Origin of the sequence: Oceanicaulis sp. (assembly GCA_040112665.1) — a bacterium.
Lineage (GTDB): Bacteria > Pseudomonadota > Alphaproteobacteria > Caulobacterales > Maricaulaceae > Oceanicaulis.
On the sequence record CP157796.1, the window covers coordinates 1,746,620 to 1,802,202 of the forward strand.

General features: G+C 67.7%; 55 protein-coding genes and 3 tRNA genes. 39 read left to right on the top strand and 19 right to left on the bottom strand.

What is annotated here, in order from left to right:
* Nucleotides 1–11: 11 nt before the first annotated feature.
* Both ABL308_08375 and ABL308_08380 read right to left on the bottom strand, forming a co-directional pair.
* Complete coding sequence (locus ABL308_08375) at nt 12–1,616, bottom strand: M28 family metallopeptidase (protein ID XBQ14977.1); 1,605 nt, start codon at nt 1,614–1,616, stop codon at nt 12–14.
* Nucleotides 1,617–1,676: 60 nt separating this feature from the next.
* On the bottom strand, nt 1,677–2,171 hold the full coding sequence (locus tag ABL308_08380; GenBank protein ID XBQ14978.1) for a thioesterase family protein: 495 nt from the start codon (nt 2,169–2,171) through the stop codon (nt 1,677–1,679).
* A 113-nt stretch (nt 2,172–2,284) separates the two neighbouring features.
* Here ABL308_08380 and ABL308_08385 point away from each other — a divergent pair, with 113 nt between their 5' ends.
* The 8 genes from ABL308_08385 to ABL308_08420 all read left to right on the top strand — a co-directional run bounded on the left by ABL308_08385 (nt 2,285) and on the right by ABL308_08420 (nt 9,031).
* On the top strand, nt 2,285–3,028 hold the full coding sequence (locus ABL308_08385) for a molybdopterin-binding protein (protein XBQ14979.1): 744 nt from the start codon (nt 2,285–2,287) through the stop codon (nt 3,026–3,028).
* Between the two features lie 229 nt (nt 3,029–3,257).
* Nucleotides 3,258–4,775, top strand: a complete 1,518-nt coding sequence (locus tag ABL308_08390) for a VWA domain-containing protein (GenBank protein ID XBQ14980.1) — start codon at nt 3,258–3,260, stop codon at nt 4,773–4,775.
* A 152-nt stretch (nt 4,776–4,927) separates the two neighbouring features.
* The gene (locus ABL308_08395) at nt 4,928–5,551 is read left to right on the top strand and encodes an ATP-dependent Clp protease proteolytic subunit (GenBank protein ID XBQ14981.1); all 624 of its coding nucleotides are present in this window, start codon (nt 4,928–4,930) and stop codon (nt 5,549–5,551) included.
* A gap of 91 nt (nt 5,552–5,642) precedes the next feature.
* Nucleotides 5,643–5,731 (top strand) — tRNA-Leu (locus tag ABL308_08400).
* 134 nt (nt 5,732–5,865) lie between these two features.
* On the top strand, nt 5,866–6,516 hold the full coding sequence (locus tag ABL308_08405; protein XBQ14982.1) for a 50S ribosomal protein L11 methyltransferase: 651 nt from the start codon (nt 5,866–5,868) through the stop codon (nt 6,514–6,516).
* 33 nt (nt 6,517–6,549) lie between these two features.
* Nucleotides 6,550–7,251: an SURF1 family protein gene (locus tag ABL308_08410; protein XBQ14983.1), complete on the top strand. Its 702-nt coding sequence runs from the start codon at nt 6,550–6,552 to the stop codon at nt 7,249–7,251.
* 78 nt (nt 7,252–7,329) lie between these two features.
* Nucleotides 7,330–7,908: a GNAT family protein gene (locus ABL308_08415; GenBank protein XBQ14984.1), complete on the top strand. Its 579-nt coding sequence runs from the start codon at nt 7,330–7,332 to the stop codon at nt 7,906–7,908.
* A 1-nt stretch (nt 7,909) separates the two neighbouring features.
* The gene (locus ABL308_08420; GenBank protein XBQ14985.1) at nt 7,910–9,031 is read left to right on the top strand and encodes an EAL domain-containing protein; all 1,122 of its coding nucleotides are present in this window, start codon (nt 7,910–7,912) and stop codon (nt 9,029–9,031) included.
* Here ABL308_08420 and ABL308_08425 read toward each other — a convergent pair.
* Together ABL308_08425 and ABL308_08430 are read right to left on the bottom strand one after the other, a co-directional pair.
* Nucleotides 9,028–9,948: an alpha/beta hydrolase gene (locus tag ABL308_08425; GenBank protein XBQ14986.1), complete on the bottom strand. Its 921-nt coding sequence runs from the start codon at nt 9,946–9,948 to the stop codon at nt 9,028–9,030. The two genes, ABL308_08420 and ABL308_08425, sit on opposite strands and share 4 nt — an antisense overlap.
* 226 nt (nt 9,949–10,174) lie before the next feature.
* Nucleotides 10,175–12,490: a UvrD-helicase domain-containing protein gene (locus ABL308_08430; protein XBQ14987.1), complete on the bottom strand. Its 2,316-nt coding sequence runs from the start codon at nt 12,488–12,490 to the stop codon at nt 10,175–10,177.
* A 154-nt stretch (nt 12,491–12,644) separates the two neighbouring features.
* Between ABL308_08430 and ABL308_08435 the strand changes: the two genes are divergently transcribed.
* Complete coding sequence (locus tag ABL308_08435) at nt 12,645–12,887, top strand: AbrB/MazE/SpoVT family DNA-binding domain-containing protein (GenBank protein XBQ14988.1); 243 nt, start codon at nt 12,645–12,647, stop codon at nt 12,885–12,887.
* Nucleotides 12,880–13,230, top strand: a complete 351-nt coding sequence (locus ABL308_08440; protein XBQ14989.1) for a type II toxin-antitoxin system PemK/MazF family toxin — start codon at nt 12,880–12,882, stop codon at nt 13,228–13,230. Before ABL308_08435 ends, ABL308_08440 begins: the two co-directional genes overlap by 8 nt.
* Nucleotides 13,231–13,236: 6 nt before the next feature.
* Here ABL308_08440 and ABL308_08445 read toward each other — a convergent pair whose 3' ends face one another.
* The 3 genes from ABL308_08445 to ABL308_08455 form a co-directional block, all read right to left on the bottom strand.
* A complete protein-coding gene (locus ABL308_08445; GenBank protein ID XBQ14990.1) occupies nt 13,237–13,554 on the bottom strand; it encodes a HigA family addiction module antitoxin in 318 nt (105 codons plus the stop codon).
* A gap of 226 nt (nt 13,555–13,780) precedes the next feature.
* A complete protein-coding gene (locus ABL308_08450) occupies nt 13,781–14,896 on the bottom strand; it encodes a hypothetical protein (GenBank protein XBQ14991.1) in 1,116 nt (371 codons plus the stop codon).
* A 79-nt stretch (nt 14,897–14,975) separates the two neighbouring features.
* The gene (locus ABL308_08455) at nt 14,976–16,652 is read right to left on the bottom strand and encodes a chloride channel protein (protein XBQ14992.1); all 1,677 of its coding nucleotides are present in this window, start codon (nt 16,650–16,652) and stop codon (nt 14,976–14,978) included.
* A 96-nt stretch (nt 16,653–16,748) separates the two neighbouring features.
* Between ABL308_08455 and ABL308_08460 the strand changes: the two genes are divergently transcribed.
* The gene (locus tag ABL308_08460; protein XBQ14993.1) at nt 16,749–17,357 is read left to right on the top strand and encodes a hypothetical protein; all 609 of its coding nucleotides are present in this window, start codon (nt 16,749–16,751) and stop codon (nt 17,355–17,357) included.
* Here the strand turns inward: ABL308_08460 and ABL308_08465 are convergent.
* Genes ABL308_08465 through ABL308_08475 form a run of 3 tightly spaced genes read right to left on the bottom strand, consistent with a single transcriptional unit; the run spans nt 17,354 to nt 19,827 of the window.
* Nucleotides 17,354–17,989: a hypothetical protein gene (locus ABL308_08465; GenBank protein XBQ14994.1), complete on the bottom strand. Its 636-nt coding sequence runs from the start codon at nt 17,987–17,989 to the stop codon at nt 17,354–17,356. The two genes, ABL308_08460 and ABL308_08465, sit on opposite strands and share 4 nt — an antisense overlap.
* A gap of 12 nt (nt 17,990–18,001) precedes the next feature.
* On the bottom strand, nt 18,002–18,901 hold the full coding sequence (locus tag ABL308_08470; GenBank protein ID XBQ14995.1) for an MBL fold metallo-hydrolase: 900 nt from the start codon (nt 18,899–18,901) through the stop codon (nt 18,002–18,004).
* Nucleotides 18,898–19,827, bottom strand: a complete 930-nt coding sequence (locus ABL308_08475; protein XBQ14996.1) for a hypothetical protein — start codon at nt 19,825–19,827, stop codon at nt 18,898–18,900. Before ABL308_08475 ends, ABL308_08470 begins: the two co-directional genes overlap by 4 nt.
* 475 nt (nt 19,828–20,302) lie before the next feature.
* Here ABL308_08475 and ABL308_08480 point away from each other — a divergent pair, with 475 nt between their 5' ends.
* From ABL308_08480 to ABL308_08495, 4 genes are all read left to right on the top strand, one after another.
* A complete protein-coding gene (locus ABL308_08480) occupies nt 20,303–21,235 on the top strand; it encodes an ABC transporter permease subunit (GenBank protein ID XBQ14997.1) in 933 nt (310 codons plus the stop codon).
* A complete protein-coding gene (locus tag ABL308_08485) occupies nt 21,235–22,140 on the top strand; it encodes an ABC transporter permease subunit (protein XBQ14998.1) in 906 nt (301 codons plus the stop codon). The genes ABL308_08480 and ABL308_08485 overlap by 1 nt, the downstream gene beginning before the upstream one ends.
* Nucleotides 22,141–22,378: 238 nt before the next feature.
* Entirely contained in the window at nt 22,379–24,016 is a 1,638-nt protein-coding gene (locus ABL308_08490; GenBank protein ID XBQ14999.1) for a peptide ABC transporter substrate-binding protein, read from the top strand.
* Between the two features lie 37 nt (nt 24,017–24,053).
* Nucleotides 24,054–25,268, top strand: coding sequence for a DUF3667 domain-containing protein (locus tag ABL308_08495; protein ID XBQ15000.1), 1,215 nt, complete (start codon nt 24,054–24,056; stop codon nt 25,266–25,268).
* On the opposite strand, the gene sppA is transcribed toward ABL308_08495, so the two are convergent.
* A complete protein-coding gene (gene sppA, locus ABL308_08500; protein ID XBQ15001.1) occupies nt 25,265–27,067 on the bottom strand; it encodes a signal peptide peptidase SppA in 1,803 nt (600 codons plus the stop codon). The genes ABL308_08495 and sppA overlap by 4 nt on opposite strands.
* A gap of 147 nt (nt 27,068–27,214) precedes the next feature.
* A tRNA-Pro gene (locus ABL308_08505) sits at nt 27,215–27,291 on the bottom strand.
* A 177-nt stretch (nt 27,292–27,468) separates the two neighbouring features.
* Between ABL308_08505 and ABL308_08510 the strand changes: the two genes are divergently transcribed.
* The 9 genes from ABL308_08510 to ABL308_08550 all read left to right on the top strand — a co-directional run bounded on the left by ABL308_08510 (nt 27,469) and on the right by ABL308_08550 (nt 34,682).
* Nucleotides 27,469–27,543 (top strand) — tRNA-Gln (locus tag ABL308_08510).
* 528 nt (nt 27,544–28,071) lie between these two features.
* Nucleotides 28,072–28,842, top strand: coding sequence for a DUF3450 domain-containing protein (locus tag ABL308_08515; GenBank protein ID XBQ15002.1), 771 nt, complete (start codon nt 28,072–28,074; stop codon nt 28,840–28,842).
* A 26-nt stretch (nt 28,843–28,868) separates the two neighbouring features.
* Nucleotides 28,869–30,266, top strand: coding sequence for a MotA/TolQ/ExbB proton channel family protein (locus ABL308_08520; GenBank protein XBQ15003.1), 1,398 nt, complete (start codon nt 28,869–28,871; stop codon nt 30,264–30,266).
* Nucleotides 30,267–30,279: 13 nt separating this feature from the next.
* Nucleotides 30,280–30,801 carry a MotA/TolQ/ExbB proton channel family protein gene (locus ABL308_08525; protein ID XBQ15004.1) on the top strand — a complete coding sequence of 174 codons (522 nt, stop codon included), beginning with the start codon at nt 30,280–30,282 and terminating at the stop codon, nt 30,799–30,801.
* 3 nt (nt 30,802–30,804) lie between these two features.
* Nucleotides 30,805–31,209 (top strand): biopolymer transporter ExbD, encoded by a 405-nt coding sequence (locus ABL308_08530; protein XBQ15005.1) that lies wholly within the window; start codon nt 30,805–30,807, stop codon nt 31,207–31,209.
* 15 nt (nt 31,210–31,224) lie between these two features.
* A complete protein-coding gene (locus tag ABL308_08535) occupies nt 31,225–31,629 on the top strand; it encodes a biopolymer transporter ExbD (protein ID XBQ15006.1) in 405 nt (134 codons plus the stop codon).
* 10 nt (nt 31,630–31,639) lie between these two features.
* On the top strand, nt 31,640–32,257 hold the full coding sequence (locus tag ABL308_08540; GenBank protein XBQ15007.1) for a TonB family protein: 618 nt from the start codon (nt 31,640–31,642) through the stop codon (nt 32,255–32,257).
* Nucleotides 32,258–32,318: 61 nt separating this feature from the next.
* Entirely contained in the window at nt 32,319–33,872 is a 1,554-nt protein-coding gene (locus tag ABL308_08545; protein XBQ15008.1) for a tetratricopeptide repeat protein, read from the top strand.
* A gap of 180 nt (nt 33,873–34,052) precedes the next feature.
* Nucleotides 34,053–34,682 carry a TonB family protein gene (locus tag ABL308_08550; protein XBQ15009.1) on the top strand — a complete coding sequence of 210 codons (630 nt, stop codon included), beginning with the start codon at nt 34,053–34,055 and terminating at the stop codon, nt 34,680–34,682.
* 64 nt (nt 34,683–34,746) lie between these two features.
* Here the strand turns inward: ABL308_08550 and ABL308_08555 are convergent, their stop codons facing one another.
* Together ABL308_08555 and msrB are read right to left on the bottom strand one after the other, a co-directional pair.
* On the bottom strand, nt 34,747–37,062 hold the full coding sequence (locus ABL308_08555; GenBank protein ID XBQ15010.1) for a S9 family peptidase: 2,316 nt from the start codon (nt 37,060–37,062) through the stop codon (nt 34,747–34,749).
* Nucleotides 37,063–37,109: 47 nt separating this feature from the next.
* The gene (gene msrB / locus ABL308_08560; GenBank protein XBQ17728.1) at nt 37,110–37,493 is read right to left on the bottom strand and encodes a peptide-methionine (R)-S-oxide reductase MsrB; all 384 of its coding nucleotides are present in this window, start codon (nt 37,491–37,493) and stop codon (nt 37,110–37,112) included.
* A gap of 180 nt (nt 37,494–37,673) precedes the next feature.
* On the opposite strand from msrB, the gene ABL308_08565 reads away from it, so the two are divergent.
* Both ABL308_08565 and ABL308_08570 read left to right on the top strand, forming a co-directional pair.
* Nucleotides 37,674–38,771 carry a DUF2336 domain-containing protein gene (locus ABL308_08565; GenBank protein XBQ15011.1) on the top strand — a complete coding sequence of 366 codons (1,098 nt, stop codon included), beginning with the start codon at nt 37,674–37,676 and terminating at the stop codon, nt 38,769–38,771.
* A gap of 103 nt (nt 38,772–38,874) precedes the next feature.
* Complete coding sequence (locus ABL308_08570; protein ID XBQ15012.1) at nt 38,875–40,656, top strand: acyl-CoA dehydrogenase; 1,782 nt, start codon at nt 38,875–38,877, stop codon at nt 40,654–40,656.
* Here ABL308_08570 and ABL308_08575 read toward each other — a convergent pair.
* On the bottom strand, nt 40,653–41,030 hold the full coding sequence (locus ABL308_08575) for a hypothetical protein (GenBank protein ID XBQ15013.1): 378 nt from the start codon (nt 41,028–41,030) through the stop codon (nt 40,653–40,655). The genes ABL308_08570 and ABL308_08575 overlap by 4 nt on opposite strands.
* Nucleotides 41,031–41,231: 201 nt before the next feature.
* Here ABL308_08575 and ABL308_08580 point away from each other — a divergent pair, with 201 nt between their 5' ends.
* The 3 genes from ABL308_08580 (at nt 41,232) to ABL308_08590 (ending at nt 43,440) form a co-directional block, all read left to right on the top strand.
* Entirely contained in the window at nt 41,232–41,585 is a 354-nt protein-coding gene (locus ABL308_08580) for a YbjQ family protein (protein XBQ15014.1), read from the top strand.
* The gene (gene lepB / locus ABL308_08585; protein ID XBQ15015.1) at nt 41,582–42,337 is read left to right on the top strand and encodes a signal peptidase I; all 756 of its coding nucleotides are present in this window, start codon (nt 41,582–41,584) and stop codon (nt 42,335–42,337) included. Before ABL308_08580 ends, lepB begins: the two co-directional genes overlap by 4 nt.
* Before the next feature lie 227 nt (nt 42,338–42,564).
* Nucleotides 42,565–43,440, top strand: a complete 876-nt coding sequence (locus ABL308_08590) for an NAD(P)-dependent oxidoreductase (GenBank protein XBQ15016.1) — start codon at nt 42,565–42,567, stop codon at nt 43,438–43,440.
* A 7-nt stretch (nt 43,441–43,447) separates the two neighbouring features.
* On the opposite strand, the gene ABL308_08595 is transcribed toward ABL308_08590, so the two are convergent.
* Nucleotides 43,448–43,774, bottom strand: a complete 327-nt coding sequence (locus tag ABL308_08595) for a hypothetical protein (GenBank protein XBQ15017.1) — start codon at nt 43,772–43,774, stop codon at nt 43,448–43,450.
* A 13-nt stretch (nt 43,775–43,787) separates the two neighbouring features.
* Nucleotides 43,788–43,982, bottom strand: coding sequence for a hypothetical protein (locus ABL308_08600; GenBank protein XBQ15018.1), 195 nt, complete (start codon nt 43,980–43,982; stop codon nt 43,788–43,790).
* 309 nt (nt 43,983–44,291) lie between these two features.
* Between ABL308_08600 and ABL308_08605 the strand changes: the two genes are divergently transcribed.
* The 9 genes from ABL308_08605 (at nt 44,292) to ABL308_08645 (ending at nt 52,231) form a co-directional block, all read left to right on the top strand.
* Complete coding sequence (locus ABL308_08605; protein XBQ15019.1) at nt 44,292–44,729, top strand: SET domain-containing protein; 438 nt, start codon at nt 44,292–44,294, stop codon at nt 44,727–44,729.
* 42 nt (nt 44,730–44,771) lie between these two features.
* The gene (locus ABL308_08610; protein ID XBQ15020.1) at nt 44,772–45,692 is read left to right on the top strand and encodes a histone deacetylase family protein; all 921 of its coding nucleotides are present in this window, start codon (nt 44,772–44,774) and stop codon (nt 45,690–45,692) included.
* Between the two features lie 61 nt (nt 45,693–45,753).
* Nucleotides 45,754–46,365 carry a histidine phosphatase family protein gene (locus tag ABL308_08615; protein ID XBQ15021.1) on the top strand — a complete coding sequence of 204 codons (612 nt, stop codon included), beginning with the start codon at nt 45,754–45,756 and terminating at the stop codon, nt 46,363–46,365.
* A gap of 56 nt (nt 46,366–46,421) precedes the next feature.
* A complete protein-coding gene (locus ABL308_08620) occupies nt 46,422–46,667 on the top strand; it encodes an exodeoxyribonuclease VII small subunit (protein ID XBQ15022.1) in 246 nt (81 codons plus the stop codon).
* Nucleotides 46,667–47,557 (top strand): polyprenyl synthetase family protein, encoded by an 891-nt coding sequence (locus ABL308_08625; protein XBQ15023.1) that lies wholly within the window; start codon nt 46,667–46,669, stop codon nt 47,555–47,557. Before ABL308_08620 ends, ABL308_08625 begins: the two co-directional genes overlap by 1 nt.
* Nucleotides 47,558–47,600: 43 nt before the next feature.
* Nucleotides 47,601–49,508: a 1-deoxy-D-xylulose-5-phosphate synthase gene (dxs, locus tag ABL308_08630; protein XBQ15024.1), complete on the top strand. Its 1,908-nt coding sequence runs from the start codon at nt 47,601–47,603 to the stop codon at nt 49,506–49,508.
* Between the two features lie 195 nt (nt 49,509–49,703).
* Nucleotides 49,704–50,612 carry a LysR family transcriptional regulator gene (locus tag ABL308_08635; GenBank protein ID XBQ15025.1) on the top strand — a complete coding sequence of 303 codons (909 nt, stop codon included), beginning with the start codon at nt 49,704–49,706 and terminating at the stop codon, nt 50,610–50,612.
* Nucleotides 50,609–51,478, top strand: a complete 870-nt coding sequence (locus tag ABL308_08640) for a LysR family transcriptional regulator (protein ID XBQ15026.1) — start codon at nt 50,609–50,611, stop codon at nt 51,476–51,478. The genes ABL308_08635 and ABL308_08640 overlap by 4 nt, the downstream gene beginning before the upstream one ends.
* Before the next feature lie 24 nt (nt 51,479–51,502).
* Nucleotides 51,503–52,231, top strand: coding sequence for a TlyA family RNA methyltransferase (locus ABL308_08645; protein XBQ15027.1), 729 nt, complete (start codon nt 51,503–51,505; stop codon nt 52,229–52,231).
* Here the strand turns inward: ABL308_08645 and ABL308_08650 are convergent.
* Together ABL308_08650 and ABL308_08655 are read right to left on the bottom strand one after the other, a co-directional pair.
* The gene (locus ABL308_08650; GenBank protein XBQ15028.1) at nt 52,228–53,073 is read right to left on the bottom strand and encodes a hypothetical protein; all 846 of its coding nucleotides are present in this window, start codon (nt 53,071–53,073) and stop codon (nt 52,228–52,230) included. The two genes, ABL308_08645 and ABL308_08650, sit on opposite strands and share 4 nt — an antisense overlap.
* A gap of 137 nt (nt 53,074–53,210) precedes the next feature.
* Complete coding sequence (locus ABL308_08655) at nt 53,211–54,113, bottom strand: hypothetical protein (protein ID XBQ15029.1); 903 nt, start codon at nt 54,111–54,113, stop codon at nt 53,211–53,213.
* Between the two features lie 135 nt (nt 54,114–54,248).
* Here ABL308_08655 and ABL308_08660 point away from each other — a divergent pair, with 135 nt between their 5' ends.
* On the top strand, nt 54,249–55,526 hold the full coding sequence (locus ABL308_08660) for a class I SAM-dependent RNA methyltransferase (protein XBQ15030.1): 1,278 nt from the start codon (nt 54,249–54,251) through the stop codon (nt 55,524–55,526).
* The last annotated feature ends 57 nt before the right edge of the window (nt 55,527–55,583 follow it).

Genomic DNA, 55,583 nt, shown 5'->3' on the forward strand with positions numbered 1-55,583 from the left:
GCTGACCGGCCTTATCGCCCGAAGAAGCTGTCTTCGTTCCAGGCCGGCGCGTCGTCGGCGTTTGCGACTTCGCGGATGATCTCGAGATTGATCTCGGCGAATTTCGCGCCTTCCTCGAACAGGACCTGCTCCACCTCGTCGCCGGGCGCGTGATAGTCGCCGCCGAGGAAATTGAGGAAGCCCTGGCCTTGGTCGTCCGCCGGATCGGGGCTCGAGAAACCCGTCATCAGGAACAGGCTCGGCACGCCCTCGCGCACGAAATTGTAGTGATCGGACCGTACGAACAGCGCCTGTTCGGGCAGGGGATCGGGGGTGAGGGTGATCGCGCGCCGGTCGGCCGCGGTCTCGGCGAGCGGGCCGAGGGTGGAGTGCTCGGCGCCGAAGGCGATGAGGTCGTTGAACCGGTAGCGGATCACGGGCATGTCGAGATTGATGTTCGCCGCCATGCCGGCCATCGCCGGGGTCGGGTTCGCCGCGATATGCGCCGAGCCCAGAAGGCCGCGCTCCTCGGCGGCCAGCGCGACGAACACGACCGGACGCCGCAGCGCTTCGCCTTGTGCCAGCGCGCGGGCGGTCTCGATCATGATCGAGGTCCCCGACGCGTTGTCGAGCGCGCCGTTGCAGATCCGGTCCTCGGCGTCTTCCAGCCGGCAGATCCCGATATGGTCGAGATGGGCGGTCACCACGATCGGCTGATCGGCGAGGGCCGGATCCGAGCCGGGCAGGACGCCCACCACGTTGTCGTCCTCGAAGCTTTCACGCGTCGTGGCCTGGGCCAGCGACACCTCAGCGCCGAGGTCGAAGCTCTCGATGGCGTCGCCGGCGCGGGCGGCGGCCAGGATATCGGCGAAGCTCTGCGGCGCGGCGGCGAAGAGGCGCGCGGCGGCGTCTTCGGAAATCGCCGCCTCGACCTGAAGCCGGGCGTCGCCCGAGGCCGCCGCCGTGGTCATCGAGGGCGACGCCGCGCGGGCGGCCATGCGCTCATAGGTCCAGCGCGTCAGGCCCTCGGCCGGGATCACGATCAGGCCTGCCGCGCCTGCTTCAGCGGCGAAAGCGGCCTTGGTGCGTGTGGAGTTCAGATGCGCGGCGACATCGGACGGCGGGCCGTCCGGCGCGCCCGCCAGCACGACAACGACCTTTCCCGCCACATCGAGGCCGTCATAGGCGTCGAAACCGTATTCCGGCGCCACCAGGCCGTAGCCCGCGAACACCGCCGGCGCCGTCACGTCGCTCTCGTCATGATGGGCCGAGGCGGAGACGATGAAGTCCTCGCCCGGCGTCATCGCCTCGCCGTCTATGGCGAAGCGCGCCATCTCGGGCACCGGAGTCATGGTCTGAAGCGGAACCGCGGCTCGGTAGCCGTCCGTCCCGCCCGGCTGAAGCCCGATCACCCGGTACTGCGCCTCCACATAATTCGCCGCGAGGTCATAGCCCCGCTCGCCGGCCGAGCGGCCTTCCATCAGATCGTCGGCGAGGAAACGGATATGCGCCTCGATCGCCGAGGCGCTCACCTCGGCCTGAACGCCGTCAGGCGCGGCGATCTGGGTCTCCGATGCGCCGGTCGCGCAGGCGGACAGAACAAGGGCGCTCGCGCCCGCGATAAGAAAACGATGCATGAAGCAAATCCCCGAAGCCGGATTAAAACCGCGCGGACTATAGGGGCGAGCGCTCCGGTCTCAACGTTTCGATTCCGTCATGAAGCGCGCGGCCGCCTCGGCCAGCGCGGGATCGGGCCTGGCGTAATGCTCGGCGAAGGCGCCGGCCATGCGCGCAGGCCTTCCGGTCGAGAGCTGGAAACAGACGAGCTTGGTGACCGCGCGGAACACCGTCTCGCCGTCGCGCGCCCGGCGGAACTGATACCAGCGTTCGGCCCTCAGCCGGCCGTCGGAGGCTGGGATCCAGACCGCGCAGACGATGTCTTCGCCCTCGCGGACATGGCCCAGATAATCGGCTTCGGTCCGGACGATCGCCATGCCGCGGTCGAGCGTGGCGCAGGTCTCCGTGCCGAACCCGGCGTGCTCCCAGTGCGCCCAGGCCGCTTCGTCGGCCCAGCGCAGATAGACCGCGTTGTTCACATGGCCGAAGACGTCGATATCGTCGCCTTTTGCAGTCGCGGTCCGCAGGAAGGGGGCGGGCAGGTCCCAGCCGAGGCTTTCGGGGTCGAGGTTCATCGCGGGTGAGGGCTCCGCTGCGGCGCGCGCGAACGTGCGGGCGCGCTTGGACTTTTCGCGCTCGCGCACCATAGTCCCGGCGCGAGGCGGCGCAAGAACGGAAGAAGGCGGGCATGAGCGAGACCTCCCCCACGGCCGGCGTGGTGGTGATCGGCGACGAGATCCTCTCGGGCCGCACCCGGGACATCAACGTCCAGCAGATCGCCGAATTCCTGGCTCCGCTCGGGATCGGGCTCACCGAAGTGCGCATCGTCTCCGACGCACAGGACGCGATCGTGGAGGCGGTGCAGGCGTTGTCGGAGCGTTGCACCTACGTCTTCACCACCGGCGGGATCGGCCCGACGCATGACGACATCACCGCCGACGCGGTCGCGAAAGCCTTCGGGCGATCGATCGGCGTGCGCGAGGACGCGCGCCGGATCCTCGAGGCCTGGTATGAGAAGAGTGCGACCGAGCTGACCGAGGCGCGGCTGCGCATGGCGCGGATTCCCGACGGCGCGGTGCTGATCGAGAACCCTGTGACCGGCGCGCCGGGCTTTCAGCTCGAGAACGTCTTCGTGCTCGCCGGCGTGCCGAAGATCGCGCGCGGCATGCTCGAAGACGTCGCGCCGCGGCTGACGCGGGGCAAGGTCACACGCTCGGTCACCGTCCGTCTCGAAGGCGCGCGCGAGGGCGACATCGCCGAACGGCTCGCCGCGATCCAGGATGCTCATGACGGGGTCTCTCTGGGCTCCTATCCCTGGTTCGAGGATGACGGGGAGGGCGGGTTCCGCCGCGGCGTGGCGCTGGTGGCGCGCTCGACCGACGAAGACGCGCTCGCCCTCGTGGAGACCGAACTTCGGCGCCTTGAAATCTGAATATGTCCCCAATTCCGCCCTGATCGAACCCGAGCGTGGCGGCGAGGTCAGGACAAGGGGACGCTCCATGACGCCTAGGAATTCCAGACAACTCGCCCTGGCTTGCGCAGCAAGCCTCATCGCGCTCGCGGCATGCGAGAACGGGTCTTACATCTCGCCCATGCCGCCTCCGCCGCCGCCCATGGCGCCGCCGCCACCTCCGCCACCGCCACCGCCGCCCGGCTATGCGATGGAGATGGTCGCGGTCTCCGGCGCGCGCCTCGCACGGCCTGACGACGCCTCCGTCCCGCCTGGCTACGCCGAGGATCGCGAGCGCTTCGAGGATGTCGAGCCCAACCCGGTCAAGGCTGTGACAGAAGAGCCGGTCTCGACCTTCTCCATCGACGTGGACACGGCGAGCTATTCGCTCGCACGCAGCTCGCTGAATTCCGGCGTCCTGCCGCCGCGCGACGCGATCCGTCCCGAGGAGGTCGTCAACTATTTCGAGTACGCCTACCCGCTGCCTGAAACCGCGGACGATCCGTTCCGCGCGTCGGTGACGGTGACCGACACGCCGTGGAACCCGCACACCCAGCTCATCCATATCGGGGTGCAGGGCTATGACGTGATCCCCGAGGAGCGGCCGCGGGCGAACCTGGTCTTCCTCATCGACGTCTCAGGTTCGATGTCGAGCCCGGACAAGCTGCCGCTGGCGCTTCAGGGTCTACGCATGATGCTGGGCGAGCTCGACGCGGACGACACGGTCGCGATCGCGGTTTACGCCGGGGCGGCGGGCACGGTGCTCGAACCCACGCCGGTCTCTGATCGCGGGCGCATCGAAGCCGCGCTCGATCAGCTGAGCGCGGGCGGATCGACCGCCGGGGGCGAGGGCCTGCGCCTCGCCTACGCGCTCGCCGAGCGCAATTTCGACGCCGAGGCGGTCAATCGCGTGATCATGGTCACCGACGGCGATTTCAATGTCGGCGTGACCAGCGACGAGCGGCTCGAAGACTTCGTCGCCAGAAAGCGCGACAGCGGCGTCTATCTGTCGGTGATGGGCTTCGGGCGCGGAAACTATAACGACGCGATGATGCAGAAGATCGCCCAGGCCGGTAACGGCACGGCGGGCTATGTCGACAGCCTGCTCGAAGCGCGCCGGTTGCTGGTCGAGGAGGCGAGCTCGACGCTCTTCCCGATCGCGAACGACGTGAAGATCCAGGTCGAGTTCAATCCCGCCATGGTCGCGGAGTATCGCCTGATCGGCTACGAAACGCGCGCGCTGGACCGGGCGGACTTCAACAATGACGAAGTCGACGCCGGCGAGATCGGCTCGGGCCACTCGGTCACCGCGATCTACGAGATCGCCGGACCCGACAGCGAGGGCCGCCTGCTCGACGGCCTGCGCTACCAGCCGGCGGCGAGCGCACAGGGCGGAGAGGGCGAGTACGCCTTCCTGCGCATGCGCTACAAGCGCCCCGGCGAGGACGAGAGCCGTCTGATCGAGACGCCGATCACCCAGTACGACTTCCGCGCCTTCGACCGGGCGAGCGCGGACGTGCGCTTCTCGATCGCCGCAGCCGCCTACGCCCAGCTTCTGCGCGGCGACGACTATCTGGGCGATTTCACCTTCGCCGACGCCGCGGAGATCGCGCAGGGCGCACGCGGCGAGGACCGGTTCGGCTATCGCGCCGAGTTCGTCCAGCTTCTGGGTCTGGCCGAAGCCGCCGCCGCTCAGGAGGCGCTGCCGCGGCCGGGTCAGTGGGAGTGAGGAAGGCAAGGCGGGAGCGGAGGGCGCAGTTCGCCCTCCGCTCCCGCCTTGCCGCAGGCTGAGACCGGCCCTAGGGTCCGGGCGAGAGCAGTTTTCCGCGCGCCGGCCTTCGTCCGTCGCGCCTCCCCGAAAGACCCGGCCGAGGTGAGTTCATGACCGCGCATTTCGACGACCGCATCATCCGCAACGACGACGAGGAAGAAGACGTCGACAAGGAAGCGACCAAGCCGGTCGACTTCGTCGGCAAGGCGCTGTTCGACAACCGCACCATCTTGGTCACCGGCGGAATCAACGACAAGGTCGCCGCGCGCGTCTGCGCCCAGCTGTTCGCGATGTCCGCCAAATCCGACGAGCCGATCCTGATGGTGGTCTCGAGCCCCGGCGGCCACGTGGAATCCGGCGACATGATCCACGACACGATGAAGTTCATCAAACCGCGGGTCATCACCCTGGGCTCGGGCTGGGTGGCGAGCGCGGGCGCGCTCATCTTCGTGGGCGCGGAGAAGGAAGACCGCTACGCGCTGCCCAACACCCGCTTCCTTTTGCACCAGCCCTCGGGCGGCGCAGGCGGCATGGCCAGCGACATCGAGATCCAGGTCCGCGAGATGCGCGAAATGCGCGACCGCCTGAACAAAATCTTCGCCGAAGCCACCGGCCAGCCGATGGAGCGGATCGAGAAAGACACCGACCGCGACTTCTGGCTCAGCGCGAAAGAGGCGGTCGAATACGGGCTGTGCGGCAAGATCATCAACCGCCAGGACGAGATCAAACGCTAGGCGTTCGCCGCGATATGCACGGCGTGCTGACGGGCCGGCCTTCCACAAGGCCGGCCCGTTTCGTATGAGTGCGAGGGCGAGCCTTCGCGACGCGGGCGTGGCGGAATTGGTAGACGCACCGGACTTAAAATCCGTTGGGCGGAAACGCCCGTGCCGGTTCGAGCCCGGCCGCCCGCACCAGCCTTCACGCCTCCGGCGCTTCGGCTCGGCGAGCGTTCCCAAGGCGCGAAGGCTGCCTCGCCGAAGCCCTAGCGAAGGCGGGCGGTCGCCAAACACGCCGCTTCGCCGCAGGCGACCCACTTAAGGACAACTGCTTGCCCTTCGATCCGCCTCGCTTCCTCGCCGAGAACACGCGCATCGCCGCCGCGCCGCTCGTGCCGGAGATCGCGCTTCATCTCGCCGACGAGAGCCTTCCGGTCTGGGAGAAGACCGAGGAGGCGCTGGGCGAGGCGGGCCTGCCGCCGCCGTTCTGGGCGTTCGCCTGGGCGGGCGGTCAGGCGCTGGCGCGCTACGTGCTCGACGCGCCCGAGACGGTGGCGGGGAAGCGCGTGCTCGACTTCGCCTGCGGCTGTGCGATCTCCGGGATCGCTGCGGCGAAGGTCGGCGCTGCGCGCGTGGAGGCGAGCGAGATCGACCGGTTCGCCGTCGCCGCCGCTGAAGCCAACGCGGCGCTGAACGGTGCCGCGATCGAAGCCGAGCTCGCCGATCTGGTCGGCGAGGACCGGGGCTGGGACGTCGTGCTGGCTGGCGACGTCTTTTACGAGGGCCCGGCCGGTGAACGCATCGCCGCCTGGCTCGACGGGCTTTCAAGGCGCGGGGCGGAAGTCCTGATCGGCGATCCGGGGCGGTATTTCCTGCCCAGGGCCCGGCTCGAGATCGTGGCGCGCTACGAGGCCGAGGTCAGCCGCGATCTCGAAGACAAGGACGTCGCGCTCGCTCGGGTCTGGCGATTCCTGAAGCCGTGACAGGGGGGCGCCGTGCGCCCTATATCGACCCCCATGACCTTTCGCCCTTATCCGCTTTTGACGCTGCTCACCGTCGCCGGGCTCGCCGGGCTCGTCTGGCTGGGAAGCTGGCAGCTCGACCGGCGCGCCTGGAAGGCGGAGCTCCTGGCTGAATACCAGGCCACAGAAGACGCCCCGCTCGCTGGACTGGACGCGCTGTGCACTGGCGAGGCCGCGCCCGGCCGCCGCGTCGATCTCACTGGCGCGGCGATCGGCGCGCCCTATGTGAAGGTCTACGGCCGAAATGCGGACGGGGCGCCGGGCTGGCGCTGGTTTGCGGCGGTCAGCCTGCCGGACTGCGCGCAAGGCGAGGCGATCCTGGCCGAGGTGCGCTTCGAACCGCTTGAGACCGCAGGCACGGCCGGGCTCGCCCGCGCCGAGGCCGAAACAGTCGAACGCTGGCGGTTCGAGCGCCCCGTCAGGCCCGGACCCTTCACGCCGGCGCGCGGCGAGGACGGGTTCTACGCCTTTGATCCTGAAGGCATGGCCGAGGCGTTGGGCGTGCAAGGCGAAGGGCTTTCAGGCGCGTTCTGGCTGGCGCGCGAAGGCGGCGGCCCGCCCGCGCACATCGCCCAGACCCCGCCGGAGCGCCACGCCGCCTATGCGCTGACCTGGTTTCTGATGGCGATAGCCCTGATCGGGGTGTGGCTGGCCTTTCACATCAAGACTGGGCGCATAGGGTTGAGACGGGAGTAACCGTGCCTGACCTCTTCGCTTGAACCGCGGCCCGGCGCGCCGTCTTATATGTGCTCCACTACCGGTCCGGGGACGGCGATGGCGCTCTGGCGCGAAGACACGCACGAGCAGGTGCTCTGGGGCGAGGGGATAAGGCTTCGCCATCCCGCGCTCGACGACTATGACGCCTGGGCCAAGCTCAGATACGCGAGCCGCGCGCATACAGAGCCGTTCGAGCCGGCCTGGTCGGAGGACGAGCTGACCCGCTCGGCCTACAAGCGCCGGCTCAAGCGCTACCAGACCGATGTCGATAACGGCACGGGCTATCCCTTCTTCATCTTCCGGGCGAGCGACGATGTTCTGATCGGCGCGTGCAACCTGAACAATGTCCGGCGCGGCGTGCTGCAGGCGGCCGATATCGGCTACTGGATCGGCGCGCCCTATGTGCGCAAGGGTCATGGCCGCGCCGCGCTCAGGCGGGTGCTGTCCTTCGCCTTCGGGCCCTTGCGGCTTCATCGGATCGAGGCGGCCACGCGGCTCGACAACGAGCCCTCGCGCCAGCTGCTACTATCAGTCGGGTTCACGCCTGAAGGCGTGGCGCGGCAATACCTCAAGATCCACGGCCAGTGGCGCGATCATCTGAAGTTCGCGATCCTGCGCGGCGACCCGATCCGCTGACATGACAGGGGTTCTGGCATCGGGCGCGAAGGCCGCAGGCGCGGTCGGACTGGTCATCGAGGACGGCGCGTTCGTCATCGAGGGCGGCTGTTCGGTCCTGGGGCTCGACCCCGCGCCCGGCACCCTCGACACGTTCGCCGACCGGCTCGCGCCGGGCGACCGCGCCGTGCTCGACCGGGTGCGGTCCGGCGAGGCGTGCGACACCCGGCTGCGGCTGATCGGGGCGGACGGCAAGGTCCGCTACGCCCGGCTGATCGGCCGGGGCGAACCCGGCGCCTGGCGCGGCCTGCTCATCCCCGCCGGCGCGAGCCCAGAGGGCGGGGTTGCCCGCATCGATCTCGAGACCGCGCTCAAGGCCGCCGTGGAGACCGGAGAGGTCACAGCCTTCCACCAGCCGATCGTGGACCTGAAGTCCCGCAAGCTCGCCGGCTTCGAGGCGCTGGCGCGCTGGATCCGGCCCGACGGCGACGTGATGGGCCCTGACGAGTTCCTGCCGCTCGCCGCCGAGCAGGGGCTGACAAGGACGCTGGGCGAGGCGGTGCGCACCAGCGCGGCGCGCGACGCGGCCGCCTGGCGGGCGGCGGGCGGCGCGCAGACGCTGTTCGTCGCGGCCAACGCCACGGCCGGAGAAATCTGCGCGCCGGGCTTTGCTGATAGCCTTGTTCAGGCTGTCGAGGCGGCGGGCCTTCCGGCGAACCGGTTCAAGCTCGAGGTCAACGAGACCGAAGTGATGGCCGATCCCAACGCAGCGGAAACGGCGCTCAAGACGCTGAAGGCCGCAGGCTTCTCTCTGGCCATCGACGATTTCGGGACCGGGTATTCCTCTCTCTCCCGGCTTGATCGCTTTCCGTTCGATTCGGTGAAGATCGACCAGTATTTCATCCGCGCCGCGCTCGCGGACGCCGCGGCCCGCGCCATCGTGAAATCGGTCGTCTCGATCGCCCGGTCCTACGCCATGACCATCGTCGCCGAGGGCGTGGAGACCGAGGAGGCGGCCGCGCTTTGCACTGATCTGGGCTGCGATTTCGGCCAGGGCTTCCGCTTCGCCCGCGCGCTGAGGCCCGAGGACGCCGCCGAGGCGGTGCGGTCCGGTCTCGAAGGCCGGTTCGACCCGCCGGCCTAATCCAGCGCGGCGTCGATCTCGGCGAGGATGACCGCCCAGGCCGGCGCGGTCGGATCGATCAGCTCGAAATGACCGGCGTCCTCCGGCGCGATGAAGGTGACCTCGTCGCCCGCCGCGATCGCGATGTCCGCATACCGGCCCACCAGATCGACCGGCACGATCGGGTCGAGCCCGCCTGCGATCAGCACCTGGGGCACGCCGAGCGGCAGAAGCCGCGCGGGGCTGGTGTCGGCGTAAGGATTTTCGCGTTCGCCGACGAGCGAGGCGACGATATCAGGCTCCCCGCAGCGGCCGGGACCGGTGGCGGCGTAGTCTTCAAGATCGTTCAGCCCGGCGAGCGAAATCACCGCGCGGGGCGTGAACGGATCCTCGCTCGCGCCCGGCGCGCCCTCGGGCAGGTTGGGCCTCGCCGCAGCCCAGAGCGCGAGATGCCCGCCGGCGGAATGGCCGATCGCGACCGCGCGCCCTGCGTCGATCGGGTGCGCCGCGGCGAGATCGCGCACCGTGTCCATACCCGCAGCCAGGCTCGCGAACGTGCCCGGATACGCCCCGTCCGCATGGCCGACGCGCGGATAGGTGAGGTTCCACACCGCATAGCCGCGGCGTTTGAGGTCGGCGGCCAGCTGATCCTGCAGGATGGTGCCCGGGATCTCCGCCCGCCAGCACCCGCCATGGATCATGACCACCAGCGGATGCGGGCCGTCTCCATGCCGGGCCGCGTCAGGCAGCCACAGCTCGCCGTAATCGTTATCGCCAGGCCCGTAAGCGATGCGCGCGTCAGCCGCCTCACGCGGCCTGTCCAGAAGCTGCCGCCATGTGATCGGCCGCTCCGCCGCGTAGGGATCGGCCGCGACCTCCACCGCCGGGCTGGCGCAGGCGGCGAGGAGGAGCGGCAGGGCGAGAAGGAGAGGGCGCATGGGGGCTCGCGGGTTCGGGCGGGTAGGCGCGCACCATAGCAACATATCTCGCTTTCCGGACAAGCGGCGGAGCCGCGCCGGGAGCGCGCATCGTTCGAAGGTTCGTGTCAGCGCTTCCCCACTTCGTCATTGCCGCGAAAGCGGGAACCCGGGGAGCATCGAGCATCCGTGCCGCCGGACTGGGTCCCCGCTTTCGCGGGGATGACGAGAGGGAGGGGCTGGCCGGTTAAGGCGCAGCCCCCACGAAGCTCGCCACGACCTTCTTGGTGCCCGCCTTGTCGAAGGCGACGGTGAGCTTGGCGCCGTCGGTGATCTTCACCGTGCCGTAGCCGAATTTCTGGTGGAAGACGCGGTCGCCGGGCCGCCATTTCGAATTGCCGCCCACCGAACTGGCGTCGCCGCTCTCGATGAGCTGGGCCTTGCCCTCTATGACGCCGGGATCGGCGCGGCGGCCTGCGGCCTTGCTGGCCTGGAACCGCTTCCAGCCGGGGCTTTCATAGCTCGACCGGAAGGGGTCGGAAGGTTCGGACACGCCTTCGAAACCCGGGCCGGCGTCGTAATAGCCGGTCTCTGACTTCGCTTCGCAGCAATCGGGCGGAAGCTCGTCGATGAAGCGGCTGGGGATCACGCTCTGCCAGCGGCCGTAGATCATCCGGTTCGCCGTGAAGGTGATGACTGCGCGGCGCCGGGCGCGGGTGATGCCGACATAGGCCAGGCGCCGCTCTTCCTCGAGCGCGGCCGTGCCGCCTTCGTCCATGGAGCGCTGGGAAGGAAACACCATCTCTTCCCAGCCGGGCAGGAAGACCAGCGGAAACTCCAGCCCCTTGGCGGCGTGCAGGGTCATGATCGACACCTCGTCGCCGTCCTCGGCGCGGTCGGCGTCGCTGACGAGCGCGATGTGTTCGAGGAAGGCTTCCAGCGTGTCGAAGCTTCCCATGGAACGCACGAGTTCCTTGAGGTTGTCCAGCCGGCCTGCGGCCTGCGGGCTCTTGTCCTCGCGCCACATCGCCGTGTAGCCGCTTTCATCGAGGATCACCTCGGCGAGTTCGTCATGGCGCATTTCGCGCGACTGCTCGCGCCAGCGGTCGAGATCGCGCAGGAAGGCCTGGATCCCTGAACGCGCCTTGCCCTTGATCTCGTCGGTCTGGGTCATCAGCCGGGCGGCCTCGACCATCGAGCAGCGCGCCTCGCGCGCCACCGCCACGATGCGCTGAACGCTGGTGTCGCCGACCCCGCGCTTGGGCGTGTTGACGATGCGCTCGAAGGCCAGATCGTCGCTTTCCGACCGCACGAGCCTGAGATAGGCGAGCGCGTCACGGATCTCGGCGCGCTCGAAGAAGCGCGGACCGCCGATCACCTTGTAGGGCAGGCCCAGCATGATGAAGCGGTCTTCAAACGCGCGCATCTGCCAGGAGGCGCGCACCAGCACGGCGATCTCGTCATGCTTGCCGCCGCGGCGGACATGGCTCTCGATCTCGTCGGCGACGAAACGGGCTTCGGCCTCGCCGTCCCACAGGCCTGAAACCTGGACCTTTTCGCCGGGATCGTCCTCGGTCCAAAGCGTCTTTCCCAGCCGCGCCTTGTTGGCCTTGATGAGGCCCGAGGCGGCGGTGAGGATATTGCCGGTGGAGCGGTAATTGCGCTCGAGCCGGATCACGGTCGCGCCGGGAAAATCGTTTTCAAAGCGCAGGATGTTGTCCACCTCCGCGCCGCGCCAGCCGTAGATCGACTGATCGTCGTCGCCCACGCAGCACAGATTGTTCGATCCGCGCGCCAGCAGCCTCAGCCACAGATACTGCGCGACGTTGGTGTCCTGATACTCGTCGACCAGGAGATAGCGGAACTTGCGGTGAAAGTCGGCGAGCACGTCCGGGTGCTTCTGGAATATCGTGATGTTGTGCACCAGCAGATCGCCGAAATCGCACGCGTTCAGCACGCTCAGCCGCTCCTGATAGAGCGCGTAGAGCTGGCCCGCCTTGCCGTCGGCGAAGCTCCACTTGTCTTCCTCGGGTATGCGCTCGGGGCTGAGCGCTCGGTTCTTCCAGCCGTCGATCAGGGAGGCGAAGTGGCGCGGCGTCCAGCGCTTGATGTCGATCCCCTCGGCTTCGAGGATCTGCTTGATCAGGCGCAGCTGGTCGTCGGTGTCCAGGATCGTGAAGCTCGATTTCAGATCCACCAGCTCGGCGTGGCGGCGCAAGATCTGCGCGGCGATGGAGTGGAAGGTGCCCAGCCAGGGCAGCCCCTCGACCTGCTCGCCGATGATCTTGCCCACCCGCTCCTTCATCTCGCGCGCGGCCTTGTTGGTGAAGGTCACCGCCAGGATCTGCCAGGGCGCGGCCTTGCCCTGCGCCAGGATGTGCGCGAGCCGCGTGGTTAGCACGCGCGTCTTGCCGGTGCCTGCGCCGGCCAGCACCAGCACCGGGCCTTCGGTAGCCTCCACCGCGGCGCGCTGTTCGGGGTTGAGCCCCTGAAGATAGGACGCTTCGCCGGAGGGCTGCGGCGGACGCGCGGCGGCGCGCTGGGAAAGCGGAAGTTCGGCCATGACGTCCCAGACGGGCTGCGATTCGAAGGAGAACGAAACTAGCACGCGCCAGCGCAAAGGGCAGGGGGCGAGGTGCGCACCGTCAGGCTGAGAGGGAGCGGACGCGCGCGGGTGTGTGTGATATCTTCAGAGCTATCACAAGACGGAGGCGGCGATGAAAGCGCTGATCGGAAAATGGGGACGCTCGGTCGCTGTGCGCCTGCCGGCCGCATATCTCGACGCTCTGGGTATGAGACCTGGAGACGAGGTCGAGCTGAAGCTCGAGCAGGGCGCTATCCGGATGACGCCGAAGGCGAGGCCGACGCTTGAACAGCTCGTCGAGGAGATGAAAGGTCAGGAGCCTCCGGAGCTTGTCGATTGGGGCCCGGACGTGGGCGCCGAGATCATCCGTGACTGACCGGCCCTCTACGCTCGAACGGGGCGATATCGTCTCAGCGTTCATGAAGGAGCAAGCGGACCGGGAGCAGGCCGGCAGGCGGCCGTTTCTGATACTCACCCCCGGCTTTTATAACGCCGCAGCCTCAACCGTGATCGGGTGTCCGATCACCTCAAACACCGCAGCCTACGCCTTCAAGGTGTTGCTGCCGGAGGGCGCGCCGGTCTCTGGCGGCGTACTCGTCGATCAGGTCCGGGCGCTCGATCTTTCTGCACGGCGTGTCCGCAAGCTGGGAACGGCGCCGGAGGAGACGCTGGCGGACGTCACGGCGATCCTGGCGAGCCTTCTTCGGATCGCCCCGTAGAGCGTCTCACGCCGAGAGCGGGCGCACCTCCGCCTCGATTTCCGCCCAGCGTTCCGAGCGCAGCGTGGCGAGATCGTAGGCCTGCTGAAGGTTCAGCCAGAACTGGGCGGTCGTGCCGAAGGCCTTGCCCAGGCGGACCGCGAGCTCGATCGACACCGATTGCTTGCCGGCGATGAAGCGCGACAGGTTGGCGGCGCTGATATTGAGCGCGCCTGCGGCCTTGCGCAGACTCAGCCCCATCGGTTCGAGATATTCCTCGGCGAGATAGGCGCCGGGATGAACCTCGAGGCCGATCAGGCCGGGCTCGGCGGGAATGCGGGTCATCGGAGTGCGTTAGTGGAACCGGTAGGGTTCACCAATATCCATCTCAGAGACCTCAACCCGGTAACCTTCCCATCTCTTCGGTAGTGGCCGCGTTAGCGCCGTCCGTCCTTTTATCCTAAGGACAAGATGTATGCCGTCATCCCCATGCCAAGGCCAAACGCTCGCTTCGCCTTCTTGAAATCCAAGATGGCGCAGCAGTGTTTTACCTGCATCGTGAGGAGTGGAATTAGGCAACTGTGTTATGTCCAGCCACAAGTGTGAGGCCCCAATGATGCAGCAACGGCCTTAAGGGGAGGATAAAGGTGTGATTCCCGAACTTATGCCCGGCAAACACTATTCCTACAGCGTGCCGTCGGCCGTTCTCATCTTCCGTGCAGACTAACGATCCTGAGTCACCCGGAGCTGAGAAAGGGCGGCCCTCTCCCTCAACGATGTAAACCTCTGAAAAGTAGACCACATCCTTCATGTCGAATTCGGCTACCGCATAAGCGACGGCTTCAGCTCCGACAGTCTTGGCGCGGATTATGCCGCGAGTAAGGCCAGTGCTTCTACCCACCTTTGTAACACGCATCGAGCAGGTGGGGTCCATCACAGACGCAGGGGTGTCGTAGAAATTACCCTGCATACTTGACACACGAGCTTCGTCACGGATTCGGAAAATCGCCGCGTCAGTGTTCGCCGAAACGTTCACATGGTCCGGTGATCCAGCCGTGAATGGAATGACGGAGAGGTGCCGCCCAATTGTAAACGGATCAATCCCATCTTGGTGAACATCGACAGAGCCGGGCGCGACGATTGGCATTTCAATCGGTGTGTGATTGCACCCCCCGCCCACATGATTGTTCGTCAGTCCGACCAAGACGCCTTCCCTGTCGCGCAGGAGCGCTCCTAAGCTGCCTGCCCCGCGGCAATCGCCAACAAATATTGAGCTTCCGCAACAATAAAAGGTATCTGCGACCTGGTAGTAAGGTCGAATTGAGCTATATGTCCGCCCACTTACAAATGGAGCGCCGCCTTGTACTACGCGGATGCCAATTTCATCGTCGAGTGCATCAGGTATATTTTCTGCGTCCTTTTTAGAAAGCTTCCTTCGAGTGTATACGACAACCTCGTGTTCAACGTCATTATATGCAATTAGGAGTATTTCTCTTCGCTTAAACACATCAATAGTATTTTGAGAGCGAAAATCTTCGCCGCGATCGAATTCTTCCTCTATGTCTATTTCATCGTCAGGCTCCTCCGCAGTATCAACTTGGAGGAGGTTTTGAGCTGTCGCCCACTCACGAAAGCGCGCTGCAGCGTTCTTCGTACGCTCGCGCATTTTTTCGTCTTCTTGCGTCATTTCTTCCCCGAGGGTTCTGATTCCAGAATGTAACCCTAGAGCGAAATATCTTAGTCGACAAATGGGAACAAAACAAGAACTAACGATGCTCCTCCTCATGGCGCATCTGCAGGGCGCGCGCATAGGCGGCGTGGGCGTCGGCCTTCGTGATGTAGCCGGTGATCGGCTGGTCGCCGGTGCGTGAGCGGACCGGCGCGCCGTCGAGCTTTTCCGCCGAGAAGAAGCCCATCACCCGGCCGAGATAGTCGTCTTCGTAGACATGGGGCTCGTCCATCTCCGCCTTGGCGTCGGAGGCGTCGAGCGGGGTCATGATGTCGCGCGCGCGGATGGTCTGAAGGATCACGCGGGCGTCGCCCTTGGTCAGGTCGTAGCCGTGCCGCTCGACCATCTTGTGAAAGAAGCTCCCCTTGGTGACCGAGGTGGTGAGCACGGTGGCGAGGGAGACCGCGACCAGAAGCGCGATCGAGGCTTCGTAGTTCGCGGTCAGTTCAAACACGATCAGCGTGGTCGAGAGCGGCGCGCCGAGCACCGCGCCTGAAACCGCGCCCATGCCAACGACCGCGAAGAAGGCCGCGCCGGAGGTCTGCTCGCCGAAGAGCTGGACGGCGATCGCGCCGAACAACGCCCCCAGCATGGCGCCGAGATAGAGCGAGGGCGAAAACACCCCGCCGCCGAACCGGAAGGCCAGCGTGATCACGGTGGCCACGAGCTTCAGGACCAGCAGCGCCGCCAGAAAGCCCACCGAATACCCGCCCGCGAGCGCCATGGCGGTGGCTTCATACCCTACGCCCAGGATCTCCGGCGCGCCGACCGCGATCAGCCCGACGACCAACCCGCCGAAGGGCGGCAGCGCCCAGAGCGGCCAGTGAAGCTTGTTCGCCTGCTCGGCGACCAGGCGCGGCAGCGTCGCCGCGGCCATGGTGAAGCAGATCGCCACGCCCGCCGCAGCCAGGCCCAGCGGGACGATGGCGGCGAAGTCCAGAAGGCTCGCCGGATCGAGCTCGGGGATGGCGAAGGCGGGCTGCGCGCCGAAATGGATGCGCGCGAGGATCGCGCCGACCACGCTGGAGACCGCGACCGGGGCGATGGAGCGCAGCGCGTAATGGCCCAGGATCACCTCGAAGGCGAACAGCGCGCCGGCGACGGGCGCGTTGAAGCTCGCCGCCACGGCGGCCGCAGCGCCACAGGCCAGGATGATGCGCGATGCGCGTGCGGGCAGGCCTAGCGGCCGGGTGATCAGGCTTGCGAGCGTCGCGCCCAGGTGCACCGCAGGCCCCTCGCGGCCCGCCGACACGCCAGAGCCGAGCGAGACCGAGGCGATGACGGCGGAGAGAAGCCCCGGCGCGGCGTCCATCTTGCCTCCGCGCACCGCGCGCGCCTCCATGACGTCGGAGACCGAGAGCGCGCGGGTTTCCTTGAGCCAGCCGAAGCGCTGACCGGCGTAGAGCAGGGCGGAGACCACCAGGCCGCCGATCATCGGCGCGGCGATCACATGAAGCGCGCTGAGATCGCGCGCCGCGCTCGCCAGCCGCTCCGATCCGTCCTGAAACGCGATGAGCTGCACCGCCTCGATCGCCAGGCGCAGGCCGAGCGCGGCGTAGCCTGCGACCAGACCCACCGCGAGCGCGGCGACCCAGAGCGCAGGCGAGCGTCCGTCGGCGAAACTGTTCCGGATGAAGGCGAACGCGCGCCCCGGCCAGGCCTTGGGCCCGGCGCGGCGGACTTCCTTGCCGTCCGTGCCCGCGCGGTCGCTCATGGGTCGGGGTGGTGGCCGAGCCCGGCGGGAAGGTCAAGCGTTACGCCCCGCAGCCCGGCCTGCTAGGCTGCGCCGGGGACGAAACAGGGGGCTTTCATGATTACAGAAATACTGCTGTCGGCCGGTCTCGCCGGATCGGTGGTTCAGGCGCCGGGCTATGACAGCGCCTACACCTCGCTCGAGCAATGCGAGGAGATCGCGCCCCTCGCCGGCGCGCCCTTCGCCATGCAGTGTGACGGCCGGGACGGGATCGGCGTCGTCGTCGGGTATTCAGACGCGGTGCAGCGCGCCGCGTTCGGCGATCTGGGTCACGAGGCGCAGTTTTCCGAAAGCCCCCTGAACACGGGAGCCTTTCAGGCGCTGGCCGAGACGCTGGAATGGCGGCTTAAGGACGGCGAGGCCTTCGCCACCATTCTCCGATGGACGGCCTACCGGCCGGCGTTCGATCCGGACACAGGCGAGGAGACCGGCGTGTTCGACACGGTCGAGCATTATCTCACCGTTTCCGCGCTGAGGCCCGGCGGCCAGAACGGGGTGAGCGCGTGTCATGTCGCTTATGTCGATCTGTCGACGACCTGGCGGGCCAATGATGTCGCACGCCGGATCGCCGAACGCGACGCGCCCGGCTTTGTCTGCGGCGAAGACGCGCCGCGGTTCGTCGATCCCGACGAATCGATCGCGGTCTTGGAAGACGCGCCGGGCTAGTCGGGCAGAAACGCGGCGTCGAGCGCGTCGACGTCGCCGCGCCAGTTCTCTTCGGAGAGCTCGCAATCGACCCGGGCGGCGAGCACGAGCTGTTTCAGCCGCTCGTGCTGGCCTTCGGTGGCGTATGTGAGTTTCAGCGGTTCGAGCCAGTCCGCGCCGGTCAGCGCGTCCAGCCTGTCGAGCATGGCGTGCGCATATCCCCGCGCCGGATCGGACCCGCAGGCGGGCGAGCGCCTGGTGAGCAGGGCCTGGGCTGCAGCGACCTCCTCGGCGGGAAGAGCGATGAGGATCGTGTCCATCGCTTCTTCGCTGGTCGATAGCGCCACCGCTCCGCTTCGGCCAGACAGCGCCGGTGACTGCGCCTTGATGTCGACCGGCGCGCGATAGACGCCGGAAACGGGCAGGACGACGCCGCTGGACCGCCGATCGATGGTGAAGGCGAAGCGGCCGTCAGGACCGGTGACCGCGGAGCCTGTCTCCGCTTCATCCGAGACCGTCACGCCCTCGGCCGGCTCGCCGTCCAGCGTGTACACGGTTCCGGTCACCGCGACCGTCCGGACCGATCCGCCGCCGGGTATGCAGGCGGCCAGGGCGAGCGCGGCGGCGATGCAGGCGGAAGAAAGAAGGCGCATGAGGTCTCCGGTTCAGGCGGCGAGGCGGTAGTGTGTATCGAGCCCCGGCGCGCCGTCGGCGACGACGCGGCCCTGCTCGACGAGATAGATCATGTGGGCGAGCACCGAATGGGCGGCGGCCGGGTGCAGGCGCGGATCGACGTCCTTGTACATCTCCGCGACCATCGCCTTGATCTGCGTCCGGCCGGCCTGAAGCTGGGCGAGGATCTGGCGTTCGCGATCGCGGCGATGGGCGATATAGGCGTCCAGAAACGGCCGGGGGTCTTCAATCGCCGTGCCGTGAGTGGGGCGGATCACCTTGAAATCGAGCGCCCGGATCCGTTCGAGCTGGGCGATGTAATCGCCCATCGAGCCGTCGGGCGGGCTCACCACCGAGGTCGACCAGCCCATGACATGGTCGCCGGAGAAAAGCGTGCGCTCCTCCTCCAGCGCGTAGCAGACATGGTTCGAGGTGTGCCCCGGCGTATGAAGCGCGCGCAGCGTCCAGCCCGGTCCGGTGAAGACGTCGCCGTCCTCGATCTCGACATCGGGGCGGAAGCTCAGATCGTCCCCGGCCTCCATGCGCACCTCGCCGCCTTCGGGCGCAGAGCCTTTCGGGCTCATCGCATGGACTTTCGCGCCGTGCTTTTTCGCAAGCGTATGGGCGAGCGGGGAGTGGTCGAGATGGTGGTGGGTGACCAGCACGTGCGTCACGCGCTCGCCTTTCAGCGCGGCGTCCAGCGCGGCTTCGTGCTCGGCGATGGCGGGGCCCGGATCGATCACCGCGACCTCGCCCTCGCCGATGATGTAGACCCCCGTGCCGGTGAAGGTGAACGGGCCCGGATTGGGCGCGATCACGCGGCGCACCAGCGCGCTCAGCCGGTCGGGCTGTCCGTACTCGAACGTGAAATCGCGCACGAAGGGGATGGTCATGAACGGTCTCCGGACGCGATTTTCTCGGCGTAGGCGCGCAAGGACGCGGCGATGCGGCGGGTGGCGGCCATCTTGTCGGCCAGGGGCAGGGCGGTGGGCGGTCCCATGTCGGTCTTGTTCACATCGACGATCCATAGCGCGCCGTCACTTCGGTCGCGCAGCACGTCCAGCCCGCCCCATTCAAGGCCCATGGCCGCGCAGAAGTCGGCGATCAGCCCGCGTTCCTCGGCGCTGAAGACCGCGCCGGGGTCGAGCATGCGGACTTGTGAGTTGTGATTGGCGAAGCGCTCGGCGAGCGGACGGCGTTTGAGGAACACGACCGGCACGTCGCCCGCCACGGTGGGGCAGCGCAGATCCTCCACGAGCCCGTCCCCGGCCAGATTGTCGATCAGCCGCTGATAGACCAGGCCCGGCTCGGCGGCCGCAGGGCCGGCCACCACGCGGCCGTCATGGACGCCGTTCGTTTCCGACTTCACCGCCATCGGCCCGTCGAAGGACGCGGGATCGACGGCGAGCGTGCGGCCGGTGACCGCTTCGAACACCGCCGCCACGCGGCTCTTGGACACGTCGGTGCAGCCGGCGTTGATCATGCGCGCGCCGATGTGTTCAGGCGCCGCGCCGCTGGTCGCATCGTCGAAATAAAAGCCGAGATTTGCCTCAGCCGGATCCGCGACCGTCCTGAGGCCGGCGAGCTTGCCTGCGGCCCATACGAGATACCAGGGCCGGGGCCGGTCGGGTGCGAACCAGATTTTCGGGCCGTCCGCACGCCGCGACGCGCCGGCGGCTTCCACGGCGAGATAGAAGCGCAGCCAGGCTAGGACCTCGCCTGCCACCCCCGCGCTGACCGGCACCAGCGCGCCGGTCTTGCGCACGCGCACCGCGCCGCGTTCAAACGTGAAATCGCGCCACCAGGCCTCGGCCGTCATGGTGAATCGCCTCCGCTCCCCAGCGGTTTGACGATACGGGCGCCGGCGGCGCCGGGCAATTCACGAGCCGTTCATGCCGGTTCACGCAAATCTGAGTTCGTGTCGTCCGGGCGCCGGTCTTGCGAGGGAGAATGAAGACCGTCCGCAATCGGGACTATCGCTTTGAACCGTTTCGCAGCCCTCGCCTCAAAGCGCCTGCGCGTCGCCGCGCTCGCCTTTATCGCCGTGCTCGCGGTGAAGGTGGGGGCCGGGCTGGCGGTCGGTGCTCCGGAAACGCCTGCGGCGCCCGCTTCGGTTGAAATCCGCTCCGCTGCGGTGTCGCCCTCGGGCCACAGGGCGGAAATCGGGCCGGCTCTCACCCCGGAAAGCATTGAGCCTGCGTCGTAAATCGCGCCTACTGCGGGCCGTTCTTGATCGCATTCACCGCCCGGCCCACAAAACCGTCACGAAAACGCACCAGCAGCACGGCCCGTTCATGCCCTCATACATCGTCCGCCGCATCCTGGTCGCCATCCCGACGATCCTCGTGATCATCACGGTGGCGTTTTTCATGATGCGCGTCGCTCCGGGCGGGCCTTTCGACCTCGAAAGGCCCATGCCGGAGGAAATCCGGCAAAACATCCTGGCCGCCTACGGCCTGGATCAGCCGATCTGGAAGCAATACCTCGATTATCTCGCCTCGCTTCTGCAAGGCGATCTCGGCCCGTCGCTGAAATTCCGCGACAAGGACGTCGCCGACATCATCGGCGAGGGCTTCCCGGTCTCCGCTACGATCGGCCTTCTGTCGATGTCGCTGGCGGTGGTGATCGGCACGATCTTCGGCTCGATCGCCGCGCTGCGTCAGAACACGGCGGCCGATTTCGGCGTGGTGGGCTTCGCTACTGTCGGCATCGTGATCCCGCCCTTCGTGGTCGGCCCGATCCTGGCGCTGACCATCGGCATCTATCTGGGCTGGCTGCCGTCGGGCGGCCTCGATCCGCGCCACGGCATGACCGTGGACCGATTGATACTGCCGGTGATCACGCTGGCTCTGCCGCAGATCGCGATCATCAGCCGGCTCATGCGCGCCTCGATGATCGAGGTGATCCGTTCGAATTATATCCGCACCGCGCGCGCCAAGGGGCTCTCCGCGCCGGCGGTCATCTTCAAGCACGCGCTTCGTAGCGCGATCCTGCCGCTGGTCAGCTATCTCGGCCCGGCCTCGGCTGCGCTGCTGACCGGCTCGATCGTCATCGAGCAGGTGTTCTCCCTGCCCGGCATCGGCCGGCAGTTCGTGTTCGCCGCGCTGCAGCGCGACTACACCGTGGTGATGGGGGTGGTGATCCTTTACGCCACGCTGATCATCGTTCTCAATCTGGTGGCCGACCTGCTCTATGCGGCGCTGAACCCGAAAGTGAAGTACGACTGATGGTTCTGACCTCCACCCCTTCGGAAAAGGAGCGCATGCTCGAGGACGCGGCGATCAAGGGCCGCTCGCTCTGGGACGATGCGCGCGCCCGCCTTCTCAGAAACAAGGCGGCGGTGGCCGGCCTGATCCTGCTCGCCGTGCTGGTCGTGCTGGCCTTTCTCGGCCCGCTGATCTGGGTGCACGATTCAAGCTTCATCTATCGCGACCGGGTCCAGATCGGTCCGACCTTCGAAAACTTCCACATCTTCGGCACCGACGCGCAGGGGCGCGATCTGTTCGCCCGGGTGCTCGTCGGTCTTCGGATGAGCCTGATGGTCGGCGTGGTCGCCACCATGGTGTCGCTGGCCATCGGCGTGGTCTGGGGCGCGACCGCGGGCTTCATCGGCGGGCGCGTCGACCAGATCATGATGCGTATCGTCGACGTGCTCTATTCGCTGCCCTTCATCTTCTTCGTGATCATCCTGATGGTGGTGTTCGGGCGGAACATCATCCTGATCTTCGTCGCCATCGGCGCGGTGGAGTGGCTGACCATGGCGCGGATCGTGCGCGGGCAGACCATCTCGCTCAAAGGCATGGAGTTCGTCGAGGCCGCCCAGGCCGCCGGCGTCAGCCAGTTCTCCATCATCCGCCGGCACATCGTGCCGAACGTGCTGGGCCCGGTCGTGGTCTATGTGACCCTGACCATTCCGGTGGTGATCCTGGCCGAGAGCTTTCTGAGCTTCCTCGGGCTCGGCGTGCAGGAGCCGCTGACCTCGCTGGGCAATCTGATCTCGAACGGCGCGCGGGACATGGAGATCGCGCCCTGGACGCTGATCTTCCCGGCGCTGACCATGATGATCACGCTGTTCTGCTTCAACTTCATCGGCGACGGCCTGCGCGACGCGATCGACCCCAAGGATCGCTAGGCGCGGCGTTCTGCGCGGCGTGCGCGAACGGTTTCGTCGCGGATTTGTCCGGTTTCGCTTGAAAACGAACACGGTTCTCTAGGAGATTAAGGCCGCGTCAAGCCGGATGCGTTCATCACCGGCTCATTCGCGTCCTGTTCTGTTCAGGAGCGCGGCGCGATCGCCCGGCGGCTCGCCGCCTCTGAAACGAGACATCCGCCGGAGCCCGCTCCGGCCCCGACAATCGAGGGAGACCCCCATGCGCTTCACCTCCAAGTTCGCCCTGGCGCTCGCCGCCGGCGCTTCGGCCCTGACGCTCGCAGCTTGCGGCGGCGGGGACGAGGCCGACAGCGATCTCGTCACCCTGCACCGCGGCAACGGCGCCGAGCCGCTCTCGCTCGACCCGCACAAGGCCTCGGGGACCTGGGAGAACAACATCATCGGCGACATGTTCATCGGCCTGTTCACCGAGGACGTCGAAGGCGAGCCGATCCCGGGCATGGCGGAAAGCTGGGAGGTCTCCGAGGACGGTCTGGTCTGGACCTTCACCCTGCGCGAGGCGCAGTGGAGCGACGGCGAGCCGGTGACCGCGGCCGATTTCGAGTTCGCCATCCAGCGTATTCTCGATCCCGCGACGCTGGCCCAGTACGCCTCGCTGCTCTATCCGATCAAGAACGCGCGCGGCGTGAACACCGGCGAGCTTCAGCCTGAAGAAGTCGGCGTCACCGCGATCGACGAGCGCACCCTGCAGATCGAGCTGGAATTCCCTGCGCCGTATCTGCCGGGGCTTCTAACCCACTACACGACCTTTCCGGTGCCCAAGCACGTGGTCGAACAGTTCGGCGATCAGTGGATCCAGCCGCAGAACATCGAGGTGAACGGGCCCTACAAGCTTCTGCAGTGGAGCGCGAACAACTTCGTGCATGTCGAGCGCAACCCGCTCTTCTTCGACAACTCGAACGTCTGCGTGGACGAGGTCTTCTACTACCCCACCGTGGACAATCCCGCCGCCGAGCGCCGGGTGCGTAACGGCGAGCTGGATCTGAACGTCGATTTCGCGGGGCAGAATCTCGAATTCCTGCAGCGCGAGATCCCCGAGTACGTCCGGATCCACCCCTATCTCGGCATCGTCTACTTCTCGTTCAAAACGACCGAAGCGCCGTTCGACGATCCGCGCGTGCGCAACGCGCTGGGCATGGCGATCGATCGCACCTTCATCGCCGAGGAAATCCTGCAGGCCGGCCAGATCCCGGCCTACTCCTTCGTGCCGCCGGGGGTGAACGACTATCCCGATACCGCGAAGATCAGCTGGTTCGACCAGCCGATCGAAGCGCGCCGCGAAATGGCGCGCGAGCTTCTGATGGAAGCGGGCTTCGGTCCGGACAATCCGCTGCAGTTCGAGTACGCACACCGCACCACCGGCGACAACCCGCGGGTCGCGCCGGTCGTCCAGCAGGACTGGGAGCTGATCGCGGACTGGGTCGATGTCGACATCGTCGGCATCGAGACGCAGATCCACTACTCCAACCTGCGCGCCGGCGATTACCAGATCGGCGACGGCGGCTGGATCGGCGATTACAACGACGCGTACAATTTCCTGTTCCTGGCCGAGACCGGCTCGATCCCGATGAACTATTCGCGCTGGTCGAACGACGAGTACGATCGGCTGGTCGATCAGGCCAACCGCACCCTGGACGCGGAAGAGCGCGGCCGGATGCTGGCTGAAGCCGAGCAGCTCATGCTCGACGAGATGCCCTACATCCCGATCGTCTATTACGTGAACAAGGCGCTGGTGAACCCCGAGGTGACCGGTTGGGAGGACAATCTGGTCCATATCCACCGCACCCGGTATATGTGCTTCGCCGGCGAGCAGGGCGGGGCGGGCGAAGAAGGCTAGGCACAGCCCTTCGCCGCCATCGCCCGGGGGAGGGCGCATGAGCGGGATCGACGAGGCCGCGCAGACTTCAGCCGAGCACGCCGCCGCAGCCGCCGCTGCGGCCGGCGGCGGACCGGCGAGGGCGCGGCCGTCCCGGCCCGCCGAACTCGCTCCTGACACGCCCGAGGGCGTTTGCGCGAATTGTCAGACCGGGCTGAGAGGCCCGGTCTGTCACGTTTGCGGACAGGTCGCCGACGAGTATCACCGGCCGATGGGCGGGCTGCTCGGCGAGATCGTTGAGGGGTTCACAGCGCTCGACGGGCGGGTGGCGCGCACCATCCCCAATCTCCTGCTGCGCCCGGGGCGGATCACCCGCGCCTATCTCAAGGGCGCGCGGGCGCGCTTCATGCCGCCCTTCCGCCTCTACATCATCGCCTCGCTCATCTTCTTCCTGCTGATCCCGGCGATCGACAACGCGATCGGCGACGCCGAACTCGCCAGTTTCGGGGAGGGCTTGCGGTCCGGCGCCATGGAGGACGAGCTCGAAGCGGCGGTCGCCGCCGGCGAGCTCACCGAGGAAGAGGCGGAGGCCGCAAGGCGCGCCCTGGAGCAAATCTGGCTGGGGCCGCGGGAGGCTGAAGAGCCTGCGGCCGCGGACCCGGCGGCCGCGGCGGAGGGTGAAGCCTCGCAAGCGACTGCGCCCGACACCACTGTGACGATCCCCCCGCCGATCCAGATCGGTGTCGGTGGAGAGAACAGCGCCACCCCAGACGCCATCCGGCGATACTTCGCGCCGGAGGATTTCGGTGAGCCGGCGCCGGATACGATCTTCCCGCTTCCTGTACGCCGTCATCTCGGCGAGCGCTTCGCAGAGGCGCAGACCGATCCGGTCGGCTGGCTGAACCGCGCCGCGCAATGGGCGCCGCGTATCATGTTCGTGATGGTGCCGGTCTACGCCCTGCTTCTGAGCCTGGTCTATGTCTGGCGGCGGCGGTTCTTCTTCTACGACCACCTGATCGTGTCGCTGCACCTGCATTCGGCGCTGTTTCTGGTGCTTTCACTGGCCCTCATGCTCGGCGGCATGGTCGGAGCCGGCTGGGCGTGGCTCGCGGTGATCGTGTACTCCAACGTCTATCTCTACCGCCTGCATCGCGTCGTGTACGGGCGCGGGCGGTTTTCCAGCGTCGTGCGCACGATCGTGCTCGACCTGCTTTACCTGGTCGTGCTGATGCTGGGCTTTTTCGCGGTGCTTCTGCTCGGCGCTCTGGTTTAGGGGGCGCCCGCGCCGTCAGCCGCGTCACGGCTTTCAAGCCGAACCCCGCCATGCTCCGCGCTGGCGCGCGCCTCGAGCATCGCCTGCACCTCGGGCAGCGCCAGCACCGCGTCCAGCCGGCCGAGCGCCTGAACGCCCTCTGCGGTCAGGCCGAACAGCTCCTGAAACGCCTCGAGTCCGGCGGGCCTGCGCGGGAAGCGCTTCAGGGTGACGTCTTCACCCGGCGCGATCCCGGCGAGGTCGCGCGCCTCCTCGACCGCCTCGGCGAGACCTCCGATCCGGTCGACCAGGCCCAGCTCGAGCGCCTGCGCGCCGGTCCAGACCCGACCGCGCGCGATCTCCTGCACGCGCTGCAGCGGCAGATCGCGGCCTTCGGCCACGCGCTCGGTGAAGTCTGCATAAGTGTCTGCGGCGAGCGATTCGAAGGCTGCGCGCTGGCTTTCGGTCCAGGCGGTGGAAGAGGAGAACGCGGTGGCGTACTCCCCACCCACAGACAGCGGCTCGATGTTCACCCCGATTCGTTGCAGCGCGCCGTCGATGACGATCTTGCCGGCGACGACGCCGATCGAACCGGTCAGCGTGGAGGCGTTCGCCACGATTCGGTCGGCCGGCGCGGCGATGTAATACCCGCCCGATGCCGCGACAGCGCCCATCGAGACCACGACCGGCTTGCCGGCGGCGCGGGCGCGCACCACCGAGTCCCAGATCTGGTCGGACGCGATCGCTGATCCGCCGGGGCTTTCAACCCGCAGCACGATCGCGCGGACCTGCGAATCCTCAGCGGCGGCGTCGATCGCTGCGCTGAGCCGGTCCGAGCCCACGACTGCGCTCGCCGCGAAACCGGCCTCGCCAGCTCCGGTCTCGATCGGGCCCTCGCCGCCGATGAGCGCGATCACGGCGCCGCCGGCCTGCCGGGCCGGCCGGGCGCGGGCGTACTCTTCCACCGCCACGAATCGAGCCCCGTCGCCGGCGTGCGCGAGCGCCGAATCGCGGGCGGCGTGCAGATGACCCAGCCGGTCGGCCAGCCCCGCCTCGACGGCGCGCTCTGCCGTGTAGGGGCCCTGTTCGATCAGCGCGCGCATGCGGTCCGCCTCGATCCCGCGATCCTCGGCGGCGGCTTCGACCGCCGTGTCGAAAAGCGAACCCAGCCAGGACAGCGTCGCCTCGCGATGCGCCTCGGTGTAGTCGTTGCTCACGAAAGGATCGGCCGCGCTCTTGTACTCATAGAACTGCAGGAATTCGGCTTGGGCGCCTGTCTGCTCGATCAGGTCGCCGAAGAACACGGTCTCGGTGGCGTATCCGGTGGCCGAGAAGCTCGCGGTGTCCTGAAGCCAGATCTCGTCAGCACCTGACACGGCGAAGTAATTGGCGACCGCCGGACCCTCGAAGCCCTGGGCGTGCGCGACGACGGGCTTTCCGGACGCCTGGAAGCGGGCGAGCGCGCGGCGAATCTCCTCGGCCTGGCCCGGCGACATGCCCAGCGGGTTCGCGCGCACGAACACCGCTTCGACCTGATCGTCTGCGGCGGCGCGGTCGAGGGTCAGGCCGAGCTCGGTGACCGACAGCGGCTGGGCGAAGAGGAAGGGCGACAGGCCTGGCTGATCGAGCCGCGGCGCGCGAAGATCGAGTTCCAGAACGACGGCGCCGGAGGGCAGGGCGGTCTGGCTGGCGTTCTCGGCGTCCTGAACTGCAGAGGCGATCAGGCCGGCGATCGCGAAAACGATGAAGACGCAGAACAGCACGGCGGCGGTGATCACCCCCGCCACGGTGCCGAAAAAGCTGAGCCAGAACTGCTTCATGATCGTCCCCTCTAATCCACGATCTGAAGCCTAGGGGCGCGATCGGGCGGGGTCGAGCGAAAGCGGGCGAGCGCGCGCTTGGCGCCGAAGCGCCGTTGCGCGGATGTGACTCGCGAATATCGGGACGACGCGGGGGCAGGGAATGAATGGTCGGAGCAGCAGGATTTGAACCTGCGACCCCTGCCTCCCGAAGACAGTGCTCTACCAGGCTGAGCTATGCTCCGAACCGAGGCGCGGCTTATAGCGCCGCGATTCCAGCGAAGCAAGCGCTCCGGGCGCCGCTGCGCAGCGGCCGGACGGCGGCGCCGCAACCGGGGTGAAAACGGCTGCAGCACCGGCGTTGCACTTTCCTGAAAGCCGGGCTATCAACCGCCGCCCGCGACCGGAGCCCCGGTCGCTGCTGGGGCGTCGCCAAGTGGTAAGGCAGCGGTTTTTGGTACCGCCATTCCCAGGTTCGAATCCTGGCGCCCCAGCCATCTTCCCTGTTCCAAGGATTTTGCAGTTGCTCAGTGCGCCGTGAAGACGGGCCGCGCTGCGCGCTTTTCGCGTCACAGCGCCCCCCTTGCGACCCGCCGATATTGCGCCGGCTTCCACCGTCCTGCCCTTTAGGCAAAGGGATTTCAAAGGGTTGGCCGCTTTCGGCGGCGGAGTGCCGCCCCTGTCGCAAAATAGCCACCGTCCAGGGTTAAACATCGTTAACGCCGTCGCGAAGGCCGGTCGGGCTGCTGCATGAGCGGTTGATCGGCCTGCGAGCGCGGTGCTAGCGTTCACGCAATCGAAATAGACGGCGGTCTACGCCGCGTATCGAGGGGATGACGATAAACGCGCGTTGTTTCCTCACATTCCATTCGCGGCGCTCCTGACCGGGCGCTGCCGCGCGGTGCGCCGCGTTTATTTTGTTGGGGGGCCGATGCCGTCGCGGTCGACGATCGGCGCACCGAAGAGCGAGGGAAAACGGAAGCGCACGGGCACTTAAGTCCGTGCGGGCTACTGTGAGGCAAACCATGTCCAAAAAGTTTCAAGCAATCCGCATGACGCTCGCGGCCGGGGCCACCGCCCTCGTCTGCGCCGCCGGCGCTCACGCCCAACTCGACCAGGCGCTGCAGATCGCGCGCCAGTCGACCCAGGCCGGCGCCCAGGCGCAGGAGCAGATCGACCGTCTGGCGGACGACGCCGACAACGCCGAGCGCCAGTATCTCGCTCTTCAGGAGCAGATCGAAGGCCAGCGCGTGTATCTCGAGCAGCAGCGGGTCTTCCTGCGCTCGCAGGAGAACGAACTCGCCGCGCTGCAAAGCCAGCTCGAGCGGGTGGGCAATATCGAGCGCGACCTGACGCCGATGATGCTCGAGATGTTCGTCGCCCTGGACGAGTTCGTGCAGCAGGACCTGCCCTTCCAGATGGACCTGCGCACCCAGCGTCTCGCTGAGATCCAGGAAGTGCTCGGCGATGCGGGCATCCCGCCGGCCGAAAAGTACCGCCTGCTTCTGAACGCCTATGAGATCGAAGCCTCCTACGGCCGCTCGCTGCGCGCCTACACCGAGGAAGTCGAGCTCGACGGCGTTCCGGTTTCCGCCGAAATCCTTCAGATCGGCCGCGTCGCCCTGATCCGCGACGCCGGCGACCGGCTGGAAATGCTGACCAAGGACAATCCGGAATGGCGTTCGGTCCCGGGCTCGATGGCCCAGGACGTCCAGCGCGCGTTCCGCATCGCCAACGAAGTGACCACCCCGGAAGTGTTCGTGGCTCCGCTGCCCGGACCTGAGGCTGCTCAGTAACCGGACCCGACGGGAGAGAAACGACGATGAAAACGCTCATCAAATCCATTGCGGCCGCGTCGATGGCCATGGGCCTCGTGGCGGCTCCGGCCTTCGCGCAGGCCGACCGGGAACCGGTCAACTCGATTTCCCAGCTGATCGATCGCGTCCGCCAGGACGCGCGTGAAGCCGAAGCCGAGAACCAGCGCCGGCTTCAGGAATTCCGCGCCGACCGCGACCGCCAGGCCGCGCTTCTGGCGCAGGCGCGCAGCACGCTGGCCGCTCTCGAAGCCCAGGCCGATCAGGCCGAGGCCCAGTTCGAGGCCAACAGCGCCCGCATCGCCGAGCTCGACCAGCAGCTGCGTGAAGAGCAGGGCGCCTTCGGCGAACTGTTCGGCGCGGCGCGTCAGGCCGGTGGCGAATTCGGCGCGATCCTTCAGTCCTCGCTGATCTCCGCGCAGTATCCGGGCCGGGCCGAACCGCTGCTCGAACTCGCCGAGAGCCGCACGCTGCCCGAGCGCAACCAGCTCGACCAGATCTGGCGCACGCTCATCCAGGAAATGAACGCGCAGGCCGAGGTCGTGACCTTCCAGCGCCGCGTGCTCGGCCTCAACGAGGGCCAGCCGGTGCCGGTCACCCGCGTGGGTCCGTTCAACGCGGTCGCGGAATCCGGCGGTCCGGTCTACGTGCAATGGACCACCGAGGAATCCAACCGCGCCGCGGGCTATAACCTCACCGCGCTCGAGCAGCAGCCCCCGGGCCGCCTCATGGGCGCCGCGTCGGCGCTGCTGAACGCCGAACCGGGCGAAATCGTCGCCGGTCCGGTCGATCCCTCGCGTGGTGCGCTGCTGCGCATCTACAAGGACGTTCCCGATCTTCAGGAGCGCTTCGCTCAGGGCGGCATCGTCGCGATCATCATCGCCGTGCTGCTGGTCCTGTCCGCGGCGTTCGGTCTGTTCCGTCTCTTCTCGCTGCTGATGACCACTTCGGCCATCAACGCGCAGAAGCGCCGCTCGACTGCGTCCAAGTCCAACCCGCTGGGCCGCATCATGCTGGCTTACGAAGAGGTCAAGGACCGTCCGATCGAAACGATCGAGCTGAAGATCGACGAAGCGATCCTTCGCGAGACCCCGAAGCTCGAATTCGGTCTGAACTTCCTCAAACTCGCCGCAGGCGTCGCGCCGCTGCTGGGCCTTCTGGGCACCGTGACCGGCATGATCCGGACCTTCACCCAGATCACGCTGTTCGGCACCGGCGACCCCCGCATCATGGCGGGCGGCATCTCCGAGGCCCTGGTGACCACCGTGTCGGGCCTGATCGCGGCCATCCCGCTTCTGTTCATCCACTCCTTCGCGGCCAGCTTCGCGCGCGGCGCGCAGCAGGCCCTGGAAGAGCAGGCCGCCGGGATCATCGCGCGTCACGCCGAAGAGAAGTCCGCGGGCTAAAGGAACAGAACCGATGGATTTCCAAGGCGCCCTCACAAGTCTTCAGGAGTTCCTGGAGCGCGGCGGCCCGGTCCTGAACTGGATCATGGCCCTGACCTTCGTGATGTGGGCGTTCATCCTGGAGCGGCTGGCGTATTTCGGTTTCGCGCACAAAAGCGTGCGGGACCGGGCGCTGAAGGAATGGGGGGCGCGCGGCGACCACCATTCCTGGCACGCGCTGGCCATCCGGGATCAGCTCATCAGCGAGGTCAAGGCGAAGGCGGAGCAGAACGTGGAGCTCATCAAGACCCTGGTCGCGGTGGCTCCCCTGTTCGGCCTGCTGGGCACCGTGACGGGCATGGTTTCGGTCTTCGACGTGATGTCGATCTCCGGCTCCTCTGACGCACGCGCCATGAGCGCCGGCGTCGCCCGGGCCACGATTCCGACCATGGCCGGCATGGTGGCCGCGCTGTCCGGTCTCCTGTTCTCAAACCAGATCGAGCGCATGGCGAAACGCCGCGTGCACGAGCTGGCCGACGACCTGGAAGTGGAGTGATCCATGCGTAGAAGAGCCAGGCGCGGGAGCGATCAGGCCGACGTCAACATGACGCCGATGCTCGACATCGTGTTCATCCTGCTGATCTTCTTCATTGTGACCGCCACCTTCCTGCAGGAAGAAGGTCTCGATCTCCGTCCGCCCCCTCCCAGCGAGGAGCCGCCGGAAGAGTCGAACCCGGTCATTCTGGTGCAGATCACGAACCAGAACCGCGTCTTCGTGAACCAGGACGCCACCAGCGAGCTTCGCGTGCTCTCGGCGGTGTCCCGGATCCGCGCCGAGCAGCCGAATTCCGCCGTCCTCATCGAGGTCGCGCAGGACGCCGAGCACGGCACGATGGTCCGTCTGGTCGACGAGCTGCGGGCGAACTCGATCCCGGTATCGATTTCGCGCGCTAACGAAGAATAACGGCAGGAGACCCTCATGGCCCGCCGCCAAAGCCGAGTGCTGCAGGACGACGCCGACGTCGAACTGGATATGACGCCGATGCTCGACGTCGTGTTCATCCTGCTGATCTTCTTCATCGTCACCGCGGTCTTCGTGAAAGAGCCCGGTATCGAGGTGGAACGCCCTGAAACGGTGACGCAGGAGCGCGAACGTCCTACGCTCCTCGTCGCGGTCAATTCAGAAGGCGAGATTTTCGTCGACGGCGACGTGTACGAACTCAGCCAGCTGCGGAACGTGTTCGAGCAGCTGCGCGAAGAGAACCCGCGCGCTGAAGCGATGATCCAGGGCGACGCAGGCGCGCCCGCCGGAACCGTCCTCGACGTCCAGGAACTGCTCATGGACATGGAGATCCCGGTGAAGATCTCGACAGAAGAGCGCTAGGGAGGACATCATGGCGAGCATCATCCGCCTTCTGATCGGCGTGCCGATCGCCGGAGCGATCACTTTCCTGCTCTTCATGCTGATGCAGGCGCTCATCTTCACAGACGAGGTCACGCTCGAGGACGCCGGCGACGAGCTGATGATCTCGATCAGCGAGGAAGTCGAGGAAGTCCAGGTCCGCCAGCGTGACGTCACGCTCGACGACGTCGACCAGGTCGAACCGCCCCCTCCGCCTCCGGAGATCGAGCGGCAGGCGGCCGAGACGCCGAGCGAGGACATGTCCACGATCGTCGGTGAAATCCCGGCTTTCGAGGAGCCCTCTCTCACTGGCGACAATATCAGCTTCTCGGTCTCCGACCGCGACGCTCAGCCGCTGGTGCGTATCGAGCCGGAGTATCCCGTGCGGGCCGCCGAGCGCGGCGTGGAAGGCACGTGCGACGTGACTTTCGATGTGACGCCGGACGGGGTGACCACGAACATCCGCATCCTCAGCTGCGACAGCTCGTTGTTCGAGCGCGCCGCCATCCGGGCCGTGGAACGCTGGCGCTACCAGCCGAAGATCGTGGAAGGCACTGCGGTGCGGCGGACAGGCGTGGTGACGCAGTTCAACTTCCAGCTTGATGGATAGAATTGTGGTCTTCCGTGCCGGGTTCGCCGGACAAGGGCGACTGAATTCCAAGGAGCCGAGAATGGCGCAGAAAACAAAAATGTTTCGGATCTCCGACATCCTGACGGCAGGCTCGGCCCTTCTCGTCGCCTCCGCGGTCGCGCTCGCCGCCGCCGCTCCGGCGGACGCCCAGCGCAATCGCGACCGTGACGAGCAGTCGGAGGCCGAACAGCAGAACCGTACGCTTTCCGCGCGGGTCGGTGAGGCGGTCCAGGCGGCCGTCGAGGCGCAAGACGCCGAGCAGTGGGGCCAGATGATCCAGCTGCTGAACCCTCTGCTGAATCAGGAGATCACCCCGTACGAGCGTTCGATCGTCCTGCGACTGCGCGGCACGGCGTATTTCCAGCAGGACAATCTCGCCCAGGCCACCCAGGACTTCCTCGGGGTGATCAACACCGGGGCGCTGACCCAGGACGAGGCGAACACGCTGCGCATCAATGTGGGCCAGCTCTACATGGCGCAGGAACAGATCGACGAAGGCATTCGTCAGTTCGAACTCGCCATCGCCAACGGCGCGACCCTGAACACCCGCCTGGCCAAGATGCTCGCGACAGCTTACGTCCAGGCCGAGCGTTTCCAGGAGGGACTGCGCTATGCCGAGCAGTTCTATCGCGATGAGCAGAACAAAACGCTTAACGATTACAACCTGATGCAGTACTACTACACGCAGCTGAACCGTCCGCAGGACGAGCTGCGCGTGATCAGGGACGGTCTCAGCGCCTATCCCGGCGAACGCCGCTCCTGGCAAAACCTCGTGGCCATCTTCGCGCGGCTGAACCGTGAGGAAGACGCGTTCGAGGCCAACAAGCTGATGTACCTCAACGGCCTGTTCCAGGAGTGCAACGAGGTGTTCCGCCTCGCTCAGTACTACTCCGCCTTCGACGTGCCCTACCGGGGTGCGAGCATCCTTGAGCGCGCGATCAATTCGGGCCGCTGCGAAGGCGATCGCGAACAGCTCGAACGTCTCGCCAACATGTGGCGTCAGGCGGCCGAGTTCGACCGCGCCATTCCCGTGATCGAACGCATCGCGAGCCAGACCGGCGAGGGCGAGTGGTGGCTTCGCCTGGCTGAGGCGAACTATCAGCTCAACAACTTCGCCGAAGCGGAATCGGCGTTCGAAACTGCGCTCGAGCGTGGCGGGCTGGACAACGCCGGCGACGCCTGGATCCTGCTCGGCGACTCGCGTCTGAAGCAGGGCAAGCGCCAGGAAGCGCTCGCCGCCTTCCGTCAGGCGACGAACTTCCGCGGCTCGGCTCAGCGGGCGAACGGCTTCATCCGCTTCGTGACGAGCCAGATCGAAGGCGAACAGCGCCGCGCCGTCCAGCGTGAGCAGATCGTCATCGACGAATGTTCGCTCACGATCGCCGCCGAACGCCGTTCGCTGGTTCTGATCGGCGAGGTGGATGCGGACGGGAGGGTGACCTTCCCCGAAGGCGCCATTCCCGATCAGTGCTCGCGCTACTTCAACCAGCGCACGGGCGACCAGATCCGCGAAGCCGGCATGAGCGACGAGGAAGCCGCTCAGTACCAGGCCGATCAGGAAGCCGCCCGCCAGGCGCGCGCCGCCGCCGGCTAGCCTCCGGCACGGATCGGTATGATCAAAACCCCGCCGGGTTCGCCCGGCGGGGTTTTTCTTCGCCTGGGCTCCAGGCCGTGAACGCCAACCGCAAGCTGAACGCTGTTCGCCGATTCGCGAAACGCGCGATCCTGTGTCACGCTCCCAGACGGGCCGGGGGGCTCGCTCAGGGAGGACGCCATGAGCATGGTTTCCGACACGGCGCCGGCGCGGTCAGGCGCGCCGGTGCGCTGGATACCCGCCGTGCTCGGTGCGGCGGCGGTGACCGCAGGCCTGTTTCTTCTGATGACCTGGCTGATCGCCGAGGACATCGTCAGGATCGAGGAGCCGGCAGGCCTCGAGCCGATGAGGATCAGCTTCGATCCCGAACCGATCGCGATAGACGAGGGGCGCGATCCGCCGGAGCGGATCGACACCGAGCCGCCCCCGCCCGCTCCCCGTATTCACACCGAGAACGCCGCCCCGGCACCGGGGCCGACGGTCCAGCCTGCGCCGCCGCGCGTCGAGCCGGTCGTCGAGCTGATCGGTCAGGGCTTCACGCCCGCCCCGCCGGTGGACGTGCGTGTGCCGCCCGCCTATCCGGCGCGCGAGCAGGGCCGTGGCGTGGAGGGCGACTGCACCGTGCGCTACGACGTCACGGCGGCAGGACAGGCCGTCAATCTCGAGGTCGTCCGGTGCGACAGTTCAGGCTTCGCCCGGGCCACCGTGGATGCGGTCAGCCAGTGGCGATTCGCCGTCTCCGGCGGGCGGGCGTCAGACGAGATCGTCGCGCGCGGGCAGACCACGACGCTGCAATTCAGGCTGGACTGACCCGAATGAAAAACGGCGCGGGGCTGTGGCCCCGCGCCGCCTTTTCAGCGCTTCGACCGGTGGATCAGTCGTCCACCGCGTCCTGACCGGCCGCCGCGGCGGCCTGTGCGGCTTCAGCCGCCTCGGCGTCGGCGAGGCCGACGGTCATCAGGGCGAAGGCGTAGTCCTCGGCCCGTTCCTTCAGCGAATCGAACCGGCCCGACGCGCCGCCATGGCCCGCGCCCATGTTCGTGCGCATCAGGGTGAGGCCGTCATCGGTGCGGCGGGTGCGCAGACGCGCCGCCCATTTCGCCGGTTCCCAGTAGGTCACGCGCGGATCGGTCAGACCGGCCGTGGCGAGCACGTGGGGATAGTCCTGCGCGCTCACCTGATCGTACGGCGAGTAGCTGGCGATGTAGTCGTACGCCGCCTCGTCCTCGATCGGGTTGCCCCATTCGGGCCATTCGGGCGGGGTGAGCGGCAGGGTGGGGTCGCTCATCGTGGTCAGAACGTCCACGAACGGCACCGCCGCGATGGCGCCGGCGAACAGCGCCGGATCCTGATTGATCGCCGCGCCGACCAGAAGCCCGCCGGCCGAGCCGCCATGGGCGACGAGCCGGCCCTCAGAGGTGTAGCCTTCTTCGACGAGGAAGCGCCCCGCGTCGACGAAGTCGTTGAACGTGTTCTGCTTTTTGTCGAGCTTGCCGTCGAGATACCACTGATAGCCCTTCGCCATGCCGCCGCGGATATGGGCGATGGCGTAGACCATGCCCCGGTCGACAAGGCTCAGCCGCGAGGTGGAGAAACCCGCCGGAATGGTGATGCCGTACGAGCCGTAGCCGTACAGCAGCACCGGGGCGGAGCCGTCCATCGGCGTGCCTTCGCGGTAGAGCAGCGTGACGGGCACCTGCTCGCCGTCGCGCGCGGTCGCCTGCAGGCGGCGGACGACATAGTCCGAGGCGTCGTGACCGGAGGGGATTTCCTGGCGCTTGATGAGCGTGCGCTCACGGCTCGCCATGTCGTAGTCGTAGGTCTCCTCCGGCGTGGACGGGCTCTCATAGGAGAAGCGCATCGTGTCCACGTCGTACTCGTAGCCGCCGTCGATCCCGAGCGCGTAGGCTTCTTCGTCGAAGGCGATCTCGTGCTCGGCGCCGTCGGCGAGATTGCGCACCACGATGCGCGGCAGGGCGTTCGAACGCTCCATGCGCACCAGCCAGTCTTCAAAGCCCATCAGGCCGTTGACCAGCACGCCGGGGCGGTGGTCGATCAGCTCCGACCAGTTCTCCCGCCGCGGATCGGCGAGCGGGGCCTGCATGATCTTGAAATCCACCGCGCCGCCTGCGTTCGTGCGGACATAGATGTTCCCGCCCGCCTCGGTCAGCGAGTATTCCACGCCCGGATCGCGCTCTGAGATCAGGATGGGTTCGGCGTTCGGGTCGTTCGCGTCGAACACCCGCATCTCGGACGTGGTGTGGTCGTTGGCCGACAGGACGATCCAGGTGTCGCCGTCGGTCTTGCCCACGCCCAGGAAATACCCGCTGTCGGCTTCCTCGTAGATCAGCTCGGGCTCGGCCGAACCGATCTGCTGGCGGTAGACCCGGCGCGGACGGTTGTTCTCGTCGCGCCAGACCCAGTACAGCGTCTCGGAATCGTTCGCCCAGACCATGGAGCCGTAGCCCTCGTCGGTGAGGGTGGCGACGTCCTCGCCGGTCTCGAGATCGCGGATCTTCAGCTCGTAGAATTCGCTGCCCTTGGTGTCGACCGCATAGGCGAGATAGCGGTGGTTCGGGCTGTGCTCGACCGCGCCGATGTCGAAATAGTCGATGCCTTCGGCCTCGGCGTCGCCGTCGAACACGATCTGCTCATCGCCCACCGGGCCGTCTTCACCGGCCGCGCGGCGCGCGAAGACCGGGTACTGACCGCCTTCGCGGAAGCGGGTGTAGTAGAACCAGGGCCCGTCCTTTTCCGGCGGGCTGGCGTCGTCTTCCTTGATGCGGCCGCGCATCTCCGTGTAGAGGCGCTCCTCGAGCGCGGTCAGCGGCTCCATCACGGCGTTGTAGTAGGCGTTCTCCGCCTCGAGATGGTCGCGGATGTCCTGGCGCAGCACGGACGGGTCGCGCATCACCTCCTGCCAGTTGTCGTCGCGCAGCCAGGCGAATTCGTCGGTGCGCGTGCGGCCCAGCTGTTCGATCGTCTGCGGACGGGCTTCGGGCGTGGGGGCCTCGATGCCGCGGGCGCGGGCGATCAGATCGGAAGGCTGGGTGTCGGCGGTCGCGTCCATGGCGATGTCGGTCTCCGTGGTTTCGGACGGCGCGGACGCCGTGTCGCAGGCGGCGAGCGCCGCAACGCCGGCGCCGGCGAGCAGCACGGCGCGCAGCGCGAAGGGCAGGGTGGTCTTCATGATGTCTCTGTCCGGGCGGCCGCCCGGCTCCCCTTGTTATGAGGCGGTCAGTCTTCGCCCGCGTTCGGGCGGAAGTCCAGAACCGCGCCGTTGACGCAATAGCGCAATCCGGTCGGCGGCGGGCCGTCGTCGAACACATGGCCCAGATGCGCGCCGCAGTTCGAGCAGTGAAATTCGGTGCGCGGCATGAACAGCTTGAAATCGCGCTTGGTCCCCAGCGCGCCCTCGTCGGCCGGCGCCCAGAAGCTCGGCCAGCCCGACCCGCTTTCATACTTCTCCGCGCTCGTGAATTTCGTCTCCCCGCAAACCGCGCAAGCGTAGACCCCGGCGCGCTTTTCCGCGTTCAGCGGGCTGCAGCCGGGCGCTTCGGTACCTTCATGAAAGGCGATGCGGTCGACTTCGGGATCGAGCTTGTCGCGCAGTCCGGCGATGGTCTCGGCGTCCAGCCTGGGCAAGGGCGGCCTCCTCGGTTTTGTTGGCGATCCTGGATATAGGACGCCGCCGGCCTGGGCGCGACCCGGGCCCCTGCGCCGTTCATCATACCGGTAGACCATTGTTTAACGCCGGTGGGGCAGTCTGCCGGCTGAGAGCCAGCATCGGATCCGCGCGACATGGCCGAAGACTTCTCACCGCGACCGACCGCGCCGCCCCCGCCGGGCGAGGGCCGCGCGCGCGCCCGGCTGACGCGCCGGCTGGCCGACATCGTCTGCCTGCCCGCCAGCCGAGTCGCCCCGCAGGAGCGGTGGATGACCGCCGACGTGCTCGAAGAACTGCTCCGCGCCGCGGACAGCGGCCTGAGGGCGAAGGTCGCCGCGCGCCTGGCCGAACAGGCCGAAGCGCCCGCTTCGCTTCTGCGCCGTCTGGCGCTGGACAGTTTCGAGGTGGCCGAACCGATCCTGCGCTCGTCCCACGCGCTCACCGATTTCGACATGATGGAGATCGCCGCCAAGGGCGAGCGCCGTCACCGCATCGCGCTGGCCCGCCGCGAGCACGTCTCCGAAACCGTCGCCGCCGCTTTGGCCCAGTCCGCCGATCCCGACACGATCATGGCGCTTTTGCGAAACCAGGGCGCGCGGCTCGCGCCGCAGACGGCGGACTTCCTCGTGCGCGAAGCGGCCGAGAACGAGGAGATCGCCCGGCTTCTGGTGCGCCGGCCCGAGCTGCGCCCCGTTCAGGCCTTCGTCCTGTTCTGGGCGCTGGGCCACAGCCTGCGCCGGCAGATTCTGGACCGCTTCGCCGCCAGCCGGGCGATCCTCCAGGAAGCGGCCTCTGACGTCTTTCCGCTGGCCGCGGCCGAGCGCGATCCCGATCCCGTGGTGACCGAGGCGCTCGCCTATATCGATCGTCGCCAGCGCAACCGCGCCGCGGCCGACGTCTCGCCCTACGGCTCGCTTGAAAAGCTGCTGCAGCGCGCCGCCCAGACCGGGTTCAGCGACACGCTGCGCGACGAGGCGGCCTCGCTCGCCAACATCCAGCGCGATCTTCTCGACAGGATCGTCGACGATTTCGGCGGCGAGCCGGCGGCCGTCCTCGCCAAGGCGACCGGGCTCGATCGCGCTCACTTGTTCGACATGCTCGAAGCGATCGACACCGCCGACGGCGAAACCCGCGCCCGCCAGGCCGCCCGCGTCTTCGACGGGCTCAGCGTGGACAAGGCCCAGACCGTGCTGCGCTACTGGAACTGGGTGATCGCGCGCGGCCGCGGCTAGGCGCGCGGCCCGACCTGAGCCGTATCGCCGCGCGGGCTGGCGTGCCGCGCCGGGGACGCTATCTTCCCTCCCCGAACAGATTTCACGCAAGGGAAGGCCCGCCATGAGCTATCGCGCCCCGGTCCGCGACATCCGGTTCTCGCTCGAAGAGATCGCCGCGCTCGACAGCGTCAAGGCGACGGGCGCGTTCGACGAGTTCAGCTCCGACCTGACCCCCGCGATCCTCGACGAGGCCGCAAAGCTCGCCAACGACGTGCTCGCGCCGCTGAACAGGGTGGGCGACCAGCAGGGCTGCACGCTGGAAAACGGCGCGGTGCGCACGCCCGAGGGCTTCCGCGAGGCCTATCAGCAATTCGTCGAAGGCGGCTGGCAGGGCCTGCAGTTTCCCACCGAGGCGGGCGGCATGGGCCTTCCCAAGGCTCTGGGCTGTGCGCTGATGGAGCTTCTGCAAAGTTCGAACATGGCGTTCGGCCTGGGGCCCATGCTCAGCTTCGGCGCGATCGAGGCGCTGATCGAGGTCGGCACCGAGGAGCAGCGCGCACTCTACCTGCCCAAGATCATTTCCGGGGAATGGTCGGCGACCATGAACCTCACCGAGCCGCAGGCGGGCTCCGACGTCGGCGCGCTTCGCACCAAGGCCGAGCCGAACGGCGACGGCTCCTGGTCGATCAGCGGGCAGAAGATCTACATCACCTGGGGCGAGCACGACTGCGCGGAGAACATCGTCCACCTGGTGCTCGCGCGCACCCCGGACGCCGCGCCGGGCACCAAGGGCATCTCGCTGTTCCTGGTGCCGAAATTCCTGCCCGACGAAAACGGAAACCCCGGCGAGCGCAACGGCGTGAAGGCGATCGGGCTCGAACACAAGATGGGCATTCACGGATCGCCGACCTGCACGATGGAATACGCCGGCGCGAAAGGCTGGCTCGTCGGCGAGGAGTTCAAGGGCATGGCGGGGATGTTCATCATGATGAACTCCGCGCGCCTGAATGTCGGCGTGCAGGGCGTGGGCATCGCCGAGCGCGCCTATCAGCAGGCGCTCGCCTACGCCAAAGACCGCCGGCAGGGCCGCGCGGTGGGCGTCGAGGCCGAAGCCCCGCATGCGATCATCGATCACCCCGACGTGCGCCGGACGCTGGCGCTGATGAAAGCCAAGACCGAGGCGGCGCGCGCGATCTGCTATCACGCCGCGGTCGAGGCCGATCTCGGTGCGCACGGCGAGGACGAGGAAGAGCGCGCCTGGTCCAAGCGCCGCGAAGACCTTCTGATCCCGATCGCCAAGGCCTGGTCGACCGATATCGGCGTCGAGGTCGCCTCGCTCGGCATCCAGGTGCATGGCGGCATGGGCTTTGTCGAGGAGACCGGCGCGGCCCAGCATTACCGCGATGCGCGCATCGCCCCGATCTACGAGGGCACGAACGGCATCCAGGCGATTGATCTCGTCGGCCGCAAGCTCGCCCGCGACGGCGGTCACGCCATGGGTGAACTCATCGAGGACATCCGCCAGACGGTGGAAGACCTCGAGACCAGCTCCAACCCCGACCTGCCCGAACTCGCCGTCCGGCTGAAGCCGGCCGCCGACGCGCTCGAGGCGGCGTCGGACTGGGTGCTGAAGGCCGGCGACGCCGACCGGCTGGCGGCTGCGACGCCCTTCCTCAAGCTCGCCGGCGACGTCACGGGGGGCTGGCTTATGTGCGTGGGCGCGGTGGCGGCCCAGCGCATGCTCAAGGACGGTCAGGAAGAAGCCTACGCCCGCTCGAAGATCGCCCTGGCGAAGGTCTACGCCGACACCGTGCTCTCGAGCGCGCCCGGTCTGATCGGCGACATCAAGCTCGGCGCCGGCGCGCTGTTCGAACCCGGCGAAGCGATGCTGGAGAGCGCCTAGAACCAGATCCCGTAAGGATCGCCGTGCGGGCGCCGGTCGATGAGCCGGACCAGGCCCACGGCGGTTCTGACGATCAGCCAGATCGCGCCGGCGAGCCAGACGAGAAGGCCCAGGCCCAGCACCCAGATCGTCAGGAAGCCCACCACAGCGAAGGCGAGCCCGTACCAGAAATTGGCGATCTGGTACTGGAAATGGCTTTTCAGCCAGGGCTCGGCCTGGTCCTTGCGCACATAGGCCAGGATCGCCGCGATCAGCAGCGTGACCCCGTTCGACAGCGCCAGAAACGAGAGCACGTAGTTGACGATGACGAGGATGCGGTCGCCGCTCTCCTCGCGCGGGCTGGCGTCGGCGGTGTGCGGCGTGGGATCGGTCATGGCGGGCTCCGTGGGCTCGGCGTGCGAGACCTTATGCTAGCAGAGATTCGCAGGCCGATCCCGAAGGGCGGCTTTTCGGCCACGGCCCCGGCCGCCCTGTCTGTAATTTAACCGCGTTCGCGTTTCGCTCGCGCGGGAAGGCTGCTATGTGCAATGTTCGGGGTTCGCGCCCTGTACGGACCATGAGGGGAACTCTCGGCGATGACTGACGCGCCTTCGCACCCGGCCACCCGGGCGCCGGTACTGGTGACCATGGGAGACGAGATTCCCGGGCGCGAGATCGCTCAGGTGATCGGGATCGCCCGCGGCTCGGTCGTGCGTGCGCGCTTTTTCGGCCGCGACTTCATCGCCGGCCTGCGCAATCTCGTCGGCGGCGAGGTGACCGAGTACACCAAGCTGATGGCCGAGGCGCGCGAGCAGGCGATGGGCCGGCTGGTCGCGCACGCCGAACAGCTGGGCGCGGACGCGGTCGTGACCTTTCGCTTCGCCACCTCCACCGTGATGGAAGGCAGCGCCGAAATTCTCGCTTACGGCACGGCGGTGAAGCTGAAATGACCGATCTGATGAAGCGTATCGCCGGCAAGGCGGCCGGCGAGTTCGGTGAAACCGTCCGTTTCCTGGGCGGCGTGGCGGCGGTGTGGTTCGCGCTGGTCACCTTCATTTTCGCCGCCTTCCACATTCCGTCTGAAAGCATGCAGCCCGCGCTGCAGGTCGGCGACCGGGTGCTGGTCTCGAAATTCGCCTACGGCTATTCGCGTCATTCGCTGCCGCTGGGGCTGGGCTATGTGCTGCCCGACAGCTGGACCGGGCGCGTCTTCGGCTCGACGCCCGACCGCGGCCATGTCGTGGTGGTCCGTGATCCCGGCCAGGGCATCAATCTCATCAAGCGCGTCGTCGGCCAGCCCGGCGACCGGGTCGAGATGCGCGGCGGCCGGCTGTATCTGAACGGCGAGCGCCTGCCGCGCGAACCCCTGGGCGAAGTGCGCTATCGCGACCGCTCGGGCATGATCGTGCAAGCGGCGGCCTATCGCGAGACGCTGCCCGGCGGGCGCAGCTACACGATATACGAGCGCACCGACTCCGCCCCGCTGGACGATGTCGGCCCGTTCATCGTGCCGGAGAACCACATCTTCCTGATGGGCGACAATCGCGACGCCTCGGCCGACAGCCGGGTGGCCATGGGGCTTGGATACGTGCACCGAGACGAGGTGGTCGGCCGAGCCTGGACGGTGCTCTTCACCTTCGCGTCCTGCCGCAAGGAAGACGATCTCTACTGCCCGCCCTGGCGGGTCTGGCGCGGCATCTAGGCGCGGTCTAGGCCTTTCTCTCCTTTCGCAAGCGATCCCGGCCTCGCCCGTTCCCTCCCCTCGAGGGGAGGGTTAGGGTGGGGTGAAGCCGCGCGTGCCCGGTGCGACCGAACGGCCCCAACCCCGACCCTCCCCCGAGGGGGGGAGGAAGGGCCGTTGCGGCGGGTTCAGAACACGTGCGAGACACATGCGCCGGTCAGGCCGGCGGCGGACATAGGAGAGCCTTCATGAGCCTTCAGGGCAAGACGATCTTCATCACCGGCGCGAGCCGGGGCATCGGCGAAGCCATCGCGGTGCGCTGTGCGCGCGACGGCGCGAACATCGCGATCGCGGCGAAGACCGACGAACCCCATCCCAAGCTGCCCGGCACCATCCACACCGCCGCCGATGCGATTCGGAAGGCCGGCGGGAACGCGCTGCCCATCGTCTGCGACATTCGCGAGGAGGCCGCCGTCGAGGAGGCCGTGGCGAAAACCGTCGCCGAATTCGGCGGCGTCGACATCGTGGTCAACAACGCCTCGGCGATCTTCCCGATGTCCACGAAAGACACGCCGATCAAGCGCTGGGACCTGATGCATCAGGTCAATGCGCGCGGCACCTTCCTGGTCACCCAGAAATGCCTGCCGCATCTCGAAAAGGCGGAAAACCCGCACATCCTCACGCTCTCACCGCCGCTGGACATGCGCACCAAATGGTTCGCCCCGCACGTGGCCTACACCAGCGCGAAGTTCGGCATGAGCCTGTGCGTGCTGGGCTGGGCGGGCGAGTTCAAGGGCAAGATCGCCGCGAACGCGATCTGGCCGCGCACCGCGATCGCGACCGCGGCCATCGCCAACGTGCTCGCCGGCGAGGAGGCGTTCAAGAACTGCCGCAAGCCGGAGATCCTCGCAGAGACCGCCTACCGGGTCCTGACCAAGCCCGCGGCCGAGTTCACCGGCAATTTCATCATCGACGACACCTTCTTGGCCTCGGAGGGCGTCACCGATTTCGAGCAGTATTCCGTCCAGCCCGGCGAAGAACTGCTGCCCGATTTCTTCGTGCCCGACGACGCGCCCGCGCCCGAAGGCGTCAAGATCATGGACGTCCAGCTCGGCCACGGGTGAGGGCGGGTCAGCCGGGATTGTTCTCGTTCCAGCTTCGCCATGACGAGGCGAGGATCATGAAGGTCGCCCACACGAAGGCGCTTAGAAACGCGAGCGACTCGCGTCCGGCGAGCGTGGCGAACTCCGCGCTCCGGCCCATGAACAGTAGATAAGCGGCAATGACGAAGACGCCGAGCGCGCCGCCGTTCGCGAAATCGATCGGCACGCCCTCGAGCCGCCGCGACAGATCGTTATCGGGAGCGGCCGCCATCTTGTAGTGCCACCGGGCCCACCACCCGATCGCGGCGTACACTGCGGCGATGAAGCCCGCGATCGTGATGATGTCGAAGGCCAAGACGAGCTACGGATCAGGCCGAGAACAACAGGCCCTTGGCCAGTGCGGCCGCGACCCCGCCTGCAAGCACGGTCGCCGCTTCCCAGCTGGTGACGCCGCCGTCCAGCGCCGGCAGGCTTGCGAAGAGCACCGCCATGCCGACCGATACGGCCAGTCCGAGCCGGAGTGAACGGAAAACGGTTTGCGTGCGGTGTGCGGACATCGTCATCACTCGGTCTGGTCGGCAGCCTGGGTCACTGCGGCTCTGTTTCAGGGCGGCGGCTGCACGAAAGCGCGCCAGCCAAAGTCCTTGTTCGGAACGTAGGCAGCCCGAATATTCGCGTCAAGATTACACCGGCGGCGTTAACTACGCGTATGCGGGAATGTTATATCGGGGCGGGCCAAAAAAATCCCGCTTGCATTCTGCGTGAATTCGCCATCATAGCGCTTGGAGCGTCGCACTCCGCGCCGTCCGGGCCGCAAGGGCCCCGGCGCCGCGTCTTTCACCTGCGTCGACGCGCAGGCCTGGCGTTTCATCATGCTGCTCATCGACACCTATGTGGGTCCGAGCGCGATCGAGGGTGTCGGCGTTTTCGCCGCCGAACCGATCGCTGCGGGCCAGCTCATCTACCGCTTCGAACCGGGCTTCGACCGGCTGATCTCCCCGGCCGAGCTCGCGGCCATGCCCGAGCCGATCCGGCGTTTCGTGGACCGGTACACCTATCCGCACCCGGCCGATCATTCCCTGCTGGTGCTGGATGCGGACAACGGACGGCACATGAACCACTCGCTCGACCCCAACACCGATTTCTCCGACGCGGTGTACGGCCGGGCGATCAAGGACATCGCGCCGGGCGAGGAGATCACCTGCAATTACGCCGAGTTCGAACCGAACTTCGTGATGCTGGACTCCATGGTGGACGCCTATTCCCGTCCGCCCGCGGCCTACACGAACGGCGTGTTCGCGGCGGAATAGATTTCTGGCCGGACGGGCGGGACGGGGTTAGTTTTACGGGCCATGAAAACCCGTGTCCTGTCCTGCCCTTCGGGCTTCGACCACCATCCCCCGCAAGGTCATCCCGAGCATGCCGGCCGGCTCGAGGCCGTGCTCGCCGGCGCGCGGTCGGCCGGGGTGGAGATTGTCGCGCATGACGCGCCGGCGGCGCGCGACGCGCTGGAGCGGGTGCACGCGCCCGCTCATGTCGACCGGGTCTTCGCCGCTTCGCCCGAGGCCGGCTCCGCGGCGCTGGACGCGGACACCTTCATGAGTCCCGGCTCGCTGCGCGCCGCGCTGGATGCGGCAGGCGCCGGGATCGCGGCGGTCGATCAGGTGCTGGGCGGTGAGGCCGAAGCGGTGTTCGTCGCCGCCCGGCCGCCGGGCCATCACGCCGAGCCGGACCGGGCGATGGGTTTCTGCCTGTTCAATTCGATCGCGATCGCGGCGGCCCATGCGCTGGCATCGGGTCTGGAGCGCGTCGCGGTGATCGACATTGACGTGCATCACGGCAACGGCACGCAGGCCTGGGCCGAATCCGAGCCGCGCTGTTTTTTCGCCTCGATCCACCAGGGCTGGATCTATCCCGGCACCGGCGCGGCGCACGAGACGGGCCGTCACGGCAATATCGTCAACGCGCCGATGGATGCGGGAACGACAGGCGAGGTCTGGCGCAAGGCGGTGCGCGACCGGATCATCGAGCGGCTCGACGCGTTCGCGCCGCAACTGGTTCTGGTGTCGGCCGGATTTGACGCGCACGCCGCCGATCCGCTGGCCGGTCTGGCGCTCGAAGACACAGATTACGCCTGGGCGGGCGAGGCGCTGGCCGCGGCGGCCAAGCGGTACAGCGCATCCAAGCTTGTGTGCATGCTCGAGGGCGGATACGACTGCCCCGCGCTCGAGCGCGCCTCTGCGGCGTTTCTCTCGGCGCTGGACGCGGCCTGACGGGGCGGCCTGCGGTCCTTATCGGCTTTCATCCCGTCCGGGCGATTCTCCAGAAGATCCGATGAAAGACGCCGAACCTCCCCTCGCGCCAGGTCAGATCGTGATCGCCCGCCACGGCGAACCCGACGCCGATCGCTTCGAGCGCATGGACTGGCGCGGCTATGAGCGCTGGTGGGCCGCCTATGACGAGGCGGGTCTGAAGCCCGGCCAGACCGCGCCCGAAGCGCTGATCGCGGAGACCCGGCTGGCGCGCTCGATCTACGCCTCGACCCTGCCCAGAGCCATCGAGACCGCGCGCGCCTGCTGCGAGGGCCGCGACATCGCGCTTGATTCGACGTTCGTGGAGGCGCCGCTGCCGCCGCCGAAGCTGCCCGGCCGCTACACCGCGCGGACCTGGGGGGTGTATGCGCGCTGCTCGTGGTGGCTTGGCCATGCGCGCGGACGCGAGACGCGCGGGCAGGCCGAGCGCCGCGCGGCGACGGCGAGCGAGATGCTGATCGAGGCGGCCAGAAACGGCCCGGTCGTGCTGTTCGCGCACGGCTGGTTCAACCGGATGATCCGGCCCCAGCTCAGGAAACGGGGCTGGGCCTGCGTGCGCGACGGCGGGGACTGGTACTGGTCCTGGCGGCGCTACGAACTCAAAAACGTCTCCCGCCGCAGCCGCGGCGGTTGATCGCGCGGCGGGTTGAGGCTTCTCTGTCGCAGAGTGTCGAAGGAGTTTCCCCGCCCATGGCCGACGCCCCCAGGGACATCGCGCAGATGAGCTTCGAGGCCGCCCTGGCCGAGCTCGAAGGAATCGTCGCCCAGCTCGAACGCGGCGAGGTCGAACTTGAAAAGTCGATCGCCATGTACGAGCGCGGCGCGGCGCTGAAAGCCCATTGCGAGGCGCGCCTGAAGGAAGCCCAGCTCAAGGTCGACAAGATCGTCGTCGGCTCGGGCGGCGAGGTCGGCGCAGAACCGGCCGATCTCGGCTGATGACCGAGTTTCAGACCGCGCTCGCCGAGACCGCCGACCGCATCACGGTCGCGCTGGACGCGCTCATCCCCCGTCCCGACGGGCCGGAAAAGCGGCTCATCTCGGCGATGCGCTACGCCGCGCTGGGACCGGGCAAGCGGCTGCGGCCCTTCATCACCATCGAATGCGGGCGCCTCGCCGGGGCTGACGAGCGCGCTCTTTTGCGCGCGGCCTGCGCGGTGGAGTGCATCCACGCCTACTCGCTGATCCATGACGACCTGCCGGCGATGGACGACGACGATCTGAGGCGCGGGCGCGACACCGTGCACATCGCCTATGACGAGGCGACCGCCATTCTCGCCGGAGACGCGCTGCAAACCGTGGCCTTCGAGATCCTCGCCGATCCGGAGACCTGCGCGAACCCGTCCGCCCGCTGTGATCTCGTCCTCAGGCTCGCCCGCGCCTCGGGCGCGCGCGGCATGGCGGGCGGTCAGATGATCGACATCGCCATCGAGGCGGGCGAGGAGACCGACATTGCGGTCGTCACCCGCTGCCAGCGCATGAAGACCGGCGCGCTCATCGGCTTCTGCGCCGAAGCCGGCGCCATCGTGGCCGAGAGCGGCAAGGACGTGCGCACCGCGCTCGAGGGTTTCGCGCACGATCTGGGCCTGTGCTACCAGATCGTCGACGATCTTCTGGACGTCGAGGGCGACGAGACCCTGACCGGCAAGCGCACCCGCAAGGACGCCGCCCAGGGCAAGGCGACCTTCGTCAGTATTCTGGGGCTCGAGGGCGCGCGCGACCGCGCCGCGCGGCTGGCCGATCAGGCCAAGGACCATCTCGATCTGTTCGGCGCTGATGCGGACCGCTTGCGCGAAATGGTCGATTACGTCTTGGATCGTCAGTCCTGAGCTTTAACATGGCCGGTATTCCGGTCACCGCAAAGGAGCGGCCATGCCCGACACGCCCCATCTTGACCAGATCCGGCTGCCCGCCGACCTCAAGAACCGCGATCTGCGCTTTCTGAAGGCCGCCGCGGACGAATTGCGCGCCGAGGTGATCGACGCGGTCTCGGTGACGGGCGGGCATCTGGGCGCGGGGCTGGGCGTGGTCGAGCTGACCGTAGCGCTGCACCACGTGTTCGACACGCCGCGCGACATCCTGATCTGGGATGTCGGCCATCAATGCTATCCGCACAAGATCGTCACCGGCCGCCGCGACCGCATCCGCACGCTGCGCCAGGGCGGGGGCCTGTCGGGCTTCACCAAGCGCAAGGAGAGCGAGTACGACCCGTTCGGGGCCGCGCACGCCTCCACCTCGATCTCCGCGGCGCTGGGTTTCGCGGTGGCGCGCGACCTCAAGAACGAGCCCGACCGCAAGGTGATTGCGGTGATCGGCGACGGCTCGATGAGCGCGGGCATGGCCTATGAGGCGATGAACAACGCCGGCGCGCTCGACAAGAACGTCATCGTCATCCTCAACGACAACGACATGTCCATCGCCCCGCCCGTGGGCGCGATGAGCCATTATTTCGCCCGTCAGGTCAGCTCCAGGAGCTACACCGAGCTTCGAAAGCTCGGCAAAGGCGTGGCCAAGGTGCTCGGCGTTCAGGAGCAGGCGCGCAAGGCCGAGGAGTATCTGCGCGGCATGGCGGTGGGCGGTACGCTCTTCGAAGAGCTGGGCTTCCGCTATATCGGTCCGATCGACGGGCACGACCTCGATAATCTCGTCCCCGTCCTGCGCAATGTGCGCGACGCGGCCGACGGCCCGGTGCTGATCCATGTCTGCACCCAGAAGGGCAAAGGCTACGCCCCCGCCGAGGCGGCGAGCGACAAGTATCACGGCGTCTCCAAGTTCGACGTCGTCACCGGCGAGCAGCAGAAAAAAGCCGCCGGCGGTCCGAGCTACACCTCGGTCTTCGCCAAGGCGCTGATCGGGCTCGCCGAGAAAGACGAGAAGATCTGCGCGGTGACCGCCGCCATGCCCGGCGGCACGGGCGTGGACAAGTTCATGGCGCGCTTCCCTGACCGCGCCTGGGATGTCGGCATCGCCGAACAGCACGCGGTGACCTTCGCCGCCGGCCTCGCCGCGGAAGGGCTCAAACCCTTCGCCGCGATCTACTCCACCTTCCTTCAGCGCGGCTACGACCAGGTCGTCCACGACGTGGCGATCCAGTCTCTGCCGGTGCGTTTCGCCATCGACCGGGCCGGGCTGGTCGGCGCGGACGGGCAGACCCATGCCGGCGCGTTCGATGTCGGTTATCTGGGCTCGCTGCCGGGCATGGTCCTGATGGCCGCCGCCGACGAGGCGGAGCTGGCCCGCATGGTCGCAACGGCCGCGGAGATCGACGACCGGCCCAGCGCCTTCCGCTATCCGCGCGGCGAGGGGATGGGCGTTGAGATCCCCGAAAACCCCGAGCCGCTCGAAATCGGCAAGGGCCGTATCGTGTCCGAGGGCTCGACGGTGGCGATCCTGAATTTCGGCGCGCGCCTGTCCGAAGTGCTCAAGAGCGCCGAGGAACTTGCGGGCTTCGGGCTGACGCCGACCATCGCGGACGCGCGCTTCGCCAAGCCGCTGGACGAGGATCTGGTGCTGCGGCTCGCCCGCGAGCACGAAGTGCTGATCACCATCGAGGAAGGCGCGCGCGGCGGCTTCGGCGCCTTCGTGCTGCACCTGCTGGCCGAGAAGGGCGCACTGGATGCGGGGCTGAAAATCCGCACCATGACCCTGCCCGACATTTTCCAGGACCAGGACAGCCCCTTCCAGATGTACGAAGCGGCGGGTCTGAACGCCAAGCACGTCACCGCGAAGGTGCTCGACGCGCTGGGCCGGGAGGCCGAAGCGGCCAAAGCGCTGGCCTGACACAAAACTTTCACGATCTGAACGAAGCCCGCCGGAGTGATCCCGGCGGGCTTTCGTGCGTTAGTTCATACGAATACAGCGCATTTGCGCCGCGGCGGGGCGGCCGGAAACGAAGCCCGCCTCACAACTGAACGACACACTCACCAACCCGGACCGAGTTGGTTATACGATTAATACGAGTGTGGGGAATCACGAGTGAATCTGCAGCAGCTTGAATATATCGACGCCGTCTCCCGCCACCGCAGCCTGCGCGCTGCGGCGGAGTCGCTCGGCGTGACGCCGCAGGCGCTTTCGCGTGCGATCGGCGCGCTGGAGCGCGAGCTCGGTGGCGAGGTGTTCGAACGCGCGGCGGGCGGCGTGGCGTTCACCGCCTTCGGCCGCGCGGTGCATGAACGCGCCGTGCGTGCGCTGCGCCTGCGCGATCAGATCGTGCAGGCCGTCTCCCATGAGGAGCGCCGGTCGATCCGCATCGGCATCGGATATTTCTTCACGATGACCCGGCTGTCCGAGCACGTGACGCGCGCCCTGGCGGCGCTCGATTACGGCCGTATCGAGTTTGTTGAGGGCGCCAACGTCGAGCTCAGTCCGATCGTCGCCTCCGGAGAGCTCGACCTGGCGTTCACCAGCGTCATCCAGCCCGGGCCGCGCGTGACCTTCCGGAAGCTGCTCGATTTCGGCTGGGCGATCGCGCATCGCAAGGGACACCCGATCGCCGGGCCGAAGGGCGGTCTTGAGAAGGCTGCAGAGTACGGCTTCGTCACGGCAAGCTCGCCCTCGGGCCACGCTCAGCTCGACGCGGCGATCAAGGCGCTGGCGGGCAAGCCTGCGCGCATCGTGTCGACCTCGGCGAGCACGGTGCAGATTCTGCGCACCATCGGCGCCAGCGACCTGCTTTCGGTGGCGCCAGACGACGTCTCGCCGGGCTTTCTGAACGAGGCCGGCGTGGAGCTCATGCCTGCGCCGTCGCTGCCGCGGCGCGAATACGGCCTGCTCTGCCCCAGGCGGCCCCCGATAGGGCTCGACTGGGACGCGCTGACCGGCGCGGCCGAAGCGGGCGTGAAGGCGTTTCTCTCGACCCGGAGCGCTGCTGGAGGCCGGTCGTGACGCTGCAGCAACTGATCCATTTGCGCGCTGTTCTGGCCTATGGCGGTTTCGGCGCGGCCGGCCGCGCCCTGGGTCTGACCCAGCAGGCGGTGTCGCGCTCGGTGCGCATGCTCGAAGACGAGCTGGGCCGGCGGTTGATCGACCGTGGCCCCTCCGGCGTCGCGCTCACGCCTGACGGCGAAGTGGTGGTCAGCCTCGCCGCCGAGCTGCTGGAGGTCACCGAGTCCATCAAGCGCCTGTCCGGCGAGGGCGAGACCGCGCCGGGCCGGGTGCGCGTGGGCATGAGCTACTGGTACGCGCTCGCCGATCAGAGCAGCGCCATCCTCGACGTTCTGCGCCGCCAGACCGACGCCGAGCTGCAGCTCGTTCCCGGCGCGGCGCGCAGCTTCACCGCCCAGATCGCCGCGCGCGAGCTCGACTTCGCCCTGTGCGCCGAGCCCGAGGACGGCGCGACGCTGGAGTTCACACCGCTGGTGCAAGCGGGCTGGGGCGTCGCGGTCGCGAACGACGGCAGCCCCGACGCGCTGGAGGAGCGCGCCTGGGTGACCGACGCCACCGAGGCGGGCGAAGTTCTGGTCGGCCGGCTGGCTGCGGCGTTCGGGCTGGGCCAGCCGCGCGTCAGCGTGCGCTCGGGCCTGCCGGCCTTCGCTCTGAGGGCGATCATGCATGACGGCGCGGCGGCTGCGGTGCCCCTGTCGGTCAGCGCGCCCCTTCTGGCGACGCTGGGACTGAGAGCGATCGTCCCGCCCGAGCCTGTGGTGGTCACGCACGGGCTTCTAAAGCCGCGCCGGCGTCATCCGCTTCTGGACTGGGCCGCGCTCGAAGCTGCGCTGACCGAGGTGCACGAGGGCGCGTCGAAGGGCTAGAACCGGTCTCTCAGGGGAGGGGCCATGCGCGCAGACCGCTATCTTGTCGATCACGGCTATTTCGAAACCCGCGCCCGGGCGCAGGCGGCGATCGCGGCCGGCCGGGTGCGCGTGAACGGCGCTGTGATCGCCAAACCTTCGCAGACCATTCCCGATGGCGCGGCGATCGAGGCCGAGCCCGCCCATCCTTATGTGGGCCGCGCAGCGCTGAAGCTCGTCGCGGGCCTCGACGCTTTCGGGTTCGATCCGAAAGGCCTCGTCTGTCTGGACGTGGGATCGAGCACGGGCGGGTTCACCGAAGTGCTGCTCGAACGCGGCGCGGCGCGGGTTTTCGCCGTCGATGTCGGGCGCGATCAGCTGCACCCCTCGCTGAAGGCCGATCCGCGCGTGACCAGCCTTGAAGGGACCGACGCGCGCGATCTCGACCTTCAAAAGCTGGACGGTGAACGTCCGGCGATGATCGTCTGCGACGCGAGCTTCATCAGCCTTGAGAAAGTCCTCGCCCTGCCGCTGTCGCTGGCTGCGCCGGGGGCGAAACTCGTGGCCCTGTTCAAGCCCCCGTTCGAGGTCGGCCGCGCCCATGTCGGCAAGGGCGGGGTGGTCAGGGACGTCGAGGCGACCGGGCGCGCAGAAGACAACGCCCGCGCCTTTCTGGCGCGGGCGGGGTTCGACGTGCTCGGAACGCTCGACAGTCCGATCGCCGGCGGCGACGGCAATCGCGAGCGCCTGATCGGTGCGGTGAAGGCGTCCTAGCGGTAGCTGTCCGCCGGCCGCCAGATGCCGTCAGAGCCCTGGCACATATAGACCATCTGACCGGAAGAGCGCATCGACCGGCAGGCGCCGGTCGCCGGCGCGCCGCTGGACCCGGCGGTGTAGGTGCGGCCCTGCTGGTCGTAGGGATCACGGCCGTAATCGTCCCGGCGGTAGGGATCGTCCTGGCGGTAGCGGTCGTCCGGCCCGCCCAGAAGCTCGCCGGAGGAGCGGCCGTACGGGTCTTCATAACCGTACCCGCCGTCATAGCCGCGCTCGTACGGATCGCCGTAGCCGCCGTCCGCATAGCGGGGGTCGTAGCGCTCGTCCCGGCCGTACCGGGCGTCGTCATAGCGCGAATCCGAGCCGTAATGGCCCGGCGCGCCGCCATAGCCGTAGCCGCGCTCGGCGCGCGGATAGCGGGCGCAGTCGCGCTGGGCGGCCGAGCCGACCGCAGCGCCGGCCAGGGCGCCCAGACCGGCGCCGGCGACCACCGCGCCGTCATTGCCCTCTTCGCGATACCGGCCGTGGCGGCCGTAGCGGTCATAGCGCCCGTACCGGTCGTAGCGCCCATGCCGGTCGTAACGGCCGTACCGGTCGCGATAATGCCGCTCGCGCGCCCGGTCCTGACGGTCGTCATGGATCTCCGCGCCGAGCACCGCGCCGATCACGCCGCCCACGACCGCGCCGGTGATCTGGCGGTTGCGGGCGCTCGCCATGCATTGCTCGTAGCTCATCGCAGGCGCGGCCCGGCTGGACGCGCCGTAGGTCTGGGCTTCGGCGGCCTGCAGGCCCGGCAGAAGCAGGGCGGCGCCGGCTGCGGCGATCAGGAGACGGGTCTTCATGGTCGACCTCCGTTCGGTGGGCGCGCGCGGGGCGCGCCGGTGACAGGTTACGCAAAGCTTAAGCCATCGGCGATGAGCCTGCGATGAACGAAAACGCCCGGCCGCTCGGGCCGGGCGTCTCGTCAGCAGGGGAGGGGCTATTGCCGCCGGGCGACTTCCCAGCGTCCGTAGCGGTCACGGCACATCCGGACCCGGTCGTAGACCACCCGTCCGTTCGGCAGGAAGATCTCCGCATCGCCCCAGCGGCACTGCCGCCGGTTCCAGTTGTGATAATCCCGCGCATAGACCACGCCGCGCACGCCCGAATACGGGTTGTGCCAGTAATACGGCCGGTCATTGGTGAACGCGTTGTGCACCGCGTAGCGGTACTGGCCGCGGTCGCAATCGTTCACCGACGCGCCGAGACCTGCGCCCAGAAGCCCGCCGGCCAGCGCCGCGCCGCCGTCCCCGTCGCCGGCCACACCGCCCAGGATCGCGCCGATCAGCGCGCCGGCGATCACCGCGTCGCCGTCGGTGCGGCAGAAGCGGTTGTCGTAGCGGAAATCATGCCGGGCGTAGTGGTTGTAGTACCGGTCGTGATACCGCCAGTTGCGATGCGATCCGTAGCGATGGTGACGACGGTCATAGCGATCGTAATGGCGATGACGGCGGTCGTAGCGCCGGTCCCACCGGTCGTCGCGCCGATCGCGGCGGTATTCGCGCCGGTCATGGCGGCGGTCGTGACGCGCGTCCCGTCTGTGGTCGCGGTGCCTGGCGTCATGGTCACGGCGATGATCACGACGATCGGCGCGGTGGTCGCGCCTGTGGTCGCGGCGGTCCGCGCGATCGTCCCGCCTGTCGCCGCGGCGGTCCGCGCGGCGATCGCGGCGGTCGTCGCGGTCGCCGCCCATGAACCGCGCGACCGCGCGCTCGGCGGCCTCCCGATCACGGTCCTCGGGGTCTACATACGCCGCAGCCTCGGCGCCAGGGGCGAAGATCAGGCCGGGACCACACATCAGGCCCGAGACCAGAACGGCTGCTGCGAGCGCTCGAATATTCATCGGCTCGGCCTTCCGTCTGCGCCGGACCACGGTGCTCCGGCAGATTAACCAACGCTAAAGTCCGGTAAATGACGCTCACATGAACAGCCGGTTCAGGCTTGACACCGGCGGCCCCGCGGGCCCATCGCCAGCGCCATGTCCTCACGCCGCAAACCCAAAGCCCCGCCCGCCCGCACAGCCACGCTGACCGCCCGCGAGATCGGCGCGCGCGGCGACGCGGTGCTTGACGGTCCGGTCTATGCGCCGGGGCTCCTGCCCGGCGAAGAGGCGAGCCTTGAAATCCGCGGCGAGCGGGGCCGGGTGATCGAACGGCTCACCACCAGCGAGGACCGGGTCGCGCCCTTCTGCCCGGTGGCGGGCACGTGCGGGGGCTGCGCGCTTCAGCATTTCGAGGAGACGGCCTATCAGCGCTGGAAGCGCGGCCTTGCGGAGACCGCGCTCGAAAGCGCCGGGATCTCAGCCGAGCTCGCCCCGCTGCTCGACGCGCACGGCCAGGGCCGCCGGCGGCTGACCTTCCACGCCGCGCGGATCGGCCGGAAATTCGTCTTCGGCTTTCACGAGCGCGCCGGCGACCGCATCGCCGATCTTCACGACTGCCCGGTCGCCACGCCCGCCATCCGCAGCGCCGTGCCGGCCCTAAGACAGGTCGCAGAAGCCGCCCTGCCCGGCGAGGGGGCGATCGACCTGGCGGTGGCCGATTGTTCGCCGGGGCTCGACATCTCGATCGGCGGCGTGCGCAAGATCGAACTGGCCTTGCGCGAAACCATCGCCGCAGCGGCCGCGAAGCACGGCTGGTCGCGCGTGACGGTGAACCGCGAGCCGGTGATCGAGACCAACCCACCCACCGTCAGCTTCGGCGACGTGAAGGTCACCCCGCCGCCCGGCGGATTCCTTCAGGCCACCGAAGCGGGCGAAGCCGCGCTCGCCGCCGTCGTGATGAAGGCCGCCGGGCTCGTGCCCGGCAAGCTCGACCGCGCCGTCGATCTTTACGCGGGCTCAGGCGCGTTCGCGCTCAGGCTCGCCCGGATCTGCAAGGTCACGGCGGTTGAGGGCGAGGCGGGCCCGCTAGAGGCGCTGCGATCGGCGGCGAACCGCACGCCGGGGCTCAAACCCGTCGACGCCAGGGTCCGTGATCTCGCCCGTGAACCGCTCAGCGTGAAGGAGCTCGAAGGCGCGGGCCTCGTCGTGCTCGACCCGCCCCGCGCCGGCGCGAAAGCCCAGATGGAGCGGCTGTCGGACAGCGCCGTGCCGGTCGTCTGCTCGATCAGCTGCAACCCCGCCACCTTCGCCCGCGACGCCGCGATCCTGATCGAGGGCGGCTATCGCCTCGCCGGCCCGATTCTGCCCGTCGACCAGTTCAAATGGACCGGGCATCTGGAACTCGCGGCGGTGTTCGTCAGGAAGGGCGTCTAGGGTTCGGGGCAGGGCGCATCCTCCAGGCCCCCGCCCGGTCTGCGGTCGACGGGTGGG

Coding starts and splice junctions, on each gene's coding strand:
- ABL308_08375 (XBQ14977.1), bottom strand. CDS start 1,616: ATGCATCGTTTTCTTATCGCGGGCGCGAGCGCCCTTGTTCTGTCCGCC.
- ABL308_08380 (XBQ14978.1), bottom strand. CDS start 2,171: ATGAACCTCGACCCCGAAAGCCTCGGCTGGGACCTGCCCGCCCCCTTC.
- ABL308_08385 (XBQ14979.1), top strand. CDS start 2,285: ATGAGCGAGACCTCCCCCACGGCCGGCGTGGTGGTGATCGGCGACGAG.
- ABL308_08390 (XBQ14980.1), top strand. CDS start 3,258: ATGGAGATGGTCGCGGTCTCCGGCGCGCGCCTCGCACGGCCTGACGAC.
- ABL308_08395 (XBQ14981.1), top strand. CDS start 4,928: ATGACCGCGCATTTCGACGACCGCATCATCCGCAACGACGACGAGGAA.
- ABL308_08410 (XBQ14983.1), top strand. CDS start 6,550: ATGACCTTTCGCCCTTATCCGCTTTTGACGCTGCTCACCGTCGCCGGG.
- ABL308_08415 (XBQ14984.1), top strand. CDS start 7,330: ATGGCGCTCTGGCGCGAAGACACGCACGAGCAGGTGCTCTGGGGCGAG.
- ABL308_08420 (XBQ14985.1), top strand. CDS start 7,910: ATGACAGGGGTTCTGGCATCGGGCGCGAAGGCCGCAGGCGCGGTCGGA.
- ABL308_08425 (XBQ14986.1), bottom strand. CDS start 9,948: ATGCGCCCTCTCCTTCTCGCCCTGCCGCTCCTCCTCGCCGCCTGCGCC.
- ABL308_08430 (XBQ14987.1), bottom strand. CDS start 12,490: ATGGCCGAACTTCCGCTTTCCCAGCGCGCCGCCGCGCGTCCGCCGCAG.
- ABL308_08435 (XBQ14988.1), top strand. CDS start 12,645: ATGAAAGCGCTGATCGGAAAATGGGGACGCTCGGTCGCTGTGCGCCTG.
- ABL308_08445 (XBQ14990.1), bottom strand. CDS start 13,554: ATGACCCGCATTCCCGCCGAGCCCGGCCTGATCGGCCTCGAGGTTCAT.
- ABL308_08450 (XBQ14991.1), bottom strand. CDS start 14,896: ATGACGCAAGAAGACGAAAAAATGCGCGAGCGTACGAAGAACGCTGCA.
- ABL308_08455 (XBQ14992.1), bottom strand. CDS start 16,652: ATGAGCGACCGCGCGGGCACGGACGGCAAGGAAGTCCGCCGCGCCGGG.
- ABL308_08460 (XBQ14993.1), top strand. CDS start 16,749: ATGATTACAGAAATACTGCTGTCGGCCGGTCTCGCCGGATCGGTGGTT.
- ABL308_08465 (XBQ14994.1), bottom strand. CDS start 17,989: ATGCGCCTTCTTTCTTCCGCCTGCATCGCCGCCGCGCTCGCCCTGGCC.
- ABL308_08470 (XBQ14995.1), bottom strand. CDS start 18,901: ATGACCATCCCCTTCGTGCGCGATTTCACGTTCGAGTACGGACAGCCC.
- ABL308_08475 (XBQ14996.1), bottom strand. CDS start 19,827: ATGACGGCCGAGGCCTGGTGGCGCGATTTCACGTTTGAACGCGGCGCG.
- ABL308_08480 (XBQ14997.1), top strand. CDS start 20,303: ATGCCCTCATACATCGTCCGCCGCATCCTGGTCGCCATCCCGACGATC.
- ABL308_08485 (XBQ14998.1), top strand. CDS start 21,235: ATGGTTCTGACCTCCACCCCTTCGGAAAAGGAGCGCATGCTCGAGGAC.
- ABL308_08490 (XBQ14999.1), top strand. CDS start 22,379: ATGCGCTTCACCTCCAAGTTCGCCCTGGCGCTCGCCGCCGGCGCTTCG.
- ABL308_08495 (XBQ15000.1), top strand. CDS start 24,054: ATGAGCGGGATCGACGAGGCCGCGCAGACTTCAGCCGAGCACGCCGCC.
- sppA (XBQ15001.1), bottom strand. CDS start 27,067: ATGAAGCAGTTCTGGCTCAGCTTTTTCGGCACCGTGGCGGGGGTGATC.
- ABL308_08515 (XBQ15002.1), top strand. CDS start 28,072: ATGTCCAAAAAGTTTCAAGCAATCCGCATGACGCTCGCGGCCGGGGCC.
- ABL308_08520 (XBQ15003.1), top strand. CDS start 28,869: ATGAAAACGCTCATCAAATCCATTGCGGCCGCGTCGATGGCCATGGGC.
- ABL308_08525 (XBQ15004.1), top strand. CDS start 30,280: ATGGATTTCCAAGGCGCCCTCACAAGTCTTCAGGAGTTCCTGGAGCGC.
- ABL308_08530 (XBQ15005.1), top strand. CDS start 30,805: ATGCGTAGAAGAGCCAGGCGCGGGAGCGATCAGGCCGACGTCAACATG.
- ABL308_08535 (XBQ15006.1), top strand. CDS start 31,225: ATGGCCCGCCGCCAAAGCCGAGTGCTGCAGGACGACGCCGACGTCGAA.
- ABL308_08540 (XBQ15007.1), top strand. CDS start 31,640: ATGGCGAGCATCATCCGCCTTCTGATCGGCGTGCCGATCGCCGGAGCG.
- ABL308_08545 (XBQ15008.1), top strand. CDS start 32,319: ATGGCGCAGAAAACAAAAATGTTTCGGATCTCCGACATCCTGACGGCA.
- ABL308_08550 (XBQ15009.1), top strand. CDS start 34,053: ATGAGCATGGTTTCCGACACGGCGCCGGCGCGGTCAGGCGCGCCGGTG.
- ABL308_08555 (XBQ15010.1), bottom strand. CDS start 37,062: ATGAAGACCACCCTGCCCTTCGCGCTGCGCGCCGTGCTGCTCGCCGGC.
- ABL308_08565 (XBQ15011.1), top strand. CDS start 37,674: ATGGCCGAAGACTTCTCACCGCGACCGACCGCGCCGCCCCCGCCGGGC.
- ABL308_08570 (XBQ15012.1), top strand. CDS start 38,875: ATGAGCTATCGCGCCCCGGTCCGCGACATCCGGTTCTCGCTCGAAGAG.
- ABL308_08575 (XBQ15013.1), bottom strand. CDS start 41,030: ATGACCGATCCCACGCCGCACACCGCCGACGCCAGCCCGCGCGAGGAG.
- ABL308_08580 (XBQ15014.1), top strand. CDS start 41,232: ATGACTGACGCGCCTTCGCACCCGGCCACCCGGGCGCCGGTACTGGTG.
- lepB (XBQ15015.1), top strand. CDS start 41,582: ATGACCGATCTGATGAAGCGTATCGCCGGCAAGGCGGCCGGCGAGTTC.
- ABL308_08590 (XBQ15016.1), top strand. CDS start 42,565: ATGAGCCTTCAGGGCAAGACGATCTTCATCACCGGCGCGAGCCGGGGC.
- ABL308_08600 (XBQ15018.1), bottom strand. CDS start 43,982: ATGACGATGTCCGCACACCGCACGCAAACCGTTTTCCGTTCACTCCGG.
- ABL308_08605 (XBQ15019.1), top strand. CDS start 44,292: ATGCTGCTCATCGACACCTATGTGGGTCCGAGCGCGATCGAGGGTGTC.
- ABL308_08610 (XBQ15020.1), top strand. CDS start 44,772: ATGAAAACCCGTGTCCTGTCCTGCCCTTCGGGCTTCGACCACCATCCC.
- ABL308_08615 (XBQ15021.1), top strand. CDS start 45,754: ATGAAAGACGCCGAACCTCCCCTCGCGCCAGGTCAGATCGTGATCGCC.
- ABL308_08620 (XBQ15022.1), top strand. CDS start 46,422: ATGGCCGACGCCCCCAGGGACATCGCGCAGATGAGCTTCGAGGCCGCC.
- ABL308_08625 (XBQ15023.1), top strand. CDS start 46,667: ATGACCGAGTTTCAGACCGCGCTCGCCGAGACCGCCGACCGCATCACG.
- dxs (XBQ15024.1), top strand. CDS start 47,601: ATGCCCGACACGCCCCATCTTGACCAGATCCGGCTGCCCGCCGACCTC.
- ABL308_08645 (XBQ15027.1), top strand. CDS start 51,503: ATGCGCGCAGACCGCTATCTTGTCGATCACGGCTATTTCGAAACCCGC.
- ABL308_08650 (XBQ15028.1), bottom strand. CDS start 53,073: ATGAAGACCCGTCTCCTGATCGCCGCAGCCGGCGCCGCCCTGCTTCTG.
- ABL308_08655 (XBQ15029.1), bottom strand. CDS start 54,113: ATGAATATTCGAGCGCTCGCAGCAGCCGTTCTGGTCTCGGGCCTGATG.
- ABL308_08660 (XBQ15030.1), top strand. CDS start 54,249: ATGTCCTCACGCCGCAAACCCAAAGCCCCGCCCGCCCGCACAGCCACG.